This is a genomic window from Mesorhizobium sp. M1403 (assembly GCF_040317695.1).
Classification (GTDB): Bacteria; Pseudomonadota; Alphaproteobacteria; order Rhizobiales; family Rhizobiaceae; genus Mesorhizobium.
The window spans coordinates 1-56172 of record NZ_JAMYKY010000025.1 but is presented as its reverse complement, the minus strand read 5'-3'; the positions used below and the strand labels follow the sequence as shown (position 1 = coordinate 56172).

Here is a 56172-nt window from a genome sequence, read left to right as displayed (position 1 = left end):
GTCGGTGATCAGCGTGACGCCGGTGTTGTAGAAGTTCAGACCGGGCGACGGCTCAGGCTTCTTGCCGGTGTCGGCAAAGGTCTTGATCGCCTCGATGCCGAGCGAGGCCATGAGCAATGGATATTGCTGTGAAGTGGCGCCGATCACGCCCTCGGCAACGTTCTTGACACCGGGGCAGCCGCCATCGACCGAGACAATCAGGACGTCCTTCTCCTTGCCGACGGCTTTCAGCGCCTGGTAGGCGCCCGCGGCCGCAGGTTCGTTGATGGTGTAGACGACGTTGATATCCGGATCCTTCTGCAGGCAATTCTCCATGGCAGTATGCCCGCCATCCTCATTGCCGCTCGACAGATCGTGACAGACGTTGCGTGCGTCGGTTTCGTCGCCGATCTTCTTGGGATCGCCGAGGTCGATGCCGAAGCCCTTCATGAAGCCTTGATCACGCTGGACGTCGACGGAGGGCTGGCTGGCGATCAGATCCATGTAGGCAATGTGCGCATCCTTGGCCTTGTCGCCCAAGGTAGCCTTTGCCCAGGAGCCGATAAGCTCGCCGGCCTTGAAATTGTCGGTCGCAAACGTCGCATCCGCGGCATCGGCAGGCTCGAGCTGCGTGTCGAGAGCGATCACCAGCACCCCTGCATCGCGCGCCTTCTTCACCGCCGGCACGATGGCCGCAGTGTCGGTGGCGGTGATCAAAATGCCCTTGGCGCCGTCGGCGATGCAGGATTCGATCGCCGCAACCTGGCCCTCATTGTCACCTTCCGCCTTGCCGGCATAGGCTTTCAGATCGACACCGATTTCCTTGGCTTTCGCGGCGGCACCTTCCTTCATCTTCACGAAGAAGGGATTGGTGTCGGTCTTGGTGATCAAGCAGGCGCCGACCCCGGCGGCCGATGCCGTCGACGCAAACGCCATCAGGCTCAGTCCGGCCGCGGCAAACACGGTGGATTTCAACAGTTTTGACGTGGTCACGATTTTCCTCCCATTGAACCATTTAGGATGCCGGCCAACCGGCATCTGCAGCGCGTCCGACGAAATCTCCCAGTGTCGACGCCGATCTCAAGAGACACCAGTCCGCCAGCACTGTCAATAATTAAATCACTCTTATTTATTATTGACAACGCAGGATTGTTCACTCACTCTAGACCAAAAGCATTGAGGGGAAACGACGGGAGGAACAGGGGTGGAGACCGGCATTACAAGGCACGGCTCGCCCGATGCGGCCGAAAGCCGCCTGCACCGCGGCACCAATCAAAGCGGCATGCGGGACCACAATGAGCGGCTGGTGCTGTCGCTGGTGCGCCAGCACGGCAGCCTGGCCAAATCCGACATCGCACGCATGACTGGCCTCTCGGCGCAGACAGTATCAGTCATCATGCGCGAGCTGGAGGAGGACGACCTGCTCGTTCGCCAGGCGCCGTTGCGCGGCAAGATTGGTCAGCCCTCGATACCCATGGCGCTCAATCCCGACGGCGCCTATTTCATCGGCCTGAAGATCGGCCGGCGCAGCGCCGAGCTCGTGCTGATCGATTTCCTCGGCAATGTGCGCTCGATGCTGCAGCATTCGTACCGCTATCCGGCGCCGCGCGAGACGGTGGAATTCGTTACGAGCGGCATGAAGAAGATGCGCGGCGAGCTCACTCCTGCGCAGGACAAGCGCATCGCCGGACTTGGCATCGCCATGCCGTTCGAATTGTGGAACTGGGCCGATACCGCCGGCGCGCCGCGTGAAATCATGGACGAATGGCGCCATCGCGACATCCGCGCCGACATCCAGGCACAATGCGAATTTCCGGTCTACCTGCAAAACGATGCCACCTCGGCCTGCGGCGCCGAGCTCGTGTTCGGCCAGGCGGCGGGTGCGGCGCGCGATTTCGTCTATTTCTACATCGGTGCCTTTGCCGGCGGCGGCATCGTGCTGAACGGCCGGCTGTTTGGCGGCCCAACCGGCAATGCCGGCGCGCTGGGCTCAATGCCAGTGCCCGGGCCTGACGGCAAGCCGACGCAGTTGATCGACGTTGCATCGATCGCCACGCTGGAGAAGGCGCTCAACGCACGCGGCGTCGAGGCCTCGCATCTGTGGACATCACCGGGGGACTGGGGCGAGATCGGTGCCGAGCTTGACGACTGGATCGCCAGCGCCTCGCAGGCGCTCGCCTATGCCATCGTTGCGGCGTCGTCCGTCATCGATTTCGAAGCCGCGGTGATCGACGGATGGATGCCGCTCGCCGTGCGCAGGCGGCTTGTCGATGCCGTCATCCAGGCCATCGGCAGGATCGACGGCGAAGGCCTGAGGCTGCCGGCCGTCCGCGAGGGAACGGTCGGCATCCATGCGCGGGCGCTGGGTGGCGCCAGTCTGCCGCTATCGGAGCGCTTCCTCATCGGCTCGACCACGATTTCCCGGAGCTTCTGAGCATGCTGATCGGTATCCCGGCGCTGCTCGGCCCGGAGCTTCTGGCGATGTTGCGCGCCATGGGCCATGGCGACGAGATCGCGCTGGTCGACGGCAACTACCCGGCCGAACAGCAGGCACAGCGGCTGATCCGCGCCGACGGTCATCATCTCGTCCCGGTGCTGGATGCCGTATTGAGCGTGTTGCCTGTCGACGACGCCGTGCCGCAGGCGCTGTTTCGCGCCTCGGCTAAAGGCGATCCCCTGCTCGCCGATCCGGTTCATCATGAGATTGAAGCGATCTGCGCCAGGCATGCGCCGGGCCGCAAGGTGGTTGCGCTTGCCGGCGCCGACTTCTATGCACGGGTCAAGGCCGCGCACGCGATCGTCGCGACGAGCGAGCCGCGGCTTTACGCCAACATCATCATTCGCAAGGGCGTGATCTATCCGCCGGAAAGCAAGACTTCATGATCCTCTGCTGCGGCGAAGCCCTGATCGACATGCTGCCGCGCACCACGACGGAGGGCGAAGCGGCCTTTGCCCCCTATGTCGGCGGTGCCGTCTTCAACTCGGCCATTGCGCTCGGCCGACTCGGCGCGCCGGCCGGCTTCTTCTCCGGCCTGTCGTCGGATCTGTTCGGCGGGCAGTTCAGGGAGGCGCTGGGGGCCAGCAAGGTCAGTTCCACCTATGCGCACACCTCGCCGCGGCCGACCACGCTCGCCTTCGTGCGGCTCACCAACGGCCAGGCGACCTATACATTCTATGACGAGAACACCGCCGGGCGCATGCTGACCATCGAGGACCTGCCGGAGCTCGGCAGCGAGATCGAGGCCATGCTGTTCGGCGCCATCAGCCTGATCTCGGAACCGGCCGGATCGGCCTATGAGGAGTTCATGCGACGTGAGCATGAGCGCCGCGTGATGATGCTCGACCCCAACATCCGGCCAAACTTCATTCCCGACAAGGCCAGGCATCTCAGGCGCATCCGCAACATGATGGCGATGGCCGACATCGTGAAACTGTCGGACGAGGATTTGAACTGGTTCGACGAAGCCGGCTCGCATGAGGACGTCGTCCGCAACTGGCTGGACCGCGGCCCGAAGCTGATCGTCGTCACCCACGGCAGCGAGGGCGCGGTTGGTTACAGCAGCCAGCACCGGGTCACGGTCGTGCCGGACAAGGTCGAGGTGGTCGATACGGTCGGCGCCGGCGACACGTTCAATGCCGGCATCCTTGCCTCCTTGCACGAGCAGGGCCTGCTGTCGAAGACGGCAATCGCCGGCCTGCCGAAAGAAGCCATCCATAAGGCGCTGACGCTCGGCGCCAAGGCTGCGGCGGTGACGGTCTCGCGGGCCGGCGCCAATCCGCCATGGCGGCATGAACTCGCCTGACCGGCTGGCAACCGCCTCACGGACAGCCTGCCGGCGATCACTTTATGTTTCGCCTAACCTGGCGGGCGGGATGCGCAGCCCATATCAAGCATGCCGAAGTCCGGATTTTCCCGCGTTTAAGAGGGCAGATCGGAAACCAGAGGTAACAGGCTGCGACACTTGAGCAATTCAGGGCTTTGCCCTGCGGCTTTCTCGGCCGTGCCAAGTCTGCTACCAGCGGCCGGTTATCTGGCTAAAACCGTTTGAGGCCGACATGCAGTTCATCGATCTTGGCGCACAGCGCGAACGCATCCGCGACAGGCTGAAGGCGGCAATCGACCGCGTCGTCGACGAAGGTCGTTATATTCTTGGACCGCAGGTCACCGAATTCGAAAACAAGCTCGCCGCCTATATCGGCACCAAGCACGTGGTCGCTTGCGCCAACGGCACCGACGCGCTGCTGTTGCCGCTGTTTGCCGCCGGCATCGGCCCGGGCGACGCGGTATTCGTGCCGAGCTTCACCTTCGCCGCCACGGCCGAAGTGGTGGCGCTGACCAAGGCCGAGCCGGTGTTCGTCGATGTCGATGCTGACAGCTACAATATCGACATCGCCAGCCTCGAGGCGGCAATCGCCATGATCAAGGCGGAGGGGCGGCTGAGGCCGAAGGCAATCATTCCCGTCGACCTGTTCGGCCTCGCCGCCGATTACGAAGCAATCATGGCCATCGCCAATCGCGAAGGCCTGATGGTCATCGAGGATGCGGCGCAGGCGACCGGCGGCTCGGCTGACGGCAAGATGTGCGGCTCGTTCGGCACCGTCGGCTCGACCAGCTTCTATCCGGCAAAACCGCTCGGCTGCTACGGCGACGGCGGTGCGATGTTCACCAATGACGATGCGCTGGCCGAACAGCTGCGCTCGTTCGCCTTTCACGGCAAGGGCGAAACGCAATACGACAATGTCCGCGTCGGCATCAATTCACGGCTCGATACACTGCAGGCGGCGATCCTAATCGAGAAGCTGGCCATCCTCGAGGACGAGATGGTGGCGCGGCAAGCGGTCGCCAATCGCTATGCCGAAGGTCTCGGCGATATAGTCAAGACGGCGCGCAATCTGGGCGGCGGCCGCTCGGCCTGGGCGCAATACGCCATCGAAACGCCGAAGCGCGACGGGCTCAAGGCACATCTCGGTGAAAAGGGCATTCCGTCGGTCATCTACTATGTGAAACCGCTGCACAGCCAGATTGCCTATCGCGATTATCCGCGCACGCCGACCGGCCTTGCCGTTTCGGAAGAGCTGCCGAAGCGCATCCTGTGCCTGCCGATGCATCCCTATCTGAGCGAGGCCGACCAGGACCGGATCATCGAAACGATCCGTAACTATATCGGCTCGAATTCGGCGCACGTGGCGGCGGCATAATTCGAAAGTTGCGGAACATGGTCGCGGATTACATCGACGAGTTCATCATGTTCTGCGCCGGGTTGTGGATGGCTGGCATCGGCTTCGGATTTCTCGCGGACCCGTTCCAAGCTCGCCCCGGCCAGCAAGCATGGTGGACCAACTTTGGAACCCATTTTAAATGGATGGGGCCGCTGTTGATCCTCATCGCGATAGTGCTCGCGTTCGCGGCACCTTCCTAGATGCGCTCGCGCCAGCAACAGGCTCGCCATTGACGGCATCGCTGATCAACAACGGACCGTTCACCTCAAACTGGGCCGTCGGTACCGATTTCGGGATGCTTTGCTCTGCGCCGAAGCATAGTCTGCACCTGTCTTCCCTCTAGGCTGGCTATTTCATGAAGAAGATTGGTTTCCTCTCGTTCGGGCACTGGACGCCCTCGCCGCAATCGCAGACGCGGACGGCATCCGATGCGCTTTTGCAGTCCGTCGAGCTGGCCGTCGCCGCCGAGGAGCTGGGTGCGGACGGCGCGTATTTCCGCGTGCATCACTTCGCCCGCCAGCTCGCCTCGCCCTTCCCGCTGCTCGCAGCGGTTGGGGCGAAGACCAGCCGAATCGAGATCGGCACGGCGGTGATCGACATGCGTTACGAGAACCCGCTCTACATGGCCGAGGACGCCGGCGCCGCCGATCTGATCGCCGGAGGGCGTCTGCAGCTAGGCATCAGCCGCGGCTCGCCGGAGCAGGTGATCGACGGATGGCGGTACTTCGGCTACGCCCCGCAAGAGGGCGAGAGCGATGCCGACATGGCTCGCAGACACACTGGAGTGCTGCTCGAAGTGTTGCTGGGCAAAGGCTTTGCCCAGCCCAACCCGCGGCCGATGTTTCCCAACCCGCCTGGCCTGCTTCGCGTTGAGCCACACTCGGAGGGCCTGCGCGAGCGCATCTGGTGGGGCGCCGCCACAAACGCCACCGCAGAATGGGCGGCGAAACTTGGAATGAACCTGCAGAGTTCCACGCTCAAATTCGATGAAGGCGGAAAGCCGTTTCACATTCAGCAAGCCGAACAGATCAGGGCTTTTCGCGAAGCCTGGAAGGCGGCCGGCCACACGCGCGAGCCACGGGTGTCGGTGAGCCGCAGCATTTTTGCGCTGGTCGACGATCGCGACCGCGCCTATTTCGGCGGCAACCAGGGCGGAGATCAGTTCGGCTATATCGAGGCAGACAGGCTTGCCGTGTTCGGCCGCTCCTATGCCGCCGAGCCGGACGTCCTGATCGAGCAGCTAAAGGGCGACGAAGCCATCGCTGAGGCCGATACGCTGCTGCTCACGGTCCCCAACCAGCTCGGTGTCGACTACAATGTCCATGCCATCGAGGCGATCCTGACCCATGTCGCTCCGGGCTTGGGCTGGCGCTGACGACTTTGTTGGGAAGCCACGGCGGTCAATACGATGCTCGCGTTCTAGCGATCTCACGGCTGCTTCCCGTCGGCTCGTTTCAGCATCGCAAATGCGCGACTGATCCGTTGCAGGGCCGTGGCGTTGGCCAGCACCGCGTACAGCGCGAACCCGCCCGCCAGAATCCAGGGCGAAGCCGCGCCCACGGCAGTCGCGACTCCGTCGGCGGCGAGCAGCACGCAAATGAACACCAGACGTTCCATCCGCTCGAAGAAATCCGGCCAACCATGGTTTTCCACAGGGATTTCCAGCGCCGTCCGCGCCTTGGCATAACTGGTGAGAATCCCGCCGGCGAACGCGAACATTGCGATCGCCCACAGATCGGCGACCCAGCCTATTGCCGCAAAGACGGCCAATTCCTGATAACGGTCGACGATAGCGTCGAAATAGCCACCGGCCTTGGTGCTCATATTTGTCCGGCGGGCGACCGCACCGTCCAGCGCGTCGAAGCTGAAGGCAAACGCCAGGCACAAGCCAAAGGCAAGACTTGAATGGTGATACGCGTAGGCGGCCGAAGACAAAGCCACGAGCACGAGCCCGCTGGCCGTAACCTGGTTCGGCGTCATGCCGATCCCGATCAGCGGAGAGGCGGCCTGCTCCCATAGCGGGTCGATGCGACTTTTCATGAGACCGGCGATCATGGCGGCTCCTCTGATGATGTCGTTTGACGGAGCTTTACCAGCAATTTGCGGGTTTGTTCCACCATCGCCACCGTTTCAGTTGGCCAATGCGGGCCGAGACCGGGCTCAGGAACGTTCTCAACTCGCCGCAAAAGCGATCTCGTTTGGCGAATGTGGCCGGCGGATTAAGATGCTCGCCAAGCTGACGGCGAAACAGAATTTCCGGTCGCAGCGACAGCTGCCCGACAGCATTTCACGGTTTGGGCGATGCCTTTTGACGGGTGTGCAAATCGAGCGGCGGTCTGGCGGCAACACCCGAACGATGTGACTATGATTGCTTGCGACCCGTCGGAAGCCGGCCGAAACTCGATGCATAAATTTCTACCCAAGTTCGCCTACCTGCTCGCGACCTCTGTCGGCGTGGGATTATCTCCAACATGGCCGGGCACGGCCGGCGCAATGGTTGGAGTGGCTGTTGCCGCGGCTCTGATACCCGCATCACCTTGGCTGACGGTGCTTGCCTATGCGGCCCTGTTCGCCGTCGGCGTATGGGCGTCATCGCATGTTATCTCCCATACCGGGACGGAGGACCCGCAGATCGTCGTCATCGATGAGACCTTCGGCGCCGCCGTGACACTTTCCATGCTGCCACTCGACCCACTCTGGTGGGCAACAGGCTTCCTTGCTTTCCGGTTTTTCGACGTCGTCAAGCCTTGGCCCATCCGTATCATGCATGACAAGGTAAGGGGTGGGGCCGGCATCATGCTGGACGATGCTGCCGCGGCTGTCGTCGCTGGGGCGTTGCTGCTCCTGCTGAACGAGTTGATTGATCATTTGCCGTAACGGCGACATTCGGCCTCCAATGCCAAAGGCCAGCACGATGGTCCATGCGAGTTTAGCGACACAAGGGGAGGACCGAAGCGGTTGGCGCGGCCCTACTCGGTGACAACGAGTAGGAAGAGGCATGACGAGACGGGCAAACGGCTGAACATCGCCGGCATTCCCGGCGACGACATCGGCAAGGAAGTCGTGCCGGAAGACCGGAGGCATCCGCCGCTCACTGATGATGTTCGCACGCCTGCGTGCGGAAACCCAAGCCGTCAAGTATTTCGATCAGCATCTGTACAGGATCAGGCACACCGTGCGTTGACCGCCATGCGACAAACCCGTCCGGCCTGACCAAGGCGGCACCGCCGCTTTCAACCCCGAGCGCGGAAGGCCACCGATGGTCCAAATCAATCAGACCCCCATTGGCAAAGGCGTGGCAGGTCAGCGGCATGCGGAGGCGCTGGCTTACGGCGTCAGCGGCCTGACACCATGCGTCGTCGGCGCAGAGGAGAAGAAGGTCGCGATCGCACAAATCGAGACTCGAAATCCGCTGGCCGGCACGCCCGACCGCGAAATGCGGTAAACGCGTGCCAGGGCGGCCCGACAACTCCGTGGATTTTTGGAATGGGTGATCGTCCCGCGTGGCTTCCTGAGCCACGACACCTGCAGCGTAGCGTTGGCCAAATACCACGTCGTAATCCTCGACCATCGCGACTGGGGGAGGCAATCGCTTCGACGGATCGTCGAACCATTTCTGAAGGCGGGCGAGCGCTTGCGCCAACGTAGCCTCGATGACCGGCCGGCGCTCCATGTCATAGCCATCCAGCAAAGAGGGACCGGCATGCCCGCGTGTTACCATCGCAAGCTTCCAGGCAAGGTTATGGGCGTCGTGGATACCTGAATTGCCACCGAAAGCGCCTGTTGGGGGCATCAAATGTGCCGCATCCCCCACAAGAAACGCGCGGCCTCGGCGGAATTGGCGCGCTGTCATCGCGGCCACTTCCCAGGAGCGCGCATCGACAAGCCTAGTCGTGATATCCGACCGGCCCGCACCTCGTATGATCAGTTCCCTGCACCTGGCTTCATCAAAATCCTGGGGTTTCTCGCCCTTTTCGGGAAAGTACTGGAGCGCCAGAAGCCATCGTCCACCCTCCCTGGGCGTGAAGGTCCCGTTGAGGTCCGTCACGAAGCACGACGTGAAACGCTTGCCGCCGATCGTCGGAGGCATGTCCGTGTCAAAGACGACATTTATCCAGTGCTGAAGGCCGCCTGCCCCGCTGCGGCTGATCTCCAGCCTCTCTCGCATCGAGCCGTTCGCACCGTCCGCGACGATCAGATAGTCGGCCGAGATGGCGTCCTTTGCGCCGGTCGCGATATCGCGAATTTCCGCGCGGACGACATTCTCATCCTGTTCGAAAGCCACCAGTTCCGTGCTGAAACGTATGTCTGCACCGTTCCGCTCGGCGTAGCGGCGCAGAATCGGTTCCAGGACGTGCTGATCACACGTCGCCGGTTGCGTGGGGCTGAGGGCACTTGCATCCGGCCACGCCGGTCCGCCCCATTGAATCTCGGGATCGGTGAGATTCCTGGCGCGCGCAATAGCGCCTGCCTGCTGGTCCCCCGTACGATTTGCACGAATCTCCTCCTCGAGGCCGAGGCTTCGAAAGATCTCCATGCTGCGCGGGGAAATGCCGGCAAATTTGTACTGGATTGACGTGTCGGGATGGCGCTCGACGAGGACGCACGGAATGTCGTTGTGAGCCAAAAGGGCGGCCGCCGTCAGACCGTTCAGGCCGCCCCCGACGACGAGAACCGTGGTGTTGGTCATCTCGGATCTCCTCTCATTGATTTGATCACTTAAATATTTTGGTTGATCAAATCATATGATTGGTCCAAATATGTGTCAAGACACGAAGGAGCGTGGAATGGGACCGGGCCAAGATCGCTTGCAGCACGCCACCGAGGCTTGGCGCCTGATGTTTGATTTTCTGATGCGGTCCGCGCCGGACCGGTTGGCGGTCCAGCAGAAATTGGGTCTGACGCCCAACGACTCGCGCGCCCTCTTCACCCTCGACAAAGATGCGGGCAAGCCGATCGGAGCATTGGCCGCTCAATGGCACTGCGACCCTTCGACGGCGACCTGGCTGGTCGACCGGTTGGAGCAGGCGGGGCTCGCCGAACGGGTTCCGTCGCCAAGCGATCGCCGTGTCAAACGTGTCAAGCTTACGGCCAAGGGTGCTGCAACCATTGAGGAATTGACAAGGGAATATCACAAACCCCCTGCGGAGATGCTTGCGCTTCCACGCGCGGACCTGGATCAGCTGATCGGCCTGGTCAGAAAGTTACAGGCTGGCAAGTCCGTGGGTTGATTACATCCCGCGCGGCGTTGCTGCTGCTAAGGAAGATCAATTGGACCGTCCCAATGGCTATCAGTCTGGTTTTGTGCCTCGATCTTCAGCATCACACCTCTTCCAGTCTGCGCACGCGAGCTTTGACCCCATTGCCAATGGCATCTGCGACTTGCGAAGGGAAACCCTTTGGGAGCGATGCACAAACCAGTTCGATTGCCGCTAGCGCCCGTTGGCGCAGCTCGTCAAAGATCGCTGTGACGGGTTTTGGACCAATTCCTGCCTTGGCGGCGGTCTGGATGAAATGGCGCGGCATGACGCTATCGATAGGGTAGTGGCGTGCGTCGCCTATAGCCATCGCCAACTTCATTTTGTTGCGCCTGATCTGTCCCGCATCAAGGCTGGTCTGCGCTGAGATCACATCATATAACGGCGTCATGCGGAACCGGCCGCCGGGAGAAAGGAAGACGCTAAAATTCTTGGCATGTCCATCTGTGGCCCCGAGCAGCCAAAAGGCGACCACGGCCTTCAGAACCGCAGCTTGATCTAGCTCCGGTTGGTCGCTTCCCTTCATCAGACCAAGGATAGCCGGAACCCCAGGCCCGCCATCGGATTCGTATTTCAGCGACGGAGGCACAGACAGAGCCTGGCAGCAGTCTTCCTGGGGCAAGCGCAGGAGACGGTTGTCACTCGTCCATCGGCGATCGAAACGTTCGACTACGAGCACGCGATTGCCTTCGAATTCCTCGATTGCGGCGACGGCGCACGGGAGTCCCAGGGCGGCTGTCATCTTGAGGCAGAAAAATTCGTTTTCAACACTGAAGGAAAGGTCGATGCCATTTGGCAAGCGTCCAATCTGTGGCTTGAGGATGTGCGTTGTAGCAGTCGTCGCCAGCGGCTTGTACCAACGTCCTTTCCAGAACAAGAGCGCAGTCTTTTCCTGAGCGCCAGCGATCGAGATCCGGAAATCTTCATCCTCGCCCAGCCCGAGGGGGGCCGATGCCAGATCGCGGACGAGACGAGCAATCTCGATATCGTCAACGGGTTTGCCGTCGACAATACCGGCGGGGCCCGGCTCGACATCATCCGGCAGGAATTGCAGTGCGCCGACACAATCCCGTCCGACAGCGGCAAGCAAGTCGTAGGCGTCTATCCCTCGGGCATGAACACGCTCAGCCATACGGCGGCGAATCGGGATGCTGTCGGGCAGGAGATTGTCGAACACGGCAATGACGGGTGCACCGATATAGCGATCTTCACGTAGGGGCAGAGATAGCGAGACTGGTAGCGCATGCTCCCAGGCAAGCCAGGACGGATCATACTGAAAATCGATCGCGCCGCTGGATTGTCTATTCAGCCGCCCGACGAGACGGCTGTTCAAGAAGACGTTGAGCGGGAGGTGCCGCCGCGGACGAGCCATCAAAAGACGTCCTCGATCTCGGTCGACTTTGCTCTGGTCCGAGAGCGGACAACCAATTCAAGGTCGAGCGCTGCGAGAATGTCGCAAAGCGTTCCGAGCTGTGTCCCGGGCGCACCATTCTCGACGGCCGAGATGGTCGCTTGGCGTAGCATCGTGTGCTCCCCGACAGTGGCCTGGTTCAGGCCGAGCTTGCGGCGCCGCCGGCGGATGGCATCTCCGAGTTGCTTAGGCGTTCGGGCGATTTGGTCCACAGCGTACCTCTCCAGCTATGAGATATACGCTCAGAAGATAGATTTCAATATGCGCTAGAGCGAATAAATTGGAAGATGCGCTCCACCGTATAACCCGCCTCCCTCCCGCGTGGCCCTCACAGCCATGCCTCGATTTTCAGCTAGGCTGCTGGCCGCCGGCCAAAGCAATGCGAGGATCCATGCGGGAAGTCCTCCGAACGTCTCTCCATTACGCGCAATGCTCGAGGCAAAATTAGGCCTATTGGGTCGGCAGTGGATCGATTGTTCACACAGATCGTGCGGCACTCACCCAATCGAGGCGTGCGGCAGGTACAAGGCCGTAATTGTAGAAATTGATGCCATCGACGCCCGCCGCCAGCGCCGGTTTCACTTTGGCGGCGAGAATGTCCGGGCCTGCCATTTCCGGATGGAACAGCCGGTAACCGGTCCCAAGGAATTTCTCTGCTCCGAGCGTGGCACGGCCAGTGGCCATCAGATCTGCGACATCGCTGGCCTGCATATCGTAGGCGCACAGGATCGCGCCGTCGCAAGCCTGGCCGAGAGCCGCCAGATCGCAGCCGCCCAACCAGCCGTCCTTCAGGTCAATGATGAGGACACGTGTGCCCGGATCGGCAACGTCGCGCAGCTCGGCAACCAAGCTGGTCACCGGCTCGAACCGCCACAGCAGAAAGTCGTATAATTCTGGCCAGGGCTGGAAGGTATCGAAGCTACCGTTCGGAAAGTCCGGAAAACGCGGTGCCGGAACGGCACGATCACAGGTCTCGACGATCCACCCTCTGACCAGTTTGCGCGCCGCCTCGCCGTCAATGCCGGCACAAGCGGCGCGGGCGAGGCAGGACGGGCAAAAGCACAGCGACAGAAGGAAGTCATCTTCCGCGGTCAGCCCGACACCGTCTTTCTCGTGATGATATTCGTGGGCGAAGCTCATGAATGACGGGCTTTCGAGCTCGATTCTGTCCGGCTTGTAGGTGTGCGTAACGTCGGCGACCAGCGCGCGAACATAGGCGCGCGCATCCGGATGCGAGGGACAAAGGTTGTAATAATTGGGATCGCCGAAGGCATTTCGGGTAACCACCTGCGGATAAAGCATGCCGGCGCGGGTGTTGTGCAGGCACACCGTCCAGCACGAAACACCGAGCCCATTGGCGTCTCGTCTGCGGACGAGCTCGCCAAGCACGTCGCCTCCCTGCGAGATCACGTCCGCCACCTTGGGCTGAATTGCGAGGTCGGCCCATCGCGCGGCGGTTGGCTTGAAGTAGATCGTGCCGTCCTCCGGGAAATAGGCTTTGCGGCGCGGGCTGCGCGGCTGAAGGAAGCGTCCCGCATGATACGAGGCAGCAAGGCTGATCATGTTGAGTCCCGCGCGTTCGACCAGATCGCGTTCGACCATCTCGAAACCGAGATCCTGGACATCCCAGGGGTAGGTCCACATGGAAAGCTGCATAAGATATCCTCAGTTCTCCAGAGTGGCGCAGCAGCTAGACGCCGTGCGGTTTCCCCTTAGGTTTCTACGGGTTCGGCGACTTGCATGAGGCAGTCTCCTGCCTCGCACATTGTATGCAGCCGCCGCGAAAGCACGATGCCGTTTTCGGCAAAATGCAAGGCTTCCTCGGCAAGATCGAGCCTTTCGAGATCGTGATACCAGCCAGCCAATTGTCCGGCGTTCACGCTGTCGCCAACCCTCACGGCGGGTTCAAACCAGCCGCGGCGGGCGGCGTAGAGGCCTTGGCTATGCCGCGAAAGCGAAAGCAGTCGCGTCGGCATCGAATGCATTGACTCCGCGCCAACAACTGGCCCGTCGACCAGGCCTAGTGCAATCAGCAGATTGTCGATCGCGCGAGCGGTGATCGCCATCGTGTCGACCGTGGCGGTGCCGCCGCCCCCGAACTCACCGCTGACGCCGATGGCGCCGGCACGGCGCGCTGCACCCATGGAGGTCGGCGAGGCCTGGCCATTGTCGGCCACGAACCCATAGGGCATGCAGAGCGCCCGCATCAGCTCCACCCCGCGCCTGTGGCGCTCGGGATCGGCATTGCGCTCGACGAGTGCAGTCGGCAGATGTTCCATCGAAGTGCCCCCCGAATGGATGTCGAAGACGATGTCGTGTCGGGGGAACAGGTCTGTCTCGAGAAAGTTGGCGAGCCGGCTTGTCGGCGTGCCCGACGGATCTCCGGGAAAGGCGCGATTGAGATTGCCGCCATCGAGCGGCGAGCAGCGTTTGGCGGCCATCACCGCCGGCACATTGGCCATCGGCAGGATGGTGACGCGGCCCCTGACTCGCGCTGGATCGAGCCGGCGGACCAGCTTTGCCAAGCACAGCTCGCCTTCATATTCATCGCCGTGATTACCGGCCATAAGAAGCAGCGACGGACCCTCACCATTGCGCATGAGGCAGATCGGGACCTTGATTTGGAAATATGGCGAACGGTCTATCGAGAACGGGATGCTCAGATGGCTGAGCGTCTTGCCGTCCCGATCGAAATCGAGCGAATGGCTGATGCCGGTGTGCATGGCGGCGGTTCACACAGCCGCGACGGCGGTGACCTCAATGCGGAGGTCAGGATCAGCGAGACGCGCCTCGACGCAGGCACGCGCCGGCAGACGGGCGGAATCCACCCAGGCATCGTAGATACTGTTCATGGCGTCGAAATCGCCAATCTGCGGCAGGAAGATGTTGACCGCCACGAGCTTCGACTTGCTGCTGCCGGCCTCGACCAGGAGCGCCTCGATCTTGGAGAGTACCTCGCTCGTCTGACCCTTGATGCCGGCCTTGCGATCGTCTGCGACCTGGCCCGCTATGTGCACTAGGCCGCCATAGACGACCGCCTGCGACATGCGGGAGCCGGATTGGAAGTACTTGATCATATCGGATCCTTTCGTTCTTTTTTGGAAAGCGCGACGATGGTCAGCCGAAATAGGTGGGAAAGGCGTGGCTGACATACCCGGCCGCGTCGACGCCGAAGATCACGCGATAGCGATCAAGGCAGGTGCAGGGATGGGAGATGCCGAATTCAACGGTGTCGCCGACGGCAATGTCGTCGCCCGACGCAATTGTCAGGAAGGCGTGCTGGTCGTTGAGCTTGAAGACCTCGGCACGCGCTATCGGCAGCTGCTTGCCGGCACGAAAGATGGTCAGGACCATTGGAAAGCCCTGGTCGAACGACACGTCGCGCATGCCCATGCCGCAGATCGCAAGGCCGGGCTCCGGCCGCGACAGTACCTCGGCCCATAGGCGCAAAGCCGGACGGAACGAATTTCGTGCGGACGCATTGAAGCCGCCGACTGCAAAACCCTCGCGGGCGTCGAGTGTGCCGAGCGAGCGGTCGTAGACGCCATGGTCGTGGAAGAAGATGGCGCCGCTGCGCAGCACCAGCGTCGCGCTGCTGTCCCTAGAAACGAGAGGCGAAAGCGCTGCGACCACTTTGTCGAAGTAGACCGAGCCGCCTGCCGTGACAATCAGCGGGGTGTCGCCGCCGACGCGGGCGCGGAGCCGCAGGAACATGTCGGCTGTCATTGTCAGCAGGGCGGATATCGCCTCATCGGTGCGGTCAGGATCGGGCTGCGCCGCGGCACCTTCATAGGTTGCGACGCCGGCGATCAGCAGCCGGCCGCCGGCTGCTACAATCGCGTCGGCAATCGCCTCGGCTTCGCCGGTGGTCCGGGCGCCTGCCCTGCCCGCACCAAGTTCGACGAGCACGCGCAATGGCGGCAGCGTCGCATTGGCCCGCCAGGCTTCGGCAAGCGCATTCACGGCGGCGATCGAGTCGGCGAAAACGTAGAACTCAGCGCTTGGCCAGGCGCTGACAAGAACCGCAAGCCGGTTCGCACCACCTGGTCCGCCGACCTCATTGGCGATGATCAGCCGACAGAGTCCGGCTCTGAGCATCACCGTGGCCTGCCTTATGTCGGCGACGGTCGTGCCCCATGCTCCGGCCTCGATCAGGGACCGGGCAAGATCAGGCGCCATCGGGGTCTTGGCATGCGGGGCGATCACGGCGCCCTGCTCTCGCGCATAGCGCAGGAACAGGTCACGATTGGCGATGAAGGCCCCCTCGTCGACGGTCAACACCGGCAACGACATACGCCCATCCGCTGGATGCCAGCGCTCAGATGCGACAAGGCTGCTGTCCAAGCCGAGGGTGCCAGGCGGCACGCCGCGGATACGGTCATCGAGCAGGAAATTTTCTCGGGTCGCCAGCGACAGTACGGGTGAGCTTTCGGTCATCCGATGCTAGTCCTTCCTTTACAGGATGAAGTCCGGATCGATTTCCGATTCCGGCCACACCATGAGAGAGATGCGTGCCAACACCTTACCGCGGACCGATCATCGATGCCCACCATCACCTTTGGGATCTCGGCCTCAGCCGGCACCCCTGGCTCGCCACAACGGCTGGCGAACGCGGCGGTCTGGGGGAGCTTGGCCGCTTGCGGCGAAACTACCTTCCTGAAGATTATTTGCGCGACGCCGGCCGGCACAATGTCGTCGCAACCGTCCATGTCGAAGCCGGCTGGACCGGGGATGACTGCGTCGGCGAAACGCGGTGGCTTGAAACGCTCGACAAGTCGCGCGGCGTGGCCGCCCGTTATGTTGTTCACATACCGCTGGCGAGCCGCCAAGCGCCGGCGCTGGTCGAGGCGCAGGCGGCATTCGACCGTGTCGTCGGTGTGCGCGACATACTGAGCTGGGATCCGGATCCTGCCCGCCGTTTTGCTGTCCGTGACGGCATCATGGACGATCAGGCCTGGCGTGCCGGCCTGTCCCTGCTTGGGCGCCACCGGCTGGTTTTCGACCTGATGGTGTTTCCGCGCCAGCTCGCCGGTGCGGCGCGCCTCGCAGCGGCCTTTCCGGACCAACTCTTTGTTCTCAACCACTGCGGCAGCCCGATCGATCGCGATGCAGACGGGATGCGGGTGTGGCGCGAAGGGCTGCGGCTTTTGTCGGAGTGCGACAACGCTGCCATCAAGATATCGGATCTGGTCGCCTACGATCATGATTGGACACTCGACAGCCTGAAGCCGGTTGTCATGCATTGCATCGACTGTTTCGGTACGCAGCGAGCGATGTTCGGCAGTGACTTCCCAGTCGCCGGCCTGCATGCGTCATTCGATGCAGTATATGACAGCTTCAAAGCCATTGCAGGAGAGCTTTCCGCGGACGAGCAAACGGCGCTGTTCTTCGGCAACGCAAGGCGTATCTACCGGCTGCACGATATTTCATCGGCGGGCCTGCTCCCTGCCTGAGAGAAGCAGCAGCCCCAGAATCAGCGACCCGAACAGGATACTGCGCCAGCCGGGCGATGCGTTGACGACGGTGATCAGCGCCGTGATCGTGACCAGCAGGATCGCGCCGGGGATAGTACCGGCATAGGTGCCGAGCCCGCCCAGTATCGAGGTGCCGCCGAGCACCACGGCGGCAATCGACGCGAGGAGATAGGGATCTCCGATCCCGACATAGCCTTGGCCGTTCATGCCGAGGACCAACACACCGGCAAGTCCCGAACAGAAGCCGCTGATGCCGTAGACGGCGAGCGTGGTCGAGGCGACGGAAACTCCGGACAGCGCCGCGGCAAGCGGATTGGCGCCCATCGCGAAAATCCGGGCGCCGAGGGATGTCGCATGCATCGTGGTCAGAACGATCACGGAAATGACCACCCACAAAAGCACGCCTGCCGGAATACCGGCTGGCCGCGCATTGCCGAGCCAGCTGACCAGCGGGTTCTCGGCGGTCACGGCGCTGCCGCCGGCGATGATGATCAGGAGGCCCTGCAGGAATGTCGCCATCGCCAGTGTCATGATCATTGGATGAACGCGCAACAGCGCCACGCCCAGCCCGTTTACGAGACCTATCGCGGTCGTCAACGCAAGTACTGCAAGAACGGCTGTGAGCCCGGTCGGATCCGCCTGCAATGAGAGCAGCGGGAGGCTGACGGCACTGACCGTGACGATCGCCGCGACGGAAAGGTCAATGCCGCCGGCAATCACCACGAAGGTCTGGCCCGCCGCGACCAGGCCGATCACCGCGCCCAACTCGACCAAATAGCGCAAATGACCATAAGCGCCGAAGCCACGTGAAGCGAAGCTCGCCGCGATCCACACCGCGGCAACGATAGCGACCGTGAGGAAGGGCCGGCTGCGCAGGATCGTCAACGCCCGCCCGCCGCGCGCGCTCTCTTTCCGTGCTGTCATTGCTGCACCTTGCGGAATTGCGGGATGGCGACCGCCCCGATGATGATGAGGCCTTGGGCGACATACTGAGCAACTGGCGTGAAGCCGAGGAAGAACATGACGCTGATCATCAGGCTGAGCAGCAGGCTGCCGGCAAGCGCGCCGCGCATCGTGCCCTGGCCGCCGAGGAAGCCGATTCCGCCGAGCACCGCGGCGGCAATGGAATTCAGCGTGAAGGCTGTGCCTATGACCGGGTCGCCCGAACCCGTTTGCGCGGCGACGAACAGGCCGGCGCCTGTGCAAAGCAGACCGCTGATCGCATAGGCCGCGATCCGCGCGCCGTCGACCGGCACGCCGGAGCGATAGGCGCCGACCGGATTCTCACCGGCGGCATAGAGGCTCAACCCAAGCGGCGTGGCGAGATAGAGTTTCCACAAAAGCACGACGAGCACCAGCAACACGAATGCCGCCGGCGTGTTGCCGGCAAGCAGGTCCGACAGCCACTCCGGAATGGCGCCGCCCGGCCTCGGCAGGATGAGCAACGCAGCACCGCCGATGATGAAGGAGCCGGCGAGCGTCACCACGATGGCCGGCAACCGAAGTTTCACGACGATGAACCCCGTCGCGGCACCGATGCCGATACCGGTCAGCGCCACCACGGCGGTGCCGCCGGCTACGCCCAGCGGCCCGATCATCGTCGTCGCGGCGATTACCGCGCCGAGACTGACCATTGCGCCGATTGCCAAGCTGATGCCGCCGGTGAGCATGAGGATCGCCTGGGCCATCGCGACCAGCGCCAGCGGAAACCAGCTCTGGGTGAATTTGGCGAAGCCGGACGCCGTCAAGAGGCCGGGGAACAACACGCCGTAGGCAACGAGGAACGCCAGAACCACGGCAAACAGGCTGCGCACGCCAACATTTCGGCGCAGCTGAACTCGCCAGTAGAGGGCGCCGGCTTGGCTTGAGGATACAACCGTGCTCATGCCGCAACTTTCTGCTGTTCGGCGCCCATTGCGGCGGAGACGATGACTTCCTCGCTCAGTGCCTCGCGCTCGAGCATGGCCTTGATGCGACCTTCTCGGACCACGGCGACGCGGTCGCAAAGGTGCACCAGTTCGGGTGTGTCGGAACTGAGCAGGACGATCGCCTTGCCGGCGGCAGCGAGATTGCGAAGCATCATGTAGATCTCACGCTTGGTCTCGACATCGACGCCGCGCGTCGGATCGTTGAGGAGAAGCACAAGCGGATCGTGTGGCATCCATTTCGCCAGCGCGACTTTCTGCTGGTTGCCACCTGAGAGTGCCTGCGCCGGGCGATCGAGGTCGCCCTTGATGGCAAGCTGGGCGGCGAGTCCCCTCGCCAAATCGCGCTCGGCACGCCGGCTGCGCAGCTTCAACGCCGGCAGCCTTGCGAAGGCTGGTAGCATCATGTTGGTGATGATGGGATGGATCAAGTGCAGGCCTTCGCGCTTGCGGTCGGCCGGGACATAGGCGAGGCCGAGCGCATTGGCTTTCGGCACGCCGCCCGGCAGACCCGAAGCAGCGTTTACGGTCGCGGATGCCGACCTAGCCGGGATCGCGCCGTAGAGGCCAAGCAGCAGATCTTCCTGCCCCTGCCCGACCAGGCCGCCGATCCCAAGCACCTCGCCTGTCCTGATGTCGAGATCGACGTCGCGCATCAGGCCGGCCGAAAAATTACGAACCGAGATGGCGTTGGCTGGCGATGGCGAAGGCTGCCATCGTGGAAAGAGATCGCCGGGGTCGCGGCCGACCATCAGCCGCACCAGCCCGGCGGCATCAGTTTCTTCCAGCGAGCGGTCCGCCGTGCAGGCGCCGTCCTTCAGTACGGTGACATGCTGGCACAGTGTCATCACTTCGTTCAGCCGGTGTGAGATGTAGAGAATGGCGATGCCCTCGGCCCGAAGCCTTTCCAGCAAGTCCGTGAGGGTTTTTGTCTCGGTTGCCGATAGCGATGAGGTGGGTTCGTCGAGAATGAGCACGCGCGGCCGCCGGTAGAGCGCCTTGGCGATCTCCACCATCTGACGCCGGCCGAGTGACAGATGCCCCACCGGCGTAGACAGCGGTTCGCGAAGGCCGACAAGATCACATGCGGCCCTGGCCCGTGCGGCAAGTTCCGTGTAATCGACCAAGCCGAATCTCTTGGGATAGGCGCCGAGCCCGATATTTTCGGCGATCGAGAGGCTGGCCGTCAGGCTGAGTTCCTGTTGGACAACGGCGATCCCGGCATGCCGCGCATGAGCGGGGCTCATGCGCGATACCGGGCGTCCATCAACCTCGATCGCCCCGCCGTCCGGGCGCAGGGCGCCGGACAAAAGGTTGATCAGCGTCGACTTCCCCGCGCCGTTCTCGCCGAGCAGCGCATGCACGCGGCCCGGCTGCAGAGCGATGGAAACGTTGCGCAGGACGGGGTTGCCGAAGAAGGACTTCGACACCCCCCGCGCGGCGAGAAGCGTAGCCGTGGTTGTCAATGTTGCAACCCTTCAGGCTTATTTCTGGGCCAGCAGCTTCTTGAACAGATCCTCATCGAACGGCGAATAGATGTAACCGTCAGCCGGGAAATCCTTAGCCCGGGCGAGATATTCGTCGACGTTGGAATTGTCGATCACCGGCAGCGGGATCTTGACGAAAGCCGGCACATCCTTGCCGTCCAGCGCCTGTACGGCGGTGTAGGTGGCGAAAGCGCCGAGCCAGTTCGGCTGCATCGTCGCCCAGCTCTTCAAGCCCTTTTCCTTCCACAGTTCGAGGAACTGGCGCGCATTCTCGCCGGTGATCGGCACCTGGTCGCGACCCTGCTTGTCGAGCGCGAGCACGGCACCCGCCGACAGAGCGCCGCCGAGCGACAGGATGCCGTCGATTTCGGGATTGGCGAAAAGCAGACTGGTGACCGCTTCCTGGGCGGGCGCGACATTGTAGGGCGTGTTCGTTTCGGCAAGCACTTTCACATCGGGATAAGCCTTAAGCTCGGCATCGGCGCCTTTGCGCCGGTCGTCACTGACCGAAACGCCGGCTGGGCCATTGAGGATCAGAATTTTGCCCTTGCCTCCGATGGCGTCGATCAGGAACTTGGCCGCCTGATCGCCCCACTGTGAGGAATCGGTGTTGACCTTGGCGGTCACCTGGTCGGTGTCGACGAGGCTGTCGAAATTGATGATCGCGATGCCTTTGGCGCAGGCGTCCGCCAGCACGCGCGCCGGCGCGGTCGACGAGCCAGCGATCAGGATGATGGCATCGACATCGGAATCGATCATCGACTGGATCTGCTGAATCTGGACGTTGGCGTCGCCTTGGGCGTCGGTCACGACGAGCTTGTCGACCAAGCCTTGCTTCTTCAAAGTTTCGACTTCGGCTTCGATCGTGCCCTGTGTCTGCTTCATCCAGGTCGGAACTGAATAGATGTTGGCCCAGCCGATCGTATACGGCGCCTTGCGGTCGCCCTTGATGCATTTAGCGGCGGCGTTGGCCTGCGAACCGGCGCCAACGCTGAGGAGAAGACCGAGGCAAAGGGCGCTGGCGGATGCGAAAAACGATGATTTGGTCATGATTGTTCCCTTCTGAGGTTATGCCTGGACGTGCGGGGTCGAGACGAGAAAACCCGCCGGTTGCCGCATCTCGGAAACCGCCCTTTTTCTCGTCAGGACTCTCTGCGCCTGGCTCTTTTTTGTCCGATATTCCAGACAAGAGGCCTGTATATCGGACAGATGGGATGCTAGACTGAGCCTTGACATCTTTCAAGCGTCTTGAGACGAGGGCCGAAATGATTTTGCGCGGGGTGCGGCCCACATGAGCGATGGCGTCACTGGTTTGATCGAAAGGGAAGTCCGCGCCGAGCCGCGCAATGGCGAACGGCGCCGCGGGATTGACCGCGTCATCACGCTGCTTGAAGCGCTTCTGCGGCAGCGCGCGCCGATGCGCGTCGGCGATATCGCCAAGATGATCGGCGCGCCGCGTTCGACCACTTATGAGATCGTCAACAGCCTGCTGGAAGCCGAAATGCTCGAGAACGTCGGGACGGAAGGCTATGTCTATTTCGGAAAGGCGATGCATCTGTTCGGCTGGGCCTACTCACATCATAATGTCCATTATCGACGCATCATCGAAACCCTGGACAGACTAGGCGCGGAGACGGGCGAGACCGTCCAACTGTGTGGCCTGCGCGGGAACAAATACGTCGTCCTTGATTGCCGGGACTCGCCCGGCCCGTTCCGGATTTCAAGCGATGTCGGAGTCGAGGTGCCGATCCCGTGGACGGCGTCCGGAAGGCTGCTGCTCGGCCATATGAGCGCGCAGGAAATACAGGACTTCATTCCGCCTGGCGACTACAAGCTTCCCGACGGCCGCGTCATTGCGCCAGCCGAGTTCTTCGGCGATGTGGCTCTGGCGCGCCAGCAAGGTTTCAGCGAGACCGCCGCTCTGGCTGACCGCTTCACCTGGTGCATGGCCGCGCCCATCCGCGATGGCGACGGGGCCATCAACAAGACGCTTTGTTTCGTGTTGCCCGTCGACACGCCGGAAGCCAGGCGCAGCGAATTGCTTGCCCTGCTATGCGAGCGCGCCCGTGGATTGTCGCTGGCGGGAAGCTAGTAAAAATCGGCGCGCGAAGGTTCGGGATAGGCTCCGCTCGTTCAGCCGCAGCAGCGAGGCCGGAACCGCTATTCCGGTGGGTATGGCAAAGGCGGCAGCGCGCTCCCGCGACCACCTTTGCCCACAGTCCGCAGCGTGCCAGCACCGCAGAGTGCACGCGATGATACCGGTGCCTGGGACACCTCGTCCGGCCCGGCCACAACGCACTTACCCTCTTCATTGAGCGTCGTTGATTGCTTAGACAACGGGACGTTCCGATTCCGCCGGATCATCCATCGGCGGGAGCGGCGGCAATGGAAAGCAAAGCTCGCCTATTACCTGAACGCCCACGCCAAGCACACTTATCTGTTCGAGGTCGGACGTGCTGGATGTAGAGTCGGTTGGCGCCTGCATCAGGAAGGGACCCAGAAACGAGACGGCGTTTTGCATCGTCGTGCGGGCTTCGGCGGTCCACGAGCCGCTGAATTCCACGTTACGAACCAGAAGCAGGCCCTGAGGCAGGCAATGCGCATAGGTCTCGTCGGTCGAAGCCTTGATCATGTCGCCGCGCTTCATTCCCGGTACGTACCAATCCTCCTCGTCGACGAGGTCGGGATGCCACCATCTCGTGCCGGCGATCCGCCGGGTGATGGTGAGCATGCAATACTCGAAATGCACATGCAGTTCACTGTCCGAGGTAGTTACCTCCGTTACGACCGGGTTTTTAATGAGATCGTGAAGCTGGATTGTGGCCAATCGGTTCACGAGCGAGGTGTCCAACTGCATTTGCGTGCTGGAAGCATTTGGCTGCTCTCTGGGCGGCGAGACGTGATCTGCCTCGGCTGTGAAGTGTCGCCGGGCAGCGCGAATTCGACTGAATGTTGGCAGGGTGGCGGCCAGCGCCCGGGCGTGGAGCGGCGAAGCGGTGAGGCCACCCAGATGGTTCGCGCTGAACTGGCTCAGATTGACCGCGGTGCTTGCTGTATCCTGGATACCGAGAAACTCGACTGGCTGGGTAGCGTAGTCCGTGAGATGTGGCTGCATGCGCAGCTTTCTGACCGCTTCAACCCTTGGCACAACAGCTAATTCGGCGGCAAATGCCTTGCGCCGTTCGACCGCCTCGGAAACTGCGGTGAGGTTCGACACCACCTCTTTTGTCAACACTCGCATCTTCCATAAGTGGGGATTTGCCTTAATGGCGCCGGGTGTCTCGGTCGTGGTTGCGGTAGTGCGGGATATCCTTTGATCGAAGACATGCCAGGCCGTGCAGCTGGGCTCGGCGAAATCTGTCGGCTCGCAGCTGAATGGCAGCGCATCGGGATTGTCCCCGATATCTTTTCGTGCCTCGGCAACCATCGCGGCGATGCGCGCATAGGAAGGAGCATCAACCGGAACCCCCGGTTGCGCCCATGGGATCATCGCCAAATAGGCAGACTTGGCGGTAAGACTGCCGACAGACGAGGCGGAAACGGAGGAGGCATCGGACCGTTTCAGCCATAGCGGGTAGTCGTACTGGTCTTCCAGCCACTCCGACAGCCGCAGCGGATTGGTCACGCCATTTTGCACGATGCCATCGGCTAGCGCCTGCCCCGGATGAATGGCAAGCGCCAACGACGGGTCATTGTTGGGGTTGTAGGTCGCGATTAACGTGTCCACCACTTGCTGGCCAAGGATCGCGAGCTGATCGCTGTTCGTGCTCACAGGGACACCTCAGCCTTGCGGAGCAGCGGGCGCGTCAGCCGGTATCGCAGGCGCTCCGGCATTGGCGGCTGTCGCAGGGTTGGCCACGACTTCGGCGCTGAGTGCAGGGTCGTCCTTGCGCGGTGCGGCCGGCTGTATCTGGCCTACCCAGCCGACGATCTGCGAACCGAAAAGTTCAAGCGTTCCACCGTGTTCATTGCTGCTGAAGGAAAAACCCTGAGATGCATCGTGCTGGTTGCTGAATGCGCCGCTGCTGTCCGAATTGGAATGTTGGACCGATCCGCCGATACCGCACCAACCAACCTTGCCGCCATAGGAGGTGGAGCTGCTTTCCGTGTGTCCGCTAGCGCTGTCGACGGCGCTCTGGAATGCGCTGCCCATGCTGCCCCAGGAATTAGCGGTAATCTTCACGTTTCGAACAATCAGAAAACCCTTCGGGATCATCGGGAGCAGCTTGGGCACGTCGCCGATCTGACCTTCGATGGTCCCGTCGCTGATCGCATTCTTCTTCTGACCGGCGAGATACCAGCCGTCCATGTGGAAAAGGTCGCCAAGCAGCCATGGCCGTTCGATGCTGGCCATGAACCACTCGAATGTGACAGTTGCCGAAGAACTGCTGTCCTGATGCGACTGCCAGGAGGACTGGTCGGCATTCCAACCGTCGTTGTGGCTGGTCTCGCTGTGCGATGCATTGGCTGAGGCGCCGAAACCCAGAACGCTGTAGCCGACGCTGCCCGATGTTGATGACGACTCGTTGTTGTAGAAACTGTGTCCGAAGCTGTGTTGGCCGCCGCCACCGCTCGCCTGGTACTGTTTCGATGTGGCGGTGATTTTCATCACCCCGAAGTCATGGTTGGTGTGATCCCACCAGGAGACCGGATCGATATACGACCACGGCACCTTGATTGCCACGGCGCCACCGAGACCAACGCTATACTCGTCGTACATCTTGCGGGCCTTGGCAATCAGGGCGGCCGCGGCGCTGCCGCCGACGGACTGAAGGGTTGCAATCGCGTCGTCGATCTGTTGCCCGCCCATATCCTTGAAGTCGTTATAGGCTTGGTCGACGGCGTTCTGGTATCTGGCGCTGGTGACCGGCCATGCCTGTCCCTGGATAGGATCGGACATGGCTTGGGAGTAAGCGAGCGCGAACTCGCTGCGTGCATCTGCCAGCACCTTCTGGTTGTGTCTGTAGGCGGTGTGGCGCGGCGTATAGCCGGTAAAATTGCCGTCGGCATCCATCAGATACAATGTCTTCTGGGCATCGGCGATGCGTTTCTTGATATCGGTCGAGGGCTCAGGGATCGGTTCCGCCTGCATGCCGGCCAGGGCTGTGAAATACTCGATACTGACGGTTCGCTGGGGCCACGACACCGCAACCCCGTTGTTGGTGACCATCAACATGTCGTCAACCCGTTGAGCCGTGTTGAAGGCGCTGCTGATCGCCAATTGCAGCCTGGGATCTGGTGCCGGCATTGCGGCCAGCTGACCGGCCGGCGTCGCGGGCGTTCCGGCAGAAGGGGGAGCGGGTGGTGCTGAGAAAGCGCCCGTGGTGGAAACCGCGCCGTAGGCGCTGCCGCCGGCGGGCGTCCAGGGATTGGCATACATCTTCGGGTCGATCGGCTGGCCGACTGGAAGGTGCATGTAGACTGCCGAGCCAGACGGCGTGCCGTCGGGATTCACAAGCTGGGCCGCAACGGCGGTGTGTATCTGGTTCAGCGCGTCAAGCAGTGCTTGCGTGATGCCGCCGGTGACCTGAAGATCGTTACCAGGCATGAGAACTCTCCTTGTTTGTTGCGGCGTTGGACCATGGATCGTCACGCGGACGGGGAAAGACCAACGTCAGGTTGCGGATGTGCAAAGCCCGCGCTCCGTCGATCCGGGAGCCCTGGCCCAAGAGCAAGTTACGTCTCGTTCAGACATCGGCCGAGCAGACAATCACCAGGTCAGGAATGCCCTTGCCGGGCCCAGCCGCCTCCTTGGCTGCCGAGCATCTCCCAGCCGAAGTCTGCGGCTGTGCCTTCCGGGCACGCGTCACTAGGGCGATGGCTTCCCGCGGACCTGTGCCTGTGACAAAACCCGTGAGTGTCTGAGCCGGCTAGGCATCGACAAGGTAATCGTGATACAGCGAGTGGATACTCCGGCCATTGTCGCGGGCCTGCAGAATTCTCTCCCATAGTCCGAGATGAACCTCGCCGGGAGCGCCTTGGTGGACCACTCCGTTGAGGAACCGGATATGCCGGCGAATGTTGTCGTCGAAAGAGAGGCCTGCCGTGCGAATGTCATCATCGCCAAGCCCCTCGTCGAAGCTTCCGCCTTGCAGCTCGTCCCTGACATGACCGGACACCGCTGACAGGAAGACTTCGAAGCTGACGCCTTCCGGCAGCCCGCCTGCGGTCTGCTGGACGTTGTAGAAGTCTCTGCTGATGTAGTCGTCCTGATTGTTCTCGTCGAGAACGTGGTTCATAATCTGCCAGGTCCGGTCGCCAGCTTCGTCGGCCGAACCCTCGAAAAGATTTAATATCCGGTATGCTCTATCCTGCCATGTAGACATGTTTTGATCCTCATCGGGCTGCTTGCATGCGCGGTTTCGCGAGCGGGGTAGCCTCTCGAGGGGCCGGACGAAGCGGTTGTTTGTTTTCGACGGATTGAGTTTCTCTGACCGCAGCTTACGGATGGCTTACAGATCGAAATTTTTTGGATTCATTCGCTCTGGAAGAAACCACACGCAAGTGGATTGCATCGAAAGCCCGGTTCCGCCGGTCTATCACCCGCTCGCAGCGCGAGTAGTCTTGAACGCCGCTGGGGACACGCAGGTACGCTGCCCAAGCGCAGAGTTTATCGCTCCGGTCTCTTAGTGTTTCCGATCCCGGATTGCTGGTTAGACAAAACCGCCCCGCACACGATCGACCTGGGATTGCCCGTGAAGTTATCGGGCCGTGCAAAGAAGAGGTTCGGAGCACGCTGGCAAGACGCAGCTCACGGATGGCTTACGGGTTTTGGGCGTTCAAGATCTCAGATACGGACGCACCAGCGTGCGGATCACGTGTGAGGATTTGTATTCCCCGTTCGCTCCAACCGCCCTTTCGTAGCGCGAGAAGTCGTCTACAGCTGCGGCAGGATCACTGCTGGACAGACGTTCCCTGATGAGGGCTTGGTACACTCTTTCCGAATCTGGGTAGTACTCGAGTGCTCTCAGATAGGCTTCTCGCGCCCGGAAACCTTCTCCGGCATTCTCCCAATGTCTTCCGACGTTGATCGCCAGGTCGATATAGCCGTCCCGAACCTTGTCGGCCACCGGTATCGCCCAAGACGGAAGAGAACCCGGTGACAGTGGCGGGCCGGGGAATCTCGCCAGAAGCTGTTCCTTTTCGGGGGCTGTCGTATCCCCTTTCCTGGAAAGACCGCGGTTGAGACGGGCTTCCCAATCAGCAAGGTCGACCCACACCTTATCCGGGGGCAGACTGATCCGCCCCTCCCTCTGGACGATGAAGTCGCCCTTGCCGAGCGTCTTGCGCAGGCGGTGAAGGGCTTGCTCGCACGCCGGTTTGGCTTGATCCCCGTCGAGATCGGGCCAAAGCCAGTCATGAATGCTTTCGAGGGGACAGGTCTGGTCGCGCGCCAGGGCGAGAACCCGCAGGATATCGAGGGCACGCGTCGGCGATTTCGATCCGAGATCGAATTGAGTTCCGTCGAGCTCGATCCTGAAGCCGCCCAGTACAAAGATCTTCAGTGGCCATGGCCATTTAGCAGGCCGTCTCATTGGCGGGACGAGACGCCGCGTCTGAATGACCGAATGGCAGAGATCCGCTTCAATTCCGCGGTCAAGTGCATCCGCCAGCAGTTCGGCGAGGAGATCGGGCAGGTTGAGTAGGATTGCAGACGGGTTGACGGCCCTCAGGGCTGCCATGAACTCCGTCAGTTTCTCTTCATAAGCGGCTCCGCCCCTCCATTTCTCTTCAAAAGCGGCAGCGGCAAGAATGCAAATCTTCACCCGTTCCCGCGGGCCGCCGTCCAGCCGATCGACGACATCTGCCAACAGCGAGGCGGCCTCAGCCGGTCTTCTGTCGGCGAGAAGAACCTGGAATTTGGTGACATAATGCGGCCAGCGCTCGACCATCGGCTCGTTCGCCTCTTCGATCGCGGTCATGAACGTGTCGCAATCCCTGTAGGCTTCGACGAAGCTGCCTTGCCGCGCATGCATGGCGGCTCGGCAATCTGCGACTACGGCCACCTGAGTTGTGAAGCGGCTGTCCGCGATTTCGCCGAGCCTTGTCACGAGATCTGCGAAGCCGGCGAAATCATTGCGCAGCTTGAGCAGCAGCTGGAGATGGTAGAGACCGCTGAACTCGACGCTTTTCAGGGCTTCCCTCTCGCCCATCTCGATCGCCTTGCGAAGGGCGTCTTCGGCCGAGGCATGTGGAAACCCGCGCCTCGAGAATGAAAAATACCTGCCGCTGGCGGCGCCGAAAGAGACCAACCACATGCCAAGCACCCAAGGCGTCACCTTCGGGTCATTCAATTCGGAAGCGACGCTGTCGACCGCCTGTTCGAAGATGTCCTGCCGCCCTGACCAGACCGCATGATCAACAAGGGCTTCACTGGCAAGCAATCTCAGGTCAACCGGAACTTCACCAGTCGGATTCGACAGCTGTTGCAGGAGCTCGTCGGCGATCTTCACTCCTGCCTGTGCGGTCTCCTCGTCGGCCTCGCCGTAGTCAACCGCGCGCAACATGCCGACACCAACCAGCATCCGCTCTCTCGGGACAAGATCGGGTTGCCTCCCGCGAAGGATGGCGGCTGCCCTTCGCGTCCACCCGTCCAGGCCCCCGTGCGTCCGCCAGCTGCTTGTCTTTACGAGCACGGCGCGGATTACGGTCAGCCACTGCCCCCGCAAATCGCCGTCCTTCTCGAACGCCTCCCAAGCCCGTGAGAACCATCGCTCGGCTGCGGCGTCGTCAGGAACGTGAGCGGCCCCGATCCAGTGGAGAAGCCAGCCTTCCAGTTCTTCAGCAGGAAATCTGGTGCCCCATTCGATCAAGGTAGCCCTGCGGCCTTGGGACAGCATCGCCTCGGCGTGCTCGATGACCAACTCGCGGGCAAGCGGCCAGGCTTCTGCTTGGAGAGCCATCGATACGGCAGCGTCGACCAATCCTGCGTCGCGCAGGACCCGAGCTGCCCTTTCGCGCAAACTTGCCTGCTCTTCCGGCGGCAGCCGCGCTTCGAAGAGCCTGGACAGGTAGTCGCGCAGGAGGTCGTGGAACTGGAATCCTCCGCCTCTGAGGCCTGTTCGGGTGACCAACAGCTGCATTTGAAAGAGCCGCTCCAGCACCGGGCCGCCGACTCTGGGTCCGAGCAAGGCGTCGGCAAGACCGGAATTGATTTCGGGAAGCAGATTAAGCTTCAACAGGGTGTTCTGGTCGTCGCCTGGAACGTTCTGCAGGAACAGTCTGCCGACCACCTCCTGGAAATTTCCCTGCCCCAGAGGCATGGCGCTCATCAACTGTGGGGTACTTGATTTCTGGTTGGCGATCATGACCAGGCCGACCGCCCACCCCTTGGCGGCGGCGACCTCGATCCCCTTCTCATGGCCTGGTTCCCTGAGACCGACGAGGCAGCGTGCTTCGTCCTCCGAGAATTCCAGTGCCGTCTGGCCGATGACCGGCAGCTTGCCTGCGAGCGCGAGTTCGGCCACGCCCCCACCAGGCAGTGTACGCGATATGCAGATGCACCGGACCGTGTTGGGCAATTCCCGCAGCAGGACAGCCAGAATTTCGCGGAATTCTGGTGTATCGGCACGGTGAATATCGTCGAGGACGATGACCGTGTCCGGCACCATCTGCGCCAAGTAAGCGCGGAAGAACAGACGCGCGAATGCAGCAGCATCCTCCGCATATTCGGTTCCGAAAACAGGAAGGCTGAGTTCCCGCGCCCCAGGCGACATCGCCAGATAGTAGAACAGCCGGGCGATATCCTGGTCCTCGTCATCGACGCGATACCAGACATGCGGAGCCCGCTTTTCCTGGAGGTAATCGATGACTGCGGTGGTCTTCCCGTATCCGCCAGGGGCAGCAATCCAGCACATGCCGGATTCCAGGCACCTGTCGACCAGTGCAGCAATGCGCGGCCGCCGCGAGATTCCCGCGGGTCTTGGCATTGAAAGTTTTGCTATCGTGCCGCCGTGCACCGCCGCATCCAGATCCACCAGGCTGCACTCTTATAGCAGATGATGGGCCGGGTGCGCGTCATTTCAGCATGTAAGCCAAACGTAAGCGCGGCTCGGTCACTGTCGGCATCGTTCCAACTCATGGAGGAAACCATGCCGACCGCAACCGTTCAAACCATCTATTGTGTCCAGCCCGCCACCGGAACCGACTTCGCGGCCAACCAGGCGCTAGTCGACGCCATCATGGGCCTGACGCCGCAATTCATCCAGAACGACTTCGCCGGCAGCCTGCTGCAAGGGATCAAGTCACTGCCAAGCGTTCTTGGAGCGATCGACGCCATACGGGCCGATCCGGACAACCTGTTCATCACCACCGGGACTGAAGGCAATGTCGATGACGCTGTCTGGCCCTCTCCCGGAGCCACCAGGGAAGTCAATGCGGACCAGTCGTTCGAACCTGGCCTCGTGCTGCCGTTCGAGTATAGCCAGAATCTCTCTCTTTGGGATGAAGACGGCCCTCTTAATGGCAACGATCCACTCGGCTCCGTCACCATGGACAAGGAAGAACAAGGCATGGGTCCAATCGCCAAGATCGCCCGCTCAGCGATTGAGGGTTCGGCCTACTACGTCATTTACCGGATTGACTGACCGCGCGACAGGCATCGGGTGATGTCCACGGTCGCCGACAACACCTCAGCGAGCAGAAAGCAGCGGGCCGTGACCACCCCGTAAGCCATTCGTAAGCTCGGGCAGGTGAGCATTCCGTCTCGCAACAAGTTGATGGAGCAATGACCATGCGTCCCTACTCTCTGAACATAAGCCGCATCAAATGTCATTCGACGAACGACTATACAGGTTCTGACGACCTTGTTGGAGTGATGGGTCCTGTTCGCTTCCCGATTGGATCCTTCACTCCGGGAAACGACTACAATCTCGACATCAAACAGATCGTTCCAGCCGGTGAATTCTACCTTAATATTATCGAGACCGACCTTTCAGGCGATGACGAGATAGGGATGATCGACCTGTCCGCGATCATGGATTTCCAAACCGTGAAAAACGTGCAGGGCGCGGATGCCAGTTACGACATCACCATCCTCGTCCAATCCGTATCAGACTAGCTCTAGCATGCGCGATCCGCACTCGAAGCAGGATCGCGCCTGCTCCGCCTTGGATGTCTGGTGCCTCCGGCGAGGGTGGCCTCTCCGCGCCAGGAACTGCTCCGAACTCAAGCTCGGCGAGCGATCCGGTTCCGATCGAGCTTCTTGACATGCATGGATCGGTTCCGGTCGGACCGTTCTTTGAAGACCTTGCAGAGAAGGTCATGGACATCAAAGACGTCTGGGAGCTGTTCCCGGGGCGGAGCGCCCGGCCCTGTAATTTTGGTTCCGAAACGGGAACTCGACAGATGGCTTGGGGTAGCGCCTCCCGACGACGCTTGAGCCTTCCTGCTAGGAATGTGGGGAGGACGCCGCCAACTAGCCCCTTAGACTGCACTCTGGCGGCCAGATAGAATCATGCAGATTATACTCTGCTGAACTGGTTTATTTAAGAGTAATGCCAATAGGCCCATCAGGAGATTGAAATGCTTACTCAAGTAACCGTACCTTACTCTCCCGGCTACGACTATGGAAAAGGTGTCGATCTTGCGACGGGTAGTCCGATGGGTCATGTCGTCGATGGCGCATTTTCCGGCGTCGACGATGCAATGGGGTCCATATCTTCATTCGACATACGCCGTATTCACACCACCGCCGAACTCGAAAAGTCGCTGAGCATCAATGTCGAAGCGAGCGGCGGGTGCGGGTGCTTCTCCGCGTCCGGAAGGTTTGACTTCGCCCAAAGTTCCAAGATCCAGAGCAGTTCCCTGTTCCTGCTCATCTCCGCCAAAGTAACGCTGCCCTTTCACGGCATCGACGAACCAAAGCTGAGCGGCTCGGCGGCGGCGATATCGAGCAATCCCGAGCTCTTCCAATCACGCTACGGGAACATGTTCGTGAACGGGGTAGGACGCGGCGGGATGTTCCTGGCCGTCCTGCAGATGGATACAGCCAGTTCCGAGGAGGCCCAAGCCGTTTCGATGGAGTTGTCGGGGTCCTACGGGCTGTTTTCTGCCGACGCCAAGATGAAAATGGAGAGCATGCAGAGGCATTTCCATGAAGACGTGCGCACGACCGTCTACCACGAAGGCGGCCCGATCAATCTGATCATGGGGGACGTAACGGATCCCAGCCAGATGTATGGGCTTCTCCAGCAATGGCTGAACGCATTCCAGACCGATCCGAACGCCAATGCCGTTCCTTATTTCGTCACCCTAGCTCCAATCTCCATCGCAGATGGACCGATCCCGCCGAACGCAGCGCAGGTCCGGCAAGCCCAGGATGTTCTGGTTGAGTGCGCGAAGGAGCGCAGCAGCCGGCTAGACCAGATGAACCTGATGGACTTCATTACGCTCAATCCAGGCAAGTTCACCTTCACGGCACCGACAACCCTGCAGATGGTTCAGGAGGCATTCCGTGGTTTCCAAGTCGATATAGACATCATCGCGCAAGCCGCCGCCGCGGCGATCAACGATCCTAAAACAGCGTGCCTGCCGGTTGATTTCGCCGCGAAGCAGACGCCGGCCCGGCGTTTCCCGCAAGGGCTGACGCCCGATCCATTTCCGGAAGGCGCGAAGGGGCTGAAAAGGGTTTATGCAGACAAGGGAAAAATGATGGTCAGCCGCGACGCGTTGTTGAGCGGGATGCGAGAACTAGAGCCAGACGGCCCCGCCAAGACCGGGTTTGATATTGGCGTCGCGATGCCCGGAGCAGACACGCTATGGGGCCCGGGAAAGCAGCTTTTCATGGATGGCCTTGATGCTGACGAGCGCGTTGGCTGCGAGGATTCAGCGTTCTTCATTGTCGCCCGGAATGCGCAACTCGGCCTCGCGACCGTCGGCGCGAAGATCGCGGAGAAGACCTCGACGGATGCCTTTAAGGCTGCCCGCACTGCAGAGCCGCCCGGCATGTACACTCTGGGCTTCGACATCGCCTCGGGCCTCTTCGGCGACGCGAGGCTCGGCGCGCGCGGCCACACCGCACGGGGCCCCGGATCCCTGGGGATCAGGGCAGCCCTCGACCCGAGAGGTCAGCGCGGCTTTGATGCAGCGATGACGCTGTACTCGGTTGCCTGACGACGGGAGCGTCTGATCAACAGGCCAGAGAGCACATTCTCGTTTCACTGCTCAAGCCTGTCAGGCACCGAAAACCACCAGATCGGCCAGCTTGAAGAGCGAGCGCAGGCTTGATTGGAACGGCTGGAGACTCGGCGCCCGTCGGTTCAATGCGTCAAATTTTCGTCTGGACGGGCTGCTGAGCCCAATGGGATCATTTCTGGTTCGGTGAGCGGGATGTGCAGAAGCGCACCATCCCGCGATTTTGCCAACTCGCGCCGGGCGTTCGTTATGGCCGGTCGGCTCGCCAACCGAGCCGCGACTCGATGCGGCGCGCACTGGTCTTGACCATCGTAATCAAATCCGGGTTCTTTTGCTTCAGCTTCATATCCGGGACGACGATCGAGATCGTCGCACGGCAGGCTCCTTGATTGTCACGGATGGGAGCCGCAATGCAGGCAACTGAAAAGTCAGATTCACCAGCCTGGATGGACAGGCCCAGCTCCAGTGCTGTGGCGGCCGCCCGAGCGAGCACATCCTCGTCCGTCTCGGCTCGACCGGTCGGAGAGGCGATCGCGGATCGGGCGAAAATGGCGCGGCGTTCGGCTTCCGGCAAATGGCCGACGAGCAGCCGGCCCGACGCGGTCCAGTTCAGCGGCGTCCGGGTCCCGACGCGAGATGTAACCTGGAAATGATCTTTGCCCTCTTCCATCGCAAGCACGACCATATGGTCACCGTCACGGCCGCATAGCTGGATCGTCTCTTTCGAACTCTGAGCCAGTTCGTGCATCTCCTGCGTTGCCACGTTGAGCAGGTCCAATGTGCGAGCGTAGGTCAGGCCGTACTGATAGAGCCGCGGACCCAGCCAGAGCAGGCCGCCGTCCTTGCGGTCCAGCAGTTCCTTTTCGACCAGATCGTCGACGATGACGTAGATCGTCGACAGGGGGGCGCCGATGTCGTGCGCTATCTCATATGCAGTTGCTGGCCGCCCCTGCTTTTGCAGATAGTCGAGTATCTGCAGCGCACGGTCGATACCGCTGGTGCGCGAGCGGCGGGGTTCCCGCGGGTCTTCGGCGGGGTTCAGGTGCAGGTCGGGCGCTATCGTGGGCATGGCATTCTCGGTTTTGCGGGCACTGTAAGGCAGCCGGGGCATTTACCACAGCCAGCCTCAATCCGGCCAGTTGAGGATCGCAGCCTCGCGGGCCATGAGACGCTCGTTCCATGGTGTGGCGATGATCGCATTCGACTTGCGCGCGCCATCAAGCTCCTCGGCAAGCCGTGCCGCCACAATGAATTCTTCGTCGGGATGCAAATTGCATGGATCGAGGAAGAAATAGCCGTGCTCGACTTCATGATCGCGGACGACCACCGGCGGATTGCCAGCTGCCAGCCGGTCGGCCAGATCCCAGGCTGTAATGCGCGATTCGGCGGCATTCACCCACACCTTCAAGCGATCGAGCGGATTGCTGGTCGGGTCGGGTACGATAGCGGCGGTGACGCCAGGCCGCCCCTCGAGTGCTTGCGCCCAGCAGTCGAGCGCTCGGCGTTCGCGAGCGCGAATACCCGCATGGTCACGCGTTTTCCAGGCCTGGAGAGCAGCGAGCGCACCGACGATGCCTTCCTTGCCGACCTTCATGCCGCGCCCGATGCCCCGGTTCTGCAAGTAGACGTCGCGCACCCGCGCCTTCGTGCCTGCGACGATACCGGATGTCGGGCCGCCCAGGAATTTGTGACCCGAATACAGCACCAGATCGGCTCCGCTGGCGAGAAAGCCCGCCAGATCGTATTCGGACGCTGCGTCGACGATGACCGGGACCCCGCGTGCATGGGCGGTTTCGACGAACATCTTCAGCGGGATTTGCCCATACTCGACGACATGGTGCGACACGACGTAGATTGCTGCAGCAGTGCGCTCGGTGATAGCGCCTGAGAGCTGATACGCCGAGGCGCTGGTCGCCTGACCGACCGGCACGACCTTGGCGCCGGCGAGACGGATCGCCTGTTCGATCGGTGCGCCGTAGCTGACCATGTGGCCGGACTGGATGACGATCTCGTCTTTCAGTCCAGCGGTATCCGGCAGCCGTTCGATCGCGGCAAGGTCCGGGCCCGTCATGCTGGCCGCCACGGCCAGGCTGATTGCCGCGGAACAGGAGGCGGTGATGAAACCGGCCTCCGCGCCCGTCAATTCGGCGATCACGGCGCTGGCCTTGCGATGCAGATCGGCCATTTCGACAAACTCGGTGAGAATGCCGGACACAGCCTCGACAGCCGTGGGAACGACAATGGAGGCGCCGAGCGAGGTCATCGTGCCTGAGACGTTGATGACGGGCCTGAGGCCCAACTGGCTGCGGATATCTTCGACAGGCATGGTCTTGTGCTCCGACTATTCGATGCGACTAATCAACGGCGATGACGGCTTCAATTTCGACGCTGATCCCTCCCGGCAGTGATCCGTGACCCACCGCAGAGCGGGCATGGGTGCCGCGCTCGCCGAAAACGTCGATGAGCAGGTCCGAGCAGCCGTTGATCACTGCGGGGTGGTCGGCGAAATCCGGCGTGGCGTTTACCATGCCGAACAGCTTTACCACACGTCGCACGCGGCACAGATCGCCGAGCGCTGCCTGCATGACGGCAATGAGGTTGACACCGGTCAGCCGCGCATGGGCATAGGCCTGATCGACCGTCACGTCGGCACCGACCTTGCCTGTATAGACCCGGCCGTCGGCCTCACTCGGCCCCTGGCCGGATAGGAACAGCAGCTTGCCCTCCTGCACGTGTGTGACAAAATTGGCGATCGGCGGCGGCGCCTCGGGCAGCGTTATTCCAAGCGCCAAAAGCCGGTCGTAGGGCGTGCTTTCCGGTCGCTTCATGAGCTCGGAAAAAGTCATACACAAACTCCAATCAGATCGTTTTTTCGTTGTGCCGGATGCAGGCCACGTGATGCCCGCCGCCGATATCGTCGACGGGCGGAATGATCCCGGCGCAGGCGGCAATTGCCTCCGGACAGCGCGTGCGGAAGACACAGCCGGAAGGCGGGTCAATCGGGCTTGGGATATCACCATGCAAGGCGACGTGGGTGCGGCGGCGGGTCGGGTCGGGCACGGGTGCTGTCGCCAGCAATGCCCTGGTGTATGGGTGCCGCGGCGCGGCGTAGAGAAGACGGCTCGGACCACGCTCCATGACGCGCCCGAGATACATCACCACCACTTCGTCGCAAAGGTATTCGACCACCGAGAGGTCATGCGCGATGAACAGCAGCGTCAGGCCGAGCCGCTTTTGCAACTCGCCGAGCAAGTTGAGCACCTGCGCCTGCACGGACACGTCAAGCGCCGAGACCGGCTCGTCGGCGACGACGAATTCCGGCTCGACGGCGAGCGCGCGCGCAATGCCGATGCGCTGGCGCTGGCCGCCGGAGAATTCGTGCGGGTAGCGCGTGGCGTGATCAGGCGACAGGCCGACCAGGGTCAGCAGTTCGGCGACCCTGTCGGCACGTCGCTTGCCTCGCGGAAAGCCGCGCGCGTCGAGGGCCTCGCCGATGATGGCGGCGATGCGCATGCGCGGGTTGAGGCTGGAGAATGGATCCTGGAACACGATCTGCAGCTTTTGCCGGTAGCTGCGCATTTCACGTGCGGACAGCGAAAACAGATCGACGCCGTCGAACAGCGCTTTGCCTCTGGTCGGCTCCACCAGCCTGAGGATGGCGCGCCCGGCGGTGGTCTTGCCAGAGCCGGACTCGCCGACCAGCCCGACCGTCGAGCCGCGTCCGACATCGAAGCTGACATCCTCGACAGCATGAACGATGCGGCCATTGCGGGCGGGAAAGTGCTTTGTCAGACCCTGCACGCTGAGCAATGGCGCAGTCGCCGCACGACTTGGTATCACCCCGGCGCTCACAGCTCTGCACTCCTGATGCAACGGGAAGCGCCATGCGGCCCTGCCGGCATTAATGGCGGCGGTGCCGCGCGACAGGGCGCAATGGCGAAGTCACAGCGCGGCTCGAAGGCGCAACCCGGCGGCAATGCGGTGATCGGCGGCACGCTGCCGGGAATGGAATAGAGCGCCCGGCGCTTGCCGTCGTCACCGATGTCGCGCGCGGCATTGGGCGTACAGGCCAGCAGCCCCCTCGTGTAGGGATGGCGCTGGTGCGCAAACAGGTCGTTGACCGGTGCCTGCTCGACGACACGGCCGCCATACATGACGACGACATCATGGGCGATCTCGGCGACGACACCAAGATTGTGGGTGATGAAAAGGATCGACATGCCCATCTCGACCTGCAGGCGACGCAAGAGATCAAGGATCTGCGCCTGGATGGTGACGTCGAGGGCCGTAGTCGGCTCGTCGGCGATCAGCAGCGACGGACTGCAGGCGAGTGCCATGGCGATCATGACGCGCTGGCGCATGCCGCCGGACATCTGGTGCGGATAGTCGTCGAGCCGCGAGACGGCGTCCGGAATCTCGACATGCTTCAGCATGGCGAGCGCACGGCTGCGCGCTTGCTCCCGGGTCACCGGCTCGTGCACCGCGATCATTTCGCCGATCTGATCGCCGACCGTGAAGAGCGGGTTGAGGCTGGTCATCGGCTCCTGGAAAATCATCGCGATTTCCCGACCGCGGACCTTGCGGAATTCCTTCTGAGTAAATCCGGCGAGGTCGTGGACACGCTCCTGCCGGTCGCGGAACAATATCTGGCCGCCGGCGATCCTTCCGGGCCGTGACAGCAGGCCCATGATCGACAGGCTGGTCACCGACTTGCCGGAACCGGATTCTCCGACCACGGCCAGCGTCTTGCCGTGCTTCAGGTCGAAGGTGACGCCATCGACCGCCTTGGCGGTAGGACGGCGGGTCTGAAACCAGGTCCGCAAGTCCCGAACCGACAGGATGACGTCGCTGGCGATCGCGCCGCTCATGATTTCCACCCGCAATGCGGACAGACGTGCACACTGCCCGCAGAACCTTCCGGCGGCAGGTGGCGGTGGGCAATGATCGCCTCGGCACCGAGGATAGCGTGGCGAGGCTGGAACAGCCGGTGCAGCGTGCTTGTCGCCCCTTGCGAATCCTTCACGGTGAGCTCGGCGTCGGCGAGGTCGAACAAAGTGAATTCTGCCGGCCTGCCCTTTTCCAGCAGTCCGTCGGCGGGCAACCGGATGGCGCGGCGCGGCGCCGTCGTCGAGGCCGTCACCACATCGTCGAATGCCATGCCGAGCGACAACAGCTTCGACATGGTGGTTGCCATATCCCACACCGGGCCGTCGAGCGAGCGGTTGTGCAGATCGGTCGAGATCGTCTTCGGCGGCAGACCGCGCTCGAGCGCCGCCTTGGCGACATCGAAGGAGAACGAGGCGCCGCCGTGGCCGACATCAAGCACAATGCCGCGCTGCGCCGCATCCTCGGCGAGCCGATAAAGATCGTCGTCCTCGATGATCGAGCCGCCGGCCTTGCCATTGAAGCAATGAGTGACGATGTCGCCTTCGCTCAGCAGGCCGAGAACATCGTCATAGAGTGGCGGCGGCTCACCAACGTGCACCATCAGCGGCAGCTTGAGGATGCGGCCGAGCTTCTTCGCCAGCCGGACCGGCGTCAGGTCCCAGCCGCCGGTAATGACGTGGCTGGCACGCACCTTCAGTCCGACGATGACGTCGCGGTTGGCCTCGACGGTTGCAATGGTGCGGTCGATGTCGATCGAGCGCATGTCGGTCAGCTCGCTGACACGGTTGCAGGCGACGAGACCGATCGAACCTATGTTCAGGAACGCGTATATATTCTCTCGCGCCGGCTCTATGATGAACTCGCGAAAGCCGTGGAAATTGGCTTCGCCGGCTGAGCCGGCATCGACCATCGTGGTGACGCCTCGGGCGGCGCCACATTGCTGCGGCCGCAGCGAAATGTCGGTGCCGCCGTACCAGACATGCACGTGAAGATCGGTCCAGCCGGGCGACAGGAACGCGCCATTGGCGTCAAGCATCTTCACATCCTCGCCGGCGGCAATGGTCGAACCGGTTTCGGCGATACGGCCATTCTTGCCGATCAGCACGTCGATCGTCTGGCCAAATTCGCCGCCGAAGCCGACTGGTTTTGCGCCCCGGATCAACAGCGGCCTTTCGGTTTGGGAAGAGCGATTGCTGAACATCAGATGTCCTTTGCCAGACGAGGGTCGAGAAGATCGCGCAAGCCGTCGCCGACGAGCTGCAGCGACAGCACGGTGATGACGATGGCGCCGCCCGGAAACATCATGATCCAGCCGGCCTGATCCATGTATTGACGGCCGGTGGCGATCATTGTGCCCCAGGTCGGGATGTCGGGCGATATGCCAACGCCGAGGAAGGACAGACCGGCCTCTGCCAGGATGGCGTTGGCGAAGATGAAGGTTGCCTGCACCAGCAATGGAGAGGTGACGTTGCGCAGTACGTGCCGCACCAGGATAATCGGGGTCGGCACGCCGAGTGCGCGGGCCGCCTCGACATAGGGCAGTTCGCGAATGACCAGCGTCGAGGCGCGCACGACGCGTGCGAGCCGCGGCGCATAAACCACGCCGAGGGCGACCACGACATTGACGGCGGTAGCGCCAAGTGCGGCCACGAGCGCAATTGCGAGCAATATGTCGGGAAAAGCCATCATGGCGTCGATCAACCGCGACACCGGCGCGTCGAGCCTTCTGAAGAAGCCGGAAGTCAGTCCCAAAACGACACCGATGATCGAGGCGAAGATCACGACAGCAAAGCCGACCGCCAGCGAAGTGCGCGCGGCGTAGAGCATGCGGGTAAAGATATCGCGCCCAAGATCGTCGGTGCCGAACAGGTGGTCGAGGCTCGGCGGATGCAGGCGACTGGCAATGGAGAGCTTGGTCGGTGCGTAGGGGGCGATGACCGGCGCGAGGATCGCGGCGAGCACGATGGCGATCAGTACGGCGATGCCCACCGCCGCCGTCGGCCGGGTCGTCAGCCGCGAAAGCATATTTGGCTCCGCCTGGAGCGGCACCGAGATAGCGGCCATCAGTAGCGAACCCTCGGATCGACAGCCAGATAGAGCATGTCGATGGCGAAATTGACCAGGACGTACAGCCCGGCAATGACCAGCAGCGCGCCTTGGATAACCGGATAGTCGCGCCGTAACACCGCCGAGACGACCAAGCTGCCGACGCCGGGCAGACCGAACACCGTCTCGGTCACCACCGCACCGGAGATGAGCAGTGCCGCGGTCAGGCCGATGACGGTGAGGATGGGGATCAAGGCATTTCTGAAGGCATGCTTCAGCACCACACGCCATTCGCTCATGCCTTTGGACCGGGCGGTCCGCACATAGTCGTCATTGAGCACGTCGAGCATCGAGGCGCGCGTGAAGCGGGTGATCAATGCCGAGCTTATGAGACCGAGCGCCAGCGCCGGCAGCACCAGATGATCAAGCCGGTCGGCAAACGAAGCTCCCGGCCCGCCATAGCCAGATGTGTCGAACCAGCCGAGCTTCACGGCGAAGAACTGAATGAACACAAGGCCGAGCCAGAAGCTCGGCACGCTGGCTGCGAACATGGCAATGGTAGTTGCCGCCTGGTCGAAGATAGAGCCACGCTTATAGGCCGACAGGATTCCGACCGGCAGCGCGATGAGCGTTGCGATTACCAGGGAGAAGACGGTGAGAAAAAACGTCGGTTCGGCGCGTTGGGCGAGCGCGGTCGTGACCGGCTCGCCGAGGAAGATCGACTGGCCGAAGTCGCCTTGGACGACATCGAGAACGTAGCGCCCGAACTGTTCGAGGATGGAACCGTCGAGCCCGAGCTTGGACCGCAGCGCGGTTATATCGGCGGCCGTGGCGTCTGGACCCAGCATAACTGCCGCCGGATCGCCGGGCGTCACCCGTACGATGACGAACACGATCGTGACGACCAGCGCCATGACGACGATCATGCCGAGAAGTCTGTTGAGGATTGAGCGCAGCATCTGCGTTATAGTCCCTGAGCAATCATCGAACGGTTTGCCGGGCGCCACGGTTCTTTGTCGGCCGGCACCCGGCCGCCTATCCTTGGGTTGAGGCGGAAGGTGGGAGGAGCCGTCTCAGTTGCCTTCCAGATAAGCGTTCCAGAAATAGGGCCATGGCGCCGGCGTCACGCCTTTCAGCTTGGGGGCCTGGGCGGCCAAGGCGTTGAAGTCGCCGACCTTGAACGCTGGAACCTCGTCGTAGATCGCCTTCTGGACATCTGCGAACAGCGCGACGCGCTTGGCCGGATCGGCTTCGGCGTTGAACGCCTCAAGCACCTGGTGCTTGCGATCCGAAACCCACCAACCCGGAGAGGAGTCCGACATTATGCCGGTCAGCGACGGCTCGGGCAGGAACGGACTGTGGCTAATGTAGATGTCCCACAGCGCCGGGTCGGTGCGGTTCTTGGTCAGCGTCGCCCATTCGACCACGTCGAGCTGGACCTGGAAGCCGGCGGCTTTCAGATACTCGGCCGCGACCTGCGCCAGCTTGTAGTGGAACTCGTATTGGCGGCTGGTGAGGATGCGCAAAGGCTTGCCGTCATAGCCGGCTTCCTTCAGCAGCGCCGCAGCCGCCTCAGTGTCGCCATCGGGCTTGTAGGGCTCGGTGCCGGCGTCCGTGTGCCAGGCAAAGCCTTCGGGATACATGTCGCCGTCGGCTGCGAAGAACTCCTTCGATCCGAATGCGGCGAGCAGCATGTCGTTCGGCGCCAGCGCTGCTTGTATCGCCTTGCGGATGCGAATGTCGGAATTCAGCCCCTGCTTGGTATTGAGGACGAATACCGGCCAACCGAACGGCTTCAAGATGACCGGCTGGGTCTTGCCACCCGAGATCTTGTCAAAGGACTCGACCGGCAGCGAGTCAACATAGGCGAACTGGCCGGAGACAGCGCCTTCGACGCGCGTGTTCGCATCGGGAACCGGCACGAAACGGATTTCGTCGAGATACTGTTTTCTGGCGCCACCATAGCCGTTGGGTTCGCCGTCGCGCGACTTGTAGCCGTCGAACCGGGCAAGCTGGATGTACTGGTCCGGCTTGCGTTCCTTCAACATATAGGGGCCGGTACCGACGAAGCTGGTCAGCGGCTCCTGTCCCACGTTTTCGGACGGGATGATGATTGCGGCCGCATTGTTGAGTGAGAGCAGCGACAGAAGTGGCGCGAACGGCTTTTTCAGGGTGAGCTTGACGGTGTGGTCGTCAACGGCGTCGACCGTGGCGATGACTTCGGCTGCCTGCTTGCCGCGCGTGGCAATCTTCATCCAACGCTGCAGCGAAGCGACCACGTCGGCCGAATTCATATCGCTGCCGTCGTGGAACTTAACGCCGGTTCTGAGCGCGATGGTGTAGGTACGGCCATCCGGCGAAATCCGTGGCATGTCGGCGGCCAACAGCGGCGTGATGCCCCAGTCCTTGTCGAAGGTATAGAGCGTCTCGTAGATGTGCTGTGTGACAATGCCAACCAGATCGGCGGTCGAGGCCATCGGATCCAGTGTCGGCGGCTCCCCAATGGTCGCCACATCAATCACTCCACCTCTAGCGGGCTCGGCCCAGGCAGCGCCTGTCGCCGGCAGCATAAGCGCGGCGAGTGAAGCGACGATTTGCAAGAAACGCCTCATCTTGGTTCCCTTCGCTCTGTTCCATAGTAATGGAATTTATATCCTAGTTACGGACGAAGTAAACGCATCCGAATATGACGTCGTCAAGCTTTTTTCGCCCAGAGGACGTCGCGCGGCTGGAGTCGCTGATGATCCTCGTGCGCCAAGGCGTGGCCTTGCCACAGGCCTGCATCACGCGATCGCCCAGGCGCCTAGGCCGCGTGGTGGGATATCGGTGGCGGCGCGCTGAACCTGCTGTCTGCCGCCAGCGCACTGCTAAGCAGTCCTGAGCTCGCGCGATCGAACTCAGGTCCATGGAACACCGCCTCACCCGACGACGACTTTACGACCGCGCTGATCCTCTCCGGTTGGTCGCCTGGCAAGTAGCAGGCGACATGGCCACGTCAGTCCATACGATCAAGCTGGCATCAGCGGCTTGACGCGATCGACAATGGCGGCGACCGCTTCCTTCGGGCTCTTGCGACCGAGGACGGCGAGCTGAACCTCCTCGAGAAATGTCGACTGAGCGCGAGCGGCTTCGGGAAAAGCCGGGAAGGCCGGTCGCGCCTTGGCGAGCGCGGCAGCCTCGACCTTCGCCTGCGGCAACGACCCGGCGAACGACGGCTCGGCATAGGTCGAGGTGCGGACGGGGCCATTGCCGTTGCGCGCCATGTCGAGTGTGGCCGCCTTGCTCGCTACGAAACGGATGTAGCTCCAGGAGAGCTTCTTGTCCGTCGAATTGGCGGGAATGGCCATCGCCCAGGATTCGACGACCGGATGCATTTCCTGACCGGTGCCGAGGGTCTTGGAGCCGGGAAACTCGATCGGCTTGATCTTTCCCGGCGCAGTCGACTGTTCCTTGCTGTTGAGCTGCGCGTAGCGGGCGAAAGGCAGCACCGCGAAGGCAGCGCGTCCCTGCTGCATCCACGTCGCCATGTCGTCGTTGCGCGTTGTGGCGTAGCTGCGGGGAAGCGCCCCGGCCTTGAAGAGGTCGGCGAGCACGGACAGGCCCTTTTCCATCGCCTCCGGATCGGGAACCACCTTGAACTGCTTGTCGATGAAATCACCGCCGAACGCGCGGGCGAACATGACCGGGAAGACGGCGAGGTCGCTCGCAAGGATCATGCCGACGGCCGGCGTACCGGACTTGGAGGTGAAGGTCAGCTTCTTCGCCTGCTCGACCAGCTCCTCCAATGTGTTCGGTGGCGCCGAAATGCCGGCCTCCTGAAGCAGCTCCTCGTTGTAGAAAAGCCCCTGCGTGGCATGGCGCACGGGGATGCCGACGAGCTTGCCGCCGACGGTCATCGATTGGCGCAGGCCCTCGGCGATATCGTCGAAATCCTCGATCGGCTCGGCTTTCTTGAGGTCGTCGAGCGGCTCGAACAGCGAGGCGATCTGCGACGTCATGCGGTTGTCGATGACATAGCCGACGTTGAAATCGGTCTCGCTCAGGCTCGCCTCCCGGAATAACCGGTCCTGGAGCGGATTGCTGTCAAGCGTAGTCCAGGAGATCTGGGCGTTGTTCTTGTCCTCCCAGGGCTTGATGACATTGCCGGCGGCGCCGGTCGTCAGGTTGGCTTGGTGGACGCGATGGCAAAGCACGTTCAGCGTCTTTACCTGGGCATGGGCCAACCGACCCAATGCGCCCGTCGCGCCGGCGGCCATCGCGGTCGTCAGCAGGGCTCTGCGTGTCATGTGCAAAGGCATTGTCTTCCTCCCTTTCTCGGTGACGTCGTCACCCCTTGGTCGCGCCGGCGGTCAATCCGGCGACGAGAAACCGGTTCATCAGGACCACGAAGACGAGAACCGGCAGCAATTGGACGGTAGAGGCCGCAAAGAGCACGCCCCAGTCGACGCCGTCGATCGAACTGATCATCTCCGAAAGGACCAGAGGCGCGGTCTTGGCGTGGTTGGCGGTGAAGATATAGGCGAACAGAAACTCGTTCCACGCGAAGACGACGACGAAGACGGCGACGGCGAGCATGCCGGGCGCTACGAGCGGCAAGATGATCTTCACAAGGATCGTCAGCGGCCGCGCGCCATCGAGGACAGCCGCCTCGTCGAGTTCGCGCGGTACCTGATCGATGAACGTGCGCATCAAGAGCGTGCCGAGCGAGACAAAGAACGTCGCGTAGAGCAGGATCAGCACCAGATGGGTGTCGTTGAGCCCGAGCCGATTGACGACCGGGAACAGTGGCAGCGTCACGACGATCGGCGGGATCAGCCGCGATCCGATCAGAAACATCGCCGATCCTTCCAGGAAACGGACGCCCCGATAGCGTGAGTAGGCAAAACCGGCGAGCAGACTTGCCATGACGGCAAGCGCCGTCGCCCCGGTGGTGATGATCAGGCTGTTGACGAGCCCGTCGAAAAAGGCCGGCCAGCGCTGCCACAGCGAGGCGTAGTGCTCGAAGGTCGGTTCGAAGAAGAGCTCCGGTGGAACCGCGAAAATCTCGCGACCGGGTTTGAACGACGAGAGCACGATGAAGCCGATCGGAAACAGTGACCAGACGACGATTGCCGCAACAGCGAGCATCTTTCCGGCACCGATGGCGAGACGCCTAGAACGCATTGGCCACGGATTCCTTGCGCAGCCGCCATACATAGCCAGTCGCAAGCAGCAGCGAGATGACGACCATCATCCACGCCGTCGCGGCCGCCGTGCCGAACGAGTTGTAGCGGAAGCCTTCCTGATAAAGATAAACGGAAACGACCTCGGTCGTGCGTGCCGGGCCGCCCTGGGTCAGGAGCCAGACCTCGGAAAAGAGGCGGAAGGCGAAGATGTAGCGGAAGAGCAGCGCGATGAGCATCGCTGGCGCCAGGAGCGGCAGCGTGATGTTGCGGAAGAGCTGGAACGCATTGGCCCCGTCGGTGCGCCCAGCCTCGTAGAGCTCCTTCGGAACCGCGAGCCGTGCCGCATAGAGGATGATGAATGTGAATGGCAGGTGCAGCCAGATCGTGAGCAGGCCGACGAGGACGAGGCCGTGAGAAGGGATGAACGTCCAGTCGAGCGTCGGCAGACCGGTGTATCGCAGCATCAGCGTGATTGGGCCGACGTCCGGATCGAACAGGAAGCGCCACATTGCGACCGCCGTCACCTCGCTGATGGCGTAGGGAGCGAGCACCACGACGAGCATGACGCGCTGGAGGGGAAGCCCGGAAGCGAAAAGCAGGGCCAGGCCAAGGCCGAGCAGCAGTTCGATGTGAACCGCCACGGCGACGACGAGGACGGTGTTCCAGACCGAACGCCAAAAATAGGGATCGGTGAGGACGCGGATGTAGTTATCGAACCCAACGAAGGTTGCCGATTGGCCGAATGACGAGGCTTCGAAACTCAGCCACAGGACGAAGATGGCGGGGAGCACGATGATCCCAAGCACCAGGAGGTGCACGGGCGTCGCATAGAGGTAGGCAGGCGAAAACGCGAAGCGCCGCCTCTTGGTCTCGCCAGGCGCTTCCGCCGTCCCCTCCCCCCTGTGGCCGACGGATGCCTCGGAACCAAATGCCATTGCTCCTCCCTGAGCGGTTGCGCGTCAGCCGTCCCTGGCGGCAAGTGGAACGGTGCCCTCCACCGTTGTTCTGTACATCACCCGGCGATATCCGGGATAATCGTTGATGGCGGTGTGCAGGACATGGGGATTGTTCCACATACCGAGCGTCTTCGGTTCCCAACGCAGCCTGCAGTTGAACTCGGGCCGGACAGCCCGCGCCATCAGGAAGTCGATCATCGGCTTGCTTTCTTCCTCCGTCATCCCCTTGAAATTGGTCATCACGCTGCTGACGAAGACATAGCGCCGGCCAGTCTCGGGGTGGCGACAGATCACAGGATGCTCGACGACGGCATTCTCGATCGCCTCGACATCGGCCTTGACGCCGAGCCGGCTGTGGGCCGCGTTGATGGCGAAGACCCCGCGGCCGCTATGGACGCCCGTCAGGCCTTGCAGGATCTCGACCAGCCGCGACGAAAGCGAGTCATATGCCTTCTCGAGGCTGGAGAAGCAGGTGTCGCCGCCAACCGGCGGCACCTCCTCACCGTAGAGGATCGTAATGCCCGGCGGCTTCGGTAGCCAGGCGAGGTCCATGTGCCAGTCCTCGCCGATCACCTTGCCCGTGTCGTCCGGCTCGCGCACGAAGCGCACGATATCGTTAAAGCCGTCGATCGGCGTGTGCACCGGATTGCCGCTAAATGGTCCGAACCGGCGGGCGACCTTGTGGACGCCGGCGGCGTCAAGCTCCTGATCACGCACGGCGAGCGCATGGTATTTGTAGAGCGCGCGGCGAACGTCCTGGAAGGCATCCTCGCTCGCGCTCGCCAGATCGATCCCACGAATTTCTGCACCGAACGCTCCAGTGAAGGGGCTGACCTCGAAACGAGTGAATGCGTCATCGCGCAGCACGTGATCCTCCCTAATACGCGCCTCGTCGCCATCATGGACTGACTTACCTGCAAGTAAGTAACTTGAAAGCCAAAGGCTGTCAACTCACCCTCGCTTTGATCCACTGGATGTCTAGCCTCGACCCGAGCCCTTCCCCGCATCCTGCCAAGCGGCGCGGATGATCGCGGCGAGCGCTGCGAAGGTCCTGGCGACCTCGTCGAAGCTTCCGGTGTCCTGCGTCATTGGTGGACAGGACAGAAGGGTAATGCGCAGCATGTGCACGAGCTCGTCGCTGAGTGTGTGGGAGGAAAGCTCTCCGTCCTTCACCGCCTGGTCTACCGCATGACGCAGGCTCTGATCATAGACCCGGTTGACGCGCTCCAGGGCACGTTCCGCCGGTTCGCCGAGAACCGGGAGGTCGTGGCGAAGGCGCGAAAGCGGGCTCCACATATTGCGAGCTCCCTTCTCAGCGTTGAAACGTTCGTAGAAGCGGCGCAGATCCTCGAGCTGCATATCGAGCCGGTCGAAGAACCGGATGTCGGGAGTCGTCCAGAAGCGTTTGATCCGGGCCTCGGCATTGGCAGCGAAGTCCGCGATCAATTCCTCCATCAGCTGACGCTTGTTACCGAAGTGATGATGGATGTTGGCGCGCGTCGTGCCGATCGCCGTCGCTATATCGCCGAAGCTGAAACCATCGTGGCCGCGCAGGACATAGAACTCGGCCGCGACCTCTTTGATTCTGGTCCGCGTAGAGTGCGCCTCATCGCCGGGAGGTCCTGAAATGTTGGCTCTCATATGCCTTCCGAAATTCATGCCGCTCGCTGCCGCGACGATCACTATGCCGGAACGAGCCGCAACCGCCCACCGACCGGCACCAGACGCGATCAGCGTTGCTATCACAAATTGCCATGCGATGTACCCGTCGTACTAGAGTCTCTTTCTACGCACTGGCGGAACTAATTTGCGCCAGGTGCAGACATTCGCGGTGGGGCGGGTGAGTGGATACGGGAACGCGTATATCGACCTTCAACCTGGTTCGCGCCCTTGACTGATATTACGGGTCAAAAGGGCAATGACCTTGCTGGGGACAGGCCACAAACTCAGGCAGTGGATAGCGGCTGCGCATCGGCTGCGCCGATCACTTCTCGCATCGTCACGATGGTGCGAAACGCCTTCACGTTCGAATCGGCGTGGAAGACTTCCCGCGTGAAGACATCGTACGCCTCCATCCCTGGCAATTGCAGGAGGAGCACGAAATCGGTTTCACCGGTGACATACCAAGCCTGACGAACCTCCGAGCGCCCGCGAAGCTTGCCGATGAAGGCGTCCAACTCGACAGCGCTCTCCCGTTCCAGGGAAACGAGCACATGGATGGTTAGCGGCAGGCCCACGGCCCCCGGGCGAACGACGGCAATGTCTGCTGCGATCACGCCATCCTTCCGCAGCCGGCGCAGGCGGCGCAGAACCGCGCTCTGGGAAAGCCCGACCTGCTCGGCGAGACGCCGCGCCGGGATCTGGTTGTCGCGCTGAACCAGCGACAGCAGCACATAGTCGAAGCGATCGAGGACGGCAGTTTTCGTCATGAGGACAGGCATGTATGACGAAATCAGGCAGGCGAGCAACGATAATAGGCGCCAACCGGCGTGGTTTCCGGGATAGAACTTCGCCTCATGACCATAGACACACAGCCGGGCCTTGACCCTGATCAGATCGCGGCGCTGTTACAGCGCCTGTCGCCATTTTATGCACCGACACCGTTGCTCGACCTGCCAAACCTCGCTGCGAGCCTGGATGTGGCCCAGGTGCTTGCCAAGAACGAGGGACACCGTGCCCTGGGCAGCTTCAAGTCCCTCGGCGGCACTTATGCTGGTCTGTGTGCTCTGGCCCGGGCTACCGGGATGGATATCGACGAATTGCTCGATCCAGAGCGGGCCAGGACGCCGTTGCCGGCGTTAATCACGGCCAGCGCCGGCAATCACGGACTTGCCGTTGCCGCGGCGGCGAAGTTTGCCGGTGGGACGGCAAAAATATACCTCCACACGGGCGTTCCTGCGGCGCGGGTCAGGCGTATCGAATCACAAGGCGCCGAAATCGTGTGGGTCGACGGCACCTACGACGATGCCGTCGATCGGGCCTCCGCGGCGGCCCGGGCCGGAGAAGGCATTCTGGTGGCCGACACCTCTAGCGACCCGGACGACCTAGCTGTAGCAGATGTCGTCGCTGGCTATGGCGTGCTTGCTGCGGAAATCCGTCGCCAGGTCGACGAGATCGGCCATCTGAGGCCAACCCACCTCTTCGTGCAGGCCGGTGTCGGTGGACTTGCCGCCGCCCTGACGGCAGGGCTGAAGGACTGGTTGATGCCTCCATCCATGATCGTCGTGGTCGAGCCGGAGGCCGCAGCCTGCGTCGCGGCCGCGCTGTCGCGAGGATGGTCGGTGCGGATACCCGGCGATCTCAAAACGTCGGCGGACATGCTCGCCTGTGGCGAAGCGGCCGCATCGGCGCTCGACGTGCTCCGCCAAGCCGACGCTCGGATCGTGACCGTCTCGGACGCGGCGCTTACCGACGCGATGAACCGGATTCGCGAGGCAAACGGTCCCGGCACCACCCCGTCGGGTGCCGCCGGCCTCGCCGGTCTTGCCACAGCCGTCGCGGCTTCCGGCCTGTCGCAGGAGCTTGCGCTCGATGGATCGAGCCGGGTGCTGATCATGGTGACCGAGTCCGAACTGGAGAAGGACGCATGCGATGGCGCCGGACCGGGAATCATTTGAGAGCAGAAGTGCAGCTGGGTCGCGAGCTGACTGCCTGCCCGCGTTCCAGATTCGAGGGAGGACGCATAAGAGCTCGTGGCCAATTCCGTCGCACCGTTTCTGTGGCGAAAAAACCACCCGGAGCGGACGGGCCAGCGCTTGACCGAGTGAAGGAACGAGAATGGGTACCTCACCGCATACCGGGTCCATGAAACTCATCTACCAGACCCACTCCCCTTACGCGCGCAAGGTTCTGGTCTTTGCCCTCGAGGCCGGGCTTGCCGGACGTCTGCGCGTTATTCATCAGGAGACGAGCCCCACCAATCGCAACGATGATGTGTTTGCGATCAATCCGCTTGGCAAGGTGCCCGTTCTCGTTCTCGACGACGGCTACGCGATCTTCGATTCGGGCGTGATTTGCGACTATCTCGACAATCTCAAAAGCAGTCGGCGGCTCATTCCCGAAACAGGGCGAGCAAAATGGTCAGCCTTGCGCCTCCAGGCGCTCGCCGGCGGCATGTGCGACGCAGGCATTTCCATCCGCTGGGAAAACGAGCGCCGCCCTGAACATCTGCGTTATCCCGCCTTGGGCGCAGGCATGACGATGAAGCTCATCGAATCCTACAATTTCGTGGAACGCGAGGTCGAATTCGACGCGCCGCTCCATGTCGGCCACATCGGGCTCGCCACTTGTCTAAGCTGGCTTGAATTCCGGGGATTGCCCGACTTCTTGCAGGGAAGGCCACGACTGACACGATGGTATAGATCCTTCGTGGAACGCCCTTCAATGCGTGCCACACCCTATGACGGCGACACGCGAGATTGATATCGATCGCTAGGCTTTCGAAATCCAGTATGTGTCGGTCACCAGCCAAGCGTTCTCGAGGCCATTTGCTGGTCGCCCTCGGTGATATTGCGCGAGACGGGTGACCTTGCCTCGCGCAGCCTTGAGGGCGACCATCAAGGCCTTTTCTTCGTCACTGCGCCTGGCTCCGCTGCAGGGATAAAACCCGCATGGCATAAGTGAGCGTACGGGAAACGTATCGCCAGCCCTTTCCAGAAGCATCATGAAACCTCGTCGGTCTTCACCTGTGAACGGCAGTGCCATCCGGCCAGCGTCGGACAAATTTGAAAGCCACAGTTCCGGCACGTGCGTCACTCCGGCAAAGGCGACCACGACATCGAGGTCTGGCAGATCAACTGCCTGCGTTGCATCACCGGACGTCACGTCAACGTGGGCATAATGAGCAAGATTGCTTTGCGCGCGCCGAGCCAGTTCTTCGTCGATCTCATATGCAATCACGCGTCCTCCAGAACCCGTCAGTTCAGCGAGGATGGCGGTGAAATAGCCGACACCGGCGCCCACCTGAAGGACAGTCTGGCCGGGAGTGATGTTCAGATGGTCGAAAACCAATGCCCAAAGCGACGGCAAGCCGCTGTTTAGTCCGCGCTTTTCGTCAAGTGAGACCAGAACGTCGTGGTAAATCTCATGAAGTGCGGCTGACGGGCTGGTGTGGACGGCCCCGATTTGCAATCTCGAATGGATACGCCATGGCCCGTTGCCAAGGTACCGTTCGCGCGGAACCTTTGCGAAGGCCTCGATGACCGCAGGGTTGTGCAAGACAGGTGATGAGACACGCAGATCTTCGGCAAACCACCGGCGCGCTTCACTAGCATCGATTCTTGTTGGCATGGAATGTCGGCTCGCGGATTGGGCGTACTTGTCATGCTCTCAGAAAACCGAACGACGGCAAAGGGGCCCTATCCCCGCAAGACGATCCGCTCACAGCTCAAGGAGCCGCTCCGAAACCAAGGGTTCGCAACGAACTCGTAGACGTGGAAGCCGTCCTGCGGTCGGTCGGCCTGGATCCGGCGCTCAGTTACAGGTTCCCGCACCAGCTCTCTGGCGGGATAAGTTCCGGAACCTTATACCGCTACCGAAGGTTGATATACCGAGCTGGGCCGGCGAATAAGCCAGAAGCCCAGCCAGAGCGGCAGATAAAATGAATGAGCTCAATCAAGTACAGTCCGAAATCATCACCGCTGACCTACTCTTCGCGAGGGTCATGCACGACTATGACTACCAAGCTTCGAGGCGCAGTCAGAGCTCTCGCGAAAGGCCTTGGTGGGGTCCACGGTCAGAGGCCATCCCGTCTGCCCTGCTGTCGAGGTGCTTCGGAGCGTTGGATCAGGCAAGCTCTGACTTGAGCACGATCATTGCAAGCTCGCGCCAAGCTCGACATTAGGCCAAGGCAGCGCCCGTGCATCCACGTCGGTGATCAGCATATGGCCCGGCGTCGCGATAGGTTTCGAAGAGACGCGCATCAATGATGACGTCGCCCTTGATCTGCGTGATGCCCGCACCGCGAACTTCCTTGGCCAAGCCATCAAACGCCGCGAGCGGGTCGCTCCCCTTCACCAAGGCGCCGCCTGCAAAGCCGGTATCAGCATAGTTGTGGTCGATTTCCGGCATATTGTTGTAGCCGAGGGTGCCGTCCGACTGCTCGCGTAGACCGAAACTGAAGTCGCCGGACGCGACCAGGATCAGATCACCGCCAAGCATACTGTCCGAGACGGACCCGGTCCTGTGGACCGGAGTGTGAAACCGGTACTCGGCACCATACAGATCCAGCACGGTGGCAGTGCTGTATACCTTCATGATCGATCCAGGAGTCAGCGCCCGGTCTCCCGCCTGGTCGACAAGCACGGCCCCCGTGTCGAGATCGACCACGCGCATGCCCCAACTCGTGTGCGCGTACGCCGCTTTCGACTGGATCTCTCCGATGACAGCCGAAACATGTTCAGGCGGGTCGCCCGCGACCGGCCGAAGGGTATCGGCGCGCGCGCCGGCGCCGCAAATAAGCCAAGCGTGACTAACGCGACGAGGGTCGTCAGAGGGGTCGAATGGATCACGAGCATTGGGCAATCCCTTTTCACGAGCTTGAGATCGCGTTGGGCGAAATCTGAGCGCAGCGGCCGCGGAGGCTGCGGCGGCGGCTCGAACCGCTCGATGATGGTGTCGTATCTCTGATGGCGCGATCCGCATCCTGCGCCTAGTGCGGTGCTCGAGGGCAATCCGCGGCTCCAACTCGCTACCTATGCAGTTGGCCCGAAGCCCATCCCGGGCGACGGCGAGCCAGTGCTTGGCTCCGTCGAGACCGTCGCCGGGCTTCACGTCGCCTTTAGCCACAGCGGCGCCACGCTTGGATTGATCGTCGGCGAATTGCTTGCCAAAGAAATCGCCTCAGGCAATCCGCATCCCATGCTTGCTACGTTTCGCGCTAATCGATTCAGCTGAAAGGGCAATTGCGGCAAGGCCGAACTGTCCAAGCGCGGACGCTCAAGGGAGAAGATGAATGCCCCGCAAACTATGGCCAGATAGCCGCTCGCGATCCACTGGAGTGCGCTGAGCGCGACAAGTTGCGCAAGCCTCAATTCAAAGCCAAGAAGATCGAAAGGCAGACTGCACCGAAGAGCCCGGCGGTCTACCTTGTGGGAATCAGGTGCAGTGCAGACTTCCCGCCCTTCACGGGCGCCGCTGACAGCTTGCGGTCAAAGCTGGCAAGTTGGCCGCCTCGCGCCTTGGCGAGCGCGAGAAGGTACGTATCCGTGACCTGTGCCGAAGTCAGGATTTTCGCTGCATCGATGTCGCCGGAGCCAACCAGGCTCACATCGTCGGGCCAGAAGCTGTGCCCGTGCAGAGCCCGCAACTTGGTAACGATTTGCGCAACGATGGCGGGCGAGCCGGGAGAATTAGGATATCTTTGGTTCCCGACGATGCGCAGGACGCCGTTTTCGGTGATCGGACAAGTAGCCCATGCCGCGTTGCCCGTCTCTTCGAACCAGCCATGCGCGTCGCCATAGGCGACGTGACCAGGATCGATCAGTGCGATCAGCACATTGACACCGAGCAGGAAGGTCAAGGCAGTTCGTTTCGCAAGGCGTTGACCGTCTCAAGCGTGACAGGAGGTGCATGCGGCCGAGGCGACAGAAGAGGAATCCCGTTGCGCTCGCCGCCAGCTTGAGGCCGGCGCAGCGAGCGCCGGGCGAGATCGCTAATGACCTTGCCGAGGCTACGACCCTGCTGCCGGGCCATGGCCCTGGCCGCGACCAGGACGTCGTCATCAATCGCCAGTGTGGTTCTCATATCACTCTCCTGACGCGCATCAAACATCACGCATGATGTGGACTAGCTACGTCGGACACTCAAGCGGTGCGAATACCCGGCGGATTTGCGTGGAACACGTTTTGCCGGAAAGATCGTCGCTCCGCGGCTTCAACCTTTATGCGACGAAAACTGCGCCCGCGGTAATCAGCGAAACGCCAAGCCAGTTCGGCAGGGACAATTGTTATCTGAGGAAAACCGCACGGAATACCGTGTCAAGCGCGACGCTTAGCGTGGCGTCACCGAGCAACTCGCCCTCCCACAATGCAGCACCAGGGCTGCGATGACATGTCTTGATCGTGTTGCTGAAGTCAGCCAGATCCTACGTCGATAACGGCCTTGATCAGACCGGACTTCTGCTGCGCCCAGATTGCGATGTCGCGTGGGCTGTCGCGCAGGGTGGTGCGGTGGGTGACAAGCTGGTCGATTGGTATTTTTCCAGCGCGAATCGAGGCAATGACGTGCTGGAAATCGCTACGAGTCGCGTTGCGACTGCCGATCAGCATCATTTCCCGTTTGTGGAACTCTGGATCGGAGAAAGTTATGTCGTCCGGCACGACGCTGACCATCACCATGACGCCGCCATGAGCAACATAGGCAAGGCAGACTGCATCGAACGGCTGTTTCCCGTTGCGTCGAAGACGACGTCGAAACCTGCTCCCGCAGTTCGCGCCGCTATCGTTTCGATGATCGAAGGTCAGCCGCTCGGTATCGACGTCCATGACGGTCACGTTCTGTTGCGCGATTCGCGCAAAAAGCGCGGTGCCGAGGCCGATCGGCCCGGCGCCGATAACCAAGGTGCGAATGCCCGGCCCCGCCATGCATCTGCGGACTGCGTGGGCACCGATGGCCAGAAACTCGACCGTGGCCGCCTCCACCAGTGACAGGCCGGCCGCTGGAATCAAGTTTTGCGCCGGCACGAGAATCTGCTCACTCATGGCACCGTCACGGTGCACGCCAAGCACCTCGATCGACATGCAGCAGTTAGGCTTGCCCTGGCGGCAGGCGGCACAATGTCCGCAGGCAAGATAGGGATTGACGAGGATTTGCTCTCCGACCGACAGGTCCACGGGCGCGTTGATTGCCGCGATTGTCCCCGAAACCTCATGGCCCATGATGCGCGGATAGGCGAGATAAGGATGCCTGCCCTCGAAGATGTGGTAGTCGGTTTCGCATATCCCGACAAAGGCGACATTGACCAGTGCCCAGCCTTCGGGCGGAGCGTCTGGTGCCTGCTGCTCCTCAAACACCAGTCTGCCGGGCTCGGAGCATCGCACGACTTTGATGGTGGGATCCATGACTGCAATTCCCCCCTTGCTAAGCTGGAGTCCGGCAACAGGAAGTGGGGCGGGGGGGGGGGCCCCCGCGCCCCCCCGGGGGGACAAGAGAGACATTAAAGAAGTGGAGAGAGACACACCCCCCCCCGGGCGGAAAAAAAAGACCCACCCGTCCCCCCCGCGGGGCGGCTC

General features: G+C 61.9%; 52 protein-coding genes and 3 pseudogenes (1 of these 55 only partly in view). 18 read left to right on the top strand and 37 right to left on the bottom strand.

Going from position 1 to position 56172, the window contains the following annotated elements:
- Positions 1–954, bottom strand: partial view of a sugar ABC transporter substrate-binding protein gene (locus NKH01_RS28285; RefSeq protein ID WP_023718453.1) — the 5' portion only. The gene continues 63 nt to the left of window position 1, outside the view; 954 of the gene's 1017 nt are visible here — the first part of the coding sequence; the start codon lies at positions 952–954; its stop codon lies off the left edge, out of view.
- A 229-nt stretch (positions 955–1183) separates the two neighbouring features.
- Here NKH01_RS28285 and NKH01_RS28280 point away from each other — a divergent pair, with 229 nt between their 5' ends.
- The 6 genes from NKH01_RS28280 (at position 1184) to NKH01_RS28255 (ending at position 6574) form a co-directional block, all read left to right on the top strand.
- A complete protein-coding gene (locus NKH01_RS28280) occupies positions 1184–2413 on the top strand; it encodes an ROK family transcriptional regulator (RefSeq protein ID WP_352494808.1) in 1230 nt (409 codons plus the stop codon).
- Between the two features lie 2 nt (positions 2414–2415).
- Positions 2416–2862, top strand: a complete 447-nt coding sequence (locus tag NKH01_RS28275) for an RbsD/FucU family protein (RefSeq protein ID WP_023718455.1) — start codon at positions 2416–2418, stop codon at positions 2860–2862.
- A complete protein-coding gene (locus tag NKH01_RS28270; protein WP_352483656.1) occupies positions 2859–3782 on the top strand; it encodes a carbohydrate kinase family protein in 924 nt (307 codons plus the stop codon). The genes NKH01_RS28275 and NKH01_RS28270 overlap by 4 nt, the downstream gene beginning before the upstream one ends.
- A gap of 253 nt (positions 3783–4035) precedes the next feature.
- Entirely contained in the window at positions 4036–5178 is a 1143-nt protein-coding gene (locus tag NKH01_RS28265; RefSeq protein WP_023718457.1) for a DegT/DnrJ/EryC1/StrS family aminotransferase, read from the top strand.
- 17 nt (positions 5179–5195) lie between these two features.
- On the top strand, positions 5196–5399 hold the full coding sequence (locus NKH01_RS28260; protein WP_023718458.1) for a hypothetical protein: 204 nt from the start codon (positions 5196–5198) through the stop codon (positions 5397–5399).
- 155 nt (positions 5400–5554) lie between these two features.
- Positions 5555–6574, top strand: coding sequence for an LLM class flavin-dependent oxidoreductase (locus tag NKH01_RS28255; RefSeq protein ID WP_352549178.1), 1020 nt, complete (start codon positions 5555–5557; stop codon positions 6572–6574).
- Between the two features lie 53 nt (positions 6575–6627).
- Here NKH01_RS28255 and NKH01_RS28250 read toward each other — a convergent pair whose 3' ends face one another.
- Positions 6628–7254 (bottom strand): CDP-alcohol phosphatidyltransferase family protein, encoded by a 627-nt coding sequence (locus tag NKH01_RS28250; RefSeq protein ID WP_352549180.1) that lies wholly within the window; start codon positions 7252–7254, stop codon positions 6628–6630.
- On the opposite strand from NKH01_RS28250, the gene NKH01_RS28245 reads away from it, so the two are divergent.
- Together NKH01_RS28245 and NKH01_RS28240 are read left to right on the top strand one after the other, a co-directional pair.
- The gene (locus NKH01_RS28245) at positions 7253–7561 is read left to right on the top strand and encodes a hypothetical protein (RefSeq protein ID WP_031193800.1); all 309 of its coding nucleotides are present in this window, start codon (positions 7253–7255) and stop codon (positions 7559–7561) included. The two genes, NKH01_RS28250 and NKH01_RS28245, sit on opposite strands and share 2 nt — an antisense overlap.
- Positions 7562–7602: 41 nt before the next feature.
- Positions 7603–8076, top strand: coding sequence for a phosphatidylglycerophosphatase A family protein (locus tag NKH01_RS28240; protein ID WP_031193801.1), 474 nt, complete (start codon positions 7603–7605; stop codon positions 8074–8076).
- 214 nt (positions 8077–8290) lie between these two features.
- Here NKH01_RS28240 and NKH01_RS28235 read toward each other — a convergent pair whose 3' ends face one another.
- Positions 8291–9889: an FAD-dependent monooxygenase gene (locus NKH01_RS28235; RefSeq protein WP_353023452.1), complete on the bottom strand. Its 1599-nt coding sequence runs from the start codon at positions 9887–9889 to the stop codon at positions 8291–8293.
- A 97-nt stretch (positions 9890–9986) separates the two neighbouring features.
- On the opposite strand from NKH01_RS28235, the gene NKH01_RS28230 reads away from it, so the two are divergent.
- Entirely contained in the window at positions 9987–10430 is a 444-nt protein-coding gene (locus NKH01_RS28230) for a MarR family winged helix-turn-helix transcriptional regulator (protein WP_353023450.1), read from the top strand.
- A 91-nt stretch (positions 10431–10521) separates the two neighbouring features.
- Here the strand turns inward: NKH01_RS28230 and NKH01_RS28225 are convergent, their stop codons facing one another.
- The 6 genes from NKH01_RS28225 to NKH01_RS28200 form a co-directional block, all read right to left on the bottom strand.
- Positions 10522–11829: a type II toxin-antitoxin system HipA family toxin gene (locus NKH01_RS28225; protein ID WP_353023448.1), complete on the bottom strand. Its 1308-nt coding sequence runs from the start codon at positions 11827–11829 to the stop codon at positions 10522–10524.
- Positions 11829–12080 carry a helix-turn-helix domain-containing protein gene (locus NKH01_RS28220; protein ID WP_023718464.1) on the bottom strand — a complete coding sequence of 84 codons (252 nt, stop codon included), beginning with the start codon at positions 12078–12080 and terminating at the stop codon, positions 11829–11831. The genes NKH01_RS28225 and NKH01_RS28220 overlap by 1 nt, the downstream gene beginning before the upstream one ends.
- A gap of 265 nt (positions 12081–12345) precedes the next feature.
- Positions 12346–13524, bottom strand: a complete 1179-nt coding sequence (locus tag NKH01_RS28215) for a hypothetical protein (protein ID WP_023718465.1) — start codon at positions 13522–13524, stop codon at positions 12346–12348.
- Positions 13525–13580: 56 nt separating this feature from the next.
- Positions 13581–14591, bottom strand: coding sequence for a succinylglutamate desuccinylase/aspartoacylase family protein (locus NKH01_RS28210; RefSeq protein WP_023718466.1), 1011 nt, complete (start codon positions 14589–14591; stop codon positions 13581–13583).
- A gap of 9 nt (positions 14592–14600) precedes the next feature.
- Positions 14601–14945, bottom strand: a complete 345-nt coding sequence (locus NKH01_RS28205; RefSeq protein ID WP_353023446.1) for a RidA family protein — start codon at positions 14943–14945, stop codon at positions 14601–14603.
- A 40-nt stretch (positions 14946–14985) separates the two neighbouring features.
- Positions 14986–16305 (bottom strand): alanine racemase, encoded by a 1320-nt coding sequence (locus NKH01_RS28200; protein ID WP_352717066.1) that lies wholly within the window; start codon positions 16303–16305, stop codon positions 14986–14988.
- A gap of 74 nt (positions 16306–16379) precedes the next feature.
- Here NKH01_RS28200 and NKH01_RS28195 point away from each other — a divergent pair, with 74 nt between their 5' ends.
- Positions 16380–17321 carry an amidohydrolase family protein gene (locus NKH01_RS28195; RefSeq protein WP_353023444.1) on the top strand — a complete coding sequence of 314 codons (942 nt, stop codon included), beginning with the start codon at positions 16380–16382 and terminating at the stop codon, positions 17319–17321.
- On the opposite strand, the gene NKH01_RS28190 is transcribed toward NKH01_RS28195, so the two are convergent.
- Genes NKH01_RS28190 through NKH01_RS28175 form a run of 4 tightly spaced genes read right to left on the bottom strand, consistent with a single transcriptional unit; the run spans position 17295 to position 21804 of the window.
- Complete coding sequence (locus tag NKH01_RS28190; protein ID WP_156948048.1) at positions 17295–18266, bottom strand: ABC transporter permease; 972 nt, start codon at positions 18264–18266, stop codon at positions 17295–17297. The two genes, NKH01_RS28195 and NKH01_RS28190, sit on opposite strands and share 27 nt — an antisense overlap.
- Positions 18263–19228 carry an ABC transporter permease gene (locus NKH01_RS28185; RefSeq protein ID WP_023718471.1) on the bottom strand — a complete coding sequence of 322 codons (966 nt, stop codon included), beginning with the start codon at positions 19226–19228 and terminating at the stop codon, positions 18263–18265. Before NKH01_RS28185 ends, NKH01_RS28190 begins: the two co-directional genes overlap by 4 nt.
- A complete protein-coding gene (locus tag NKH01_RS28180) occupies positions 19225–20733 on the bottom strand; it encodes a sugar ABC transporter ATP-binding protein (RefSeq protein ID WP_023718472.1) in 1509 nt (502 codons plus the stop codon). Before NKH01_RS28180 ends, NKH01_RS28185 begins: the two co-directional genes overlap by 4 nt.
- Before the next feature lie 18 nt (positions 20734–20751).
- Positions 20752–21804: a substrate-binding domain-containing protein gene (locus tag NKH01_RS28175; RefSeq protein ID WP_353023441.1), complete on the bottom strand. Its 1053-nt coding sequence runs from the start codon at positions 21802–21804 to the stop codon at positions 20752–20754.
- A gap of 241 nt (positions 21805–22045) precedes the next feature.
- Here NKH01_RS28175 and NKH01_RS28170 point away from each other — a divergent pair, with 241 nt between their 5' ends.
- Positions 22046–22846, top strand: coding sequence for an IclR family transcriptional regulator (locus NKH01_RS28170; RefSeq protein WP_353023439.1), 801 nt, complete (start codon positions 22046–22048; stop codon positions 22844–22846).
- 237 nt (positions 22847–23083) lie between these two features.
- Here the strand turns inward: NKH01_RS28170 and NKH01_RS28165 are convergent, their stop codons facing one another.
- The 4 genes from NKH01_RS28165 to NKH01_RS28150 form a co-directional block, all read right to left on the bottom strand.
- Positions 23084–24526: a hypothetical protein gene (locus NKH01_RS28165; RefSeq protein ID WP_353023438.1), complete on the bottom strand. Its 1443-nt coding sequence runs from the start codon at positions 24524–24526 to the stop codon at positions 23084–23086.
- Positions 24527–24535: 9 nt separating this feature from the next.
- Positions 24536–26347: a hypothetical protein gene (locus tag NKH01_RS28160; protein ID WP_353023436.1), complete on the bottom strand. Its 1812-nt coding sequence runs from the start codon at positions 26345–26347 to the stop codon at positions 24536–24538.
- Positions 26348–26624: 277 nt separating this feature from the next.
- Positions 26625–27080: a hypothetical protein gene (locus NKH01_RS28155; RefSeq protein WP_023718478.1), complete on the bottom strand. Its 456-nt coding sequence runs from the start codon at positions 27078–27080 to the stop codon at positions 26625–26627.
- A gap of 453 nt (positions 27081–27533) precedes the next feature.
- Positions 27534–30611 carry an AfsR/SARP family transcriptional regulator gene (locus tag NKH01_RS28150; protein WP_353023434.1) on the bottom strand — a complete coding sequence of 1026 codons (3078 nt, stop codon included), beginning with the start codon at positions 30609–30611 and terminating at the stop codon, positions 27534–27536.
- Between the two features lie 234 nt (positions 30612–30845).
- On the opposite strand from NKH01_RS28150, the gene NKH01_RS28145 reads away from it, so the two are divergent.
- From NKH01_RS28145 to NKH01_RS28135, 3 genes are all read left to right on the top strand, one after another.
- A complete protein-coding gene (locus NKH01_RS28145) occupies positions 30846–31340 on the top strand; it encodes a hypothetical protein (protein WP_031193811.1) in 495 nt (164 codons plus the stop codon).
- Positions 31341–31480: 140 nt separating this feature from the next.
- The gene (locus NKH01_RS28140; protein ID WP_023718481.1) at positions 31481–31813 is read left to right on the top strand and encodes a hypothetical protein; all 333 of its coding nucleotides are present in this window, start codon (positions 31481–31483) and stop codon (positions 31811–31813) included.
- Between the two features lie 464 nt (positions 31814–32277).
- Positions 32278–33867, top strand: coding sequence for a hypothetical protein (locus tag NKH01_RS28135; protein WP_353023432.1), 1590 nt, complete (start codon positions 32278–32280; stop codon positions 33865–33867).
- 268 nt (positions 33868–34135) lie between these two features.
- Here the strand turns inward: NKH01_RS28135 and NKH01_RS28130 are convergent, their stop codons facing one another.
- The 15 genes from NKH01_RS28130 to NKH01_RS28060 form a co-directional block, all read right to left on the bottom strand.
- The gene (locus NKH01_RS28130; RefSeq protein ID WP_352910051.1) at positions 34136–34957 is read right to left on the bottom strand and encodes an IclR family transcriptional regulator; all 822 of its coding nucleotides are present in this window, start codon (positions 34955–34957) and stop codon (positions 34136–34138) included.
- A gap of 57 nt (positions 34958–35014) precedes the next feature.
- Complete coding sequence (locus NKH01_RS28125; RefSeq protein ID WP_353023430.1) at positions 35015–36214, bottom strand: aminotransferase class V-fold PLP-dependent enzyme; 1200 nt, start codon at positions 36212–36214, stop codon at positions 35015–35017.
- A 28-nt stretch (positions 36215–36242) separates the two neighbouring features.
- A complete protein-coding gene (locus NKH01_RS28120; protein ID WP_352639600.1) occupies positions 36243–36734 on the bottom strand; it encodes a RidA family protein in 492 nt (163 codons plus the stop codon).
- A gap of 13 nt (positions 36735–36747) precedes the next feature.
- The gene (locus NKH01_RS28115; RefSeq protein ID WP_353005110.1) at positions 36748–37740 is read right to left on the bottom strand and encodes an ABC transporter ATP-binding protein; all 993 of its coding nucleotides are present in this window, start codon (positions 37738–37740) and stop codon (positions 36748–36750) included.
- Entirely contained in the window at positions 37737–38756 is a 1020-nt protein-coding gene (locus tag NKH01_RS28110; RefSeq protein ID WP_353023427.1) for an ABC transporter ATP-binding protein, read from the bottom strand. Before NKH01_RS28110 ends, NKH01_RS28115 begins: the two co-directional genes overlap by 4 nt.
- Positions 38753–39976, bottom strand: coding sequence for an amidohydrolase/deacetylase family metallohydrolase (locus NKH01_RS28105; protein WP_353023426.1), 1224 nt, complete (start codon positions 39974–39976; stop codon positions 38753–38755). Before NKH01_RS28105 ends, NKH01_RS28110 begins: the two co-directional genes overlap by 4 nt.
- Positions 39976–40839 (bottom strand): ABC transporter permease, encoded by an 864-nt coding sequence (locus NKH01_RS28100; protein WP_353005106.1) that lies wholly within the window; start codon positions 40837–40839, stop codon positions 39976–39978. The genes NKH01_RS28105 and NKH01_RS28100 overlap by 1 nt, the downstream gene beginning before the upstream one ends.
- The gene (locus tag NKH01_RS28095) at positions 40839–41780 is read right to left on the bottom strand and encodes an ABC transporter permease (RefSeq protein ID WP_352910055.1); all 942 of its coding nucleotides are present in this window, start codon (positions 41778–41780) and stop codon (positions 40839–40841) included. The genes NKH01_RS28100 and NKH01_RS28095 overlap by 1 nt, the downstream gene beginning before the upstream one ends.
- Before the next feature lie 114 nt (positions 41781–41894).
- Complete coding sequence (locus NKH01_RS28090) at positions 41895–43433, bottom strand: ABC transporter substrate-binding protein (protein ID WP_353023424.1); 1539 nt, start codon at positions 43431–43433, stop codon at positions 41895–41897.
- Positions 43434–43829: 396 nt separating this feature from the next.
- A complete protein-coding gene (locus NKH01_RS28085) occupies positions 43830–45119 on the bottom strand; it encodes an ABC transporter substrate-binding protein (RefSeq protein ID WP_353023422.1) in 1290 nt (429 codons plus the stop codon).
- Between the two features lie 28 nt (positions 45120–45147).
- Positions 45148–45984: a carbohydrate ABC transporter permease gene (locus NKH01_RS28080; RefSeq protein WP_353023420.1), complete on the bottom strand. Its 837-nt coding sequence runs from the start codon at positions 45982–45984 to the stop codon at positions 45148–45150.
- Positions 45974–46921: a carbohydrate ABC transporter permease gene (locus NKH01_RS28075; RefSeq protein WP_353023418.1), complete on the bottom strand. Its 948-nt coding sequence runs from the start codon at positions 46919–46921 to the stop codon at positions 45974–45976. The genes NKH01_RS28080 and NKH01_RS28075 overlap by 11 nt, the downstream gene beginning before the upstream one ends.
- Positions 46922–46945: 24 nt before the next feature.
- Positions 46946–47809, bottom strand: coding sequence for a TauD/TfdA dioxygenase family protein (locus NKH01_RS28070; RefSeq protein WP_353023416.1), 864 nt, complete (start codon positions 47807–47809; stop codon positions 46946–46948).
- 111 nt (positions 47810–47920) lie between these two features.
- On the bottom strand, positions 47921–48583 hold the full coding sequence (locus NKH01_RS28065) for a TetR/AcrR family transcriptional regulator (protein WP_352790918.1): 663 nt from the start codon (positions 48581–48583) through the stop codon (positions 47921–47923).
- 305 nt (positions 48584–48888) lie between these two features.
- Positions 48889–49371 (bottom strand): Lrp/AsnC family transcriptional regulator, encoded by a 483-nt coding sequence (locus NKH01_RS28060; protein WP_023718499.1) that lies wholly within the window; start codon positions 49369–49371, stop codon positions 48889–48891.
- Between the two features lie 87 nt (positions 49372–49458).
- Between NKH01_RS28060 and NKH01_RS28055 the strand changes: the two genes are divergently transcribed.
- Positions 49459–50559 carry a pyridoxal-phosphate dependent enzyme gene (locus NKH01_RS28055; protein WP_353023415.1) on the top strand — a complete coding sequence of 367 codons (1101 nt, stop codon included), beginning with the start codon at positions 49459–49461 and terminating at the stop codon, positions 50557–50559.
- Between the two features lie 187 nt (positions 50560–50746).
- The gene (locus tag NKH01_RS28050) at positions 50747–51364 is read left to right on the top strand and encodes a glutathione S-transferase family protein (RefSeq protein WP_353023475.1); all 618 of its coding nucleotides are present in this window, start codon (positions 50747–50749) and stop codon (positions 51362–51364) included.
- Between the two features lie 9 nt (positions 51365–51373).
- Here NKH01_RS28050 and NKH01_RS28045 read toward each other — a convergent pair whose 3' ends face one another.
- The gene (locus NKH01_RS28045) at positions 51374–52231 is read right to left on the bottom strand and encodes a protein-L-isoaspartate O-methyltransferase family protein (protein WP_353023413.1); all 858 of its coding nucleotides are present in this window, start codon (positions 52229–52231) and stop codon (positions 51374–51376) included.
- A gap of 69 nt (positions 52232–52300) precedes the next feature.
- Here NKH01_RS28045 and NKH01_RS28040 point away from each other — a divergent pair.
- A pseudogene (locus NKH01_RS28040) lies at positions 52301–52449 on the top strand (ABC transporter ATP-binding protein); the annotation flags it as partial.
- A gap of 331 nt (positions 52450–52780) precedes the next feature.
- Here NKH01_RS28040 and NKH01_RS28035 read toward each other — a convergent pair.
- Positions 52781–53584, bottom strand: coding sequence for a D-alanyl-D-alanine carboxypeptidase (locus NKH01_RS28035; RefSeq protein WP_353023411.1), 804 nt, complete (start codon positions 53582–53584; stop codon positions 52781–52783).
- A gap of 9 nt (positions 53585–53593) precedes the next feature.
- On the opposite strand from NKH01_RS28035, the pseudogene NKH01_RS28030 reads away from it, so the two are divergent.
- A pseudogene (locus NKH01_RS28030) lies at positions 53594–53836 on the top strand (D-amino-acid oxidase); the annotation flags it as partial.
- Positions 53837–54023: 187 nt separating this feature from the next.
- Here NKH01_RS28030 and NKH01_RS28025 read toward each other — a convergent pair.
- From NKH01_RS28025 to NKH01_RS28015, 3 genes and pseudogenes are all read right to left on the bottom strand, one after another.
- Positions 54024–54461 (bottom strand): TA system VapC family ribonuclease toxin, encoded by a 438-nt coding sequence (locus NKH01_RS28025; RefSeq protein WP_023718511.1) that lies wholly within the window; start codon positions 54459–54461, stop codon positions 54024–54026.
- Entirely contained in the window at positions 54458–54685 is a 228-nt protein-coding gene (locus NKH01_RS28020) for a CopG family transcriptional regulator (RefSeq protein WP_353023409.1), read from the bottom strand. Before NKH01_RS28020 ends, NKH01_RS28025 begins: the two co-directional genes overlap by 4 nt.
- A gap of 329 nt (positions 54686–55014) precedes the next feature.
- A pseudogene (locus NKH01_RS28015) lies at positions 55015–55989 on the bottom strand (zinc-binding alcohol dehydrogenase family protein).
- Positions 55990–56172 lie beyond the last annotated feature (183 nt).

What these genes read in the sequence shown, in the direction of transcription:
- NKH01_RS28275 (WP_023718455.1), top strand. Translation starts at nt 2,416, where the DNA reads ATGCTGATCGGTATCCCGGCGCTGCTCGGCCCGGAGCTTCTGGCGATG.
- NKH01_RS28270 (WP_352483656.1), top strand. Translation starts at nt 2,859, where the DNA reads ATGATCCTCTGCTGCGGCGAAGCCCTGATCGACATGCTGCCGCGCACC.
- NKH01_RS28265 (WP_023718457.1), top strand. Translation starts at nt 4,036, where the DNA reads ATGCAGTTCATCGATCTTGGCGCACAGCGCGAACGCATCCGCGACAGG.
- NKH01_RS28260 (WP_023718458.1), top strand. Translation starts at nt 5,196, where the DNA reads ATGGTCGCGGATTACATCGACGAGTTCATCATGTTCTGCGCCGGGTTG.
- NKH01_RS28255 (WP_352549178.1), top strand. Translation starts at nt 5,555, where the DNA reads ATGAAGAAGATTGGTTTCCTCTCGTTCGGGCACTGGACGCCCTCGCCG.
- NKH01_RS28245 (WP_031193800.1), top strand. Translation starts at nt 7,253, where the DNA reads ATGGCGGCTCCTCTGATGATGTCGTTTGACGGAGCTTTACCAGCAATT.
- NKH01_RS28250 (WP_352549180.1), bottom strand. Translation starts at nt 7,254, where the DNA reads ATGATCGCCGGTCTCATGAAAAGTCGCATCGACCCGCTATGGGAGCAG.
- NKH01_RS28240 (WP_031193801.1), top strand. Translation starts at nt 7,603, where the DNA reads ATGCATAAATTTCTACCCAAGTTCGCCTACCTGCTCGCGACCTCTGTC.
- NKH01_RS28235 (WP_353023452.1), bottom strand. Translation starts at nt 9,889, where the DNA reads ATGACCAACACCACGGTTCTCGTCGTCGGGGGCGGCCTGAACGGTCTG.
- NKH01_RS28230 (WP_353023450.1), top strand. Translation starts at nt 9,987, where the DNA reads ATGGGACCGGGCCAAGATCGCTTGCAGCACGCCACCGAGGCTTGGCGC.
- NKH01_RS28225 (WP_353023448.1), bottom strand. Translation starts at nt 11,829, where the DNA reads ATGGCTCGTCCGCGGCGGCACCTCCCGCTCAACGTCTTCTTGAACAGC.
- NKH01_RS28215 (WP_023718465.1), bottom strand. Translation starts at nt 13,524, where the DNA reads ATGCAGCTTTCCATGTGGACCTACCCCTGGGATGTCCAGGATCTCGGT.
- NKH01_RS28210 (WP_023718466.1), bottom strand. Translation starts at nt 14,591, where the DNA reads ATGCACACCGGCATCAGCCATTCGCTCGATTTCGATCGGGACGGCAAG.
- NKH01_RS28205 (WP_353023446.1), bottom strand. Translation starts at nt 14,945, where the DNA reads ATGATCAAGTACTTCCAATCCGGCTCCCGCATGTCGCAGGCGGTCGTC.
- NKH01_RS28200 (WP_352717066.1), bottom strand. Translation starts at nt 16,305, where the DNA reads ATGACCGAAAGCTCACCCGTACTGTCGCTGGCGACCCGAGAAAATTTC.
- NKH01_RS28190 (WP_156948048.1), bottom strand. Translation starts at nt 18,266, where the DNA reads ATGACAGCACGGAAAGAGAGCGCGCGCGGCGGGCGGGCGTTGACGATC.
- NKH01_RS28185 (WP_023718471.1), bottom strand. Translation starts at nt 19,228, where the DNA reads ATGAGCACGGTTGTATCCTCAAGCCAAGCCGGCGCCCTCTACTGGCGA.
- NKH01_RS28175 (WP_353023441.1), bottom strand. Translation starts at nt 21,804, where the DNA reads ATGACCAAATCATCGTTTTTCGCATCCGCCAGCGCCCTTTGCCTCGGT.
- NKH01_RS28170 (WP_353023439.1), top strand. Translation starts at nt 22,046, where the DNA reads ATGAGCGATGGCGTCACTGGTTTGATCGAAAGGGAAGTCCGCGCCGAG.
- NKH01_RS28155 (WP_023718478.1), bottom strand. Translation starts at nt 27,080, where the DNA reads ATGTCTACATGGCAGGATAGAGCATACCGGATATTAAATCTTTTCGAG.
- NKH01_RS28150 (WP_353023434.1), bottom strand. Translation starts at nt 30,611, where the DNA reads ATGTGCTGGATTGCTGCCCCTGGCGGATACGGGAAGACCACCGCAGTC.
- NKH01_RS28145 (WP_031193811.1), top strand. Translation starts at nt 30,846, where the DNA reads ATGCCGACCGCAACCGTTCAAACCATCTATTGTGTCCAGCCCGCCACC.
- NKH01_RS28140 (WP_023718481.1), top strand. Translation starts at nt 31,481, where the DNA reads ATGACCATGCGTCCCTACTCTCTGAACATAAGCCGCATCAAATGTCAT.
- NKH01_RS28135 (WP_353023432.1), top strand. Translation starts at nt 32,278, where the DNA reads ATGCTTACTCAAGTAACCGTACCTTACTCTCCCGGCTACGACTATGGA.
- NKH01_RS28130 (WP_352910051.1), bottom strand. Translation starts at nt 34,957, where the DNA reads ATGCCCACGATAGCGCCCGACCTGCACCTGAACCCCGCCGAAGACCCG.
- NKH01_RS28125 (WP_353023430.1), bottom strand. Translation starts at nt 36,214, where the DNA reads ATGCCTGTCGAAGATATCCGCAGCCAGTTGGGCCTCAGGCCCGTCATC.
- NKH01_RS28120 (WP_352639600.1), bottom strand. Translation starts at nt 36,734, where the DNA reads ATGACTTTTTCCGAGCTCATGAAGCGACCGGAAAGCACGCCCTACGAC.
- NKH01_RS28110 (WP_353023427.1), bottom strand. Translation starts at nt 38,756, where the DNA reads ATGAGCGGCGCGATCGCCAGCGACGTCATCCTGTCGGTTCGGGACTTG.
- NKH01_RS28105 (WP_353023426.1), bottom strand. Translation starts at nt 39,976, where the DNA reads ATGTTCAGCAATCGCTCTTCCCAAACCGAAAGGCCGCTGTTGATCCGG.
- NKH01_RS28100 (WP_353005106.1), bottom strand. Translation starts at nt 40,839, where the DNA reads ATGGCCGCTATCTCGGTGCCGCTCCAGGCGGAGCCAAATATGCTTTCG.
- NKH01_RS28095 (WP_352910055.1), bottom strand. Translation starts at nt 41,780, where the DNA reads ATGCTGCGCTCAATCCTCAACAGACTTCTCGGCATGATCGTCGTCATG.
- NKH01_RS28090 (WP_353023424.1), bottom strand. Translation starts at nt 43,433, where the DNA reads ATGAGGCGTTTCTTGCAAATCGTCGCTTCACTCGCCGCGCTTATGCTG.
- NKH01_RS28085 (WP_353023422.1), bottom strand. Translation starts at nt 45,119, where the DNA reads ATGCCTTTGCACATGACACGCAGAGCCCTGCTGACGACCGCGATGGCC.
- NKH01_RS28080 (WP_353023420.1), bottom strand. Translation starts at nt 45,984, where the DNA reads ATGCGTTCTAGGCGTCTCGCCATCGGTGCCGGAAAGATGCTCGCTGTT.
- NKH01_RS28075 (WP_353023418.1), bottom strand. Translation starts at nt 46,921, where the DNA reads ATGGCATTTGGTTCCGAGGCATCCGTCGGCCACAGGGGGGAGGGGACG.
- NKH01_RS28065 (WP_352790918.1), bottom strand. Translation starts at nt 48,583, where the DNA reads ATGAGAGCCAACATTTCAGGACCTCCCGGCGATGAGGCGCACTCTACG.
- NKH01_RS28060 (WP_023718499.1), bottom strand. Translation starts at nt 49,371, where the DNA reads ATGACGAAAACTGCCGTCCTCGATCGCTTCGACTATGTGCTGCTGTCG.
- NKH01_RS28055 (WP_353023415.1), top strand. Translation starts at nt 49,459, where the DNA reads ATGACCATAGACACACAGCCGGGCCTTGACCCTGATCAGATCGCGGCG.
- NKH01_RS28050 (WP_353023475.1), top strand. Translation starts at nt 50,747, where the DNA reads ATGAAACTCATCTACCAGACCCACTCCCCTTACGCGCGCAAGGTTCTG.
- NKH01_RS28045 (WP_353023413.1), bottom strand. Translation starts at nt 52,231, where the DNA reads ATGCCAACAAGAATCGATGCTAGTGAAGCGCGCCGGTGGTTTGCCGAA.
- NKH01_RS28035 (WP_353023411.1), bottom strand. Translation starts at nt 53,584, where the DNA reads ATGCGGATCGCGCCATCAGAGATACGACACCATCATCGAGCGGTTCGA.
- NKH01_RS28020 (WP_353023409.1), bottom strand. Translation starts at nt 54,685, where the DNA reads ATGAGAACCACACTGGCGATTGATGACGACGTCCTGGTCGCGGCCAGG.